This window comes from Methylobacillus caricis, from assembly GCF_020532705.1.
Taxonomy (GTDB): domain Bacteria; phylum Pseudomonadota; class Gammaproteobacteria; order Burkholderiales; family Methylophilaceae; genus Methylobacillus; species Methylobacillus caricis.
In genome coordinates this window covers 1,205,557-1,263,227 of the sequence record NZ_JAJAVD010000001.1, presented here as the reverse complement: position 1 = coordinate 1,263,227, position 57,671 = coordinate 1,205,557, and the positions used below count along the sequence as shown (strand labels likewise).

Here is a 57,671-nt window from a genome sequence, read left to right as displayed (position 1 = left end):
ATAGTTGAACACATAGGTACCCCATTCCTGATGCTCACCCAGTCGCGGATCTGCATGTTCGAACAGGGCAGAGCCATCAAAGCGGGCTAACGCCCAGTCATCCTTGGGGAAGTGTCCCGGTACCCAATCGAGGATGACGCCGATATTTTCCTGGTGGCAGCGGTCTATCAGGTAGCGAAGATCGTCCGGGCTGCCAAAACGGTTGGTGACGCCGAAATAGCCTGTGGTCTGGTATCCCCAGGATTCATTCAGCGGATGCTCTGATATGGGTAGCAGTTCGATATGGGTATAGCCCATTTCCTTAACATAGGGCACCAGCTGCTCCGCAAGTTCACGGTAATTGAGGAAATGACCATCTGCCTGGCGGCGCCACGATCCCAGATGCACCTCATAGCAATTGAAAGGAGTATGCAGCCAGTCTGTACCGGCGCGGGTTTGCAGCCAGTGAGCATCTTGCCATGTGTATTGCTGCTGCTGGGTAATCTTGGCCGCGGTACCGGGGAGCCGTTCAAAACTAAAGCCGTAGGGGTCTGTCTTGACCATGACCTGGCCACTATCACGGTTGCGAATCTCGAATTTATACAGATCATCAGCCTGCAGGTCAGGAATGAATATTTCCCAAACACCGCTACTGCCATGCACACGCATCGGGTGCATGCGGCCATCCCATCGGTTGAAACTACCTACAACACTGACGCGCTCCGCATTAGGTGCCCATACGACGAAGCGGACACCTTGCACGCCTTGTTGGTCGCATAAGTGGGCACCGAAGGATCGGTAAGCCTCTTTTAACCTGCCTTCTCCAAACAGATACAGTTCGTCAGTGGACAAAGCCGTCCAGAATGAATAGACGTCATAGGTTTCCCAGCTATGTCCATCTTCCTCAAACCTGACGCGACAAGGAACGGGAGGGGCCTCCTTGCCCAGCCATTCAAAGACACCGCCTGCATGGCAACGGTGCAGGGCTTCCCATCCATGCACCGTATTGAGCCAGACTTTGTCGGCATGGGGGTGAAATATCCTCAGGACATAGTCTTTTCCATTCTGGTGTAGGCCAAGATACGAAAATGGATCGTGATGTTTTGCATCAAGAATCAAGGAAGATTGCGGGTCTTGTTTTGTCTTGGCCAATTTTTAAGGTCCCTGTTGGTTGGGTGTTCACTGTAGGATAAATCCTCTAGCCTAGTATGAACCTTCCTGCCTATAATGGTTTCAAGAGCAGGTCATTAAAGGCGAAAGAGCCCGGTTCGCGCTCTGTTGGCAATCAAAATAATAGCCAAACTATAAATCAGGAGGGGCAAAAATGCAGCAGCATGAGTTAAGTTCTTCGCGTTTTGTCAGCACGCTGACCAAAAACACTGTAGCCCTGATCCTTGCCGGCGGAAGAGGAAGCCGGTTGAAGGACCTCACCAACTGGCGTGCCAAGCCTGCCGTACCGTTTGGCGGCAAGTTCCGCATCATCGATTTTCCCCTTTCCAACTGCATGAATTCTGGCGTACGCCGCATCGGCGTTGTCACGCAATATAAAGCCCATAGCCTGATCCAGCATATACAGCGCGGATGGGGTTTCCTGCGTGGGGAATTCAATGAGTTTGTTGAGCTATTGCCGGCGCAGCAACGTATCCAGGAGGAATGGTACAAGGGCACTGCAGATGCCGTTTTCCAGAACCTGGATATTTTACGACAGACCAGCGCTGAGTTTGTGCTGATACTGGCAGGTGATCATATCTACAAGATGGATTATGGCCAGATGCTGGCCGCACATGTGCGTAACAAGGCAGACATGACTGTTGCCTGCGTCAATGTCCCATTACAGGAGGCCAGGTCGTTTGGCGTGATGGGGGTTGATGCTACTGACCGCGTAGTGGATTTTGCCGAAAAACCTGATGACCCCAAAGCCTTGCCAGATGATCCTACCCATGCGCTGGCCAGTATGGGGATCTATGTCTTCAATGCTTCTTTCCTTTATGAGCAATTGATACGTGATGCCGATGACCGGTATTCCACGCATGATTTTGGTCATGACATTATTCCTTATCTGATCAAGAAATATAGGGTATTCGCGCATCGGTTCACTGACAGTTGTGTCGGGGCAGCGGATGGCAACTACTACTGGCGTGATGTTGGTACGGTAGATGCTTATTGGGAAGCAAACATGGAGCTGACCAAGGTGGTGCCGGAACTTAATCTCTATGACCGGCAATGGCCGATCTGGACTTATCAGGAGCAGTTGCCGCCTGCAAAATTTGTTTTCGACAATGAGGCCCGCCGGGGGCTGGCGACAGACTCCCTGGTGTCTGGGGGATGCATTGTCAGTGGCGCAAGTATCAGAAACTCTGTGTTGTTTTCTGATGTCAGGGTGAATAGCTATAGCAGCATTGATCATTCAGTTATTTTGCCCAAGGTCGATATTGGCCGTCACGTGGTCTTGAATCGTGTGGTGGTGGACAAAGGCTCGAGGATTCCTGATGGCATGGAGATCGGCGTTAATCCAGAATTGGATCGCAAGCGGTTTTACGTATCAGAGAAGGGTATTACGCTGGTCACTCCGGATATGTTGGGACAAGCACTGCACCATGCGCGCTAACTGTTAGGAAGTCCCGACAACAGGTCGGGCTGGATACTTCAAGTTATTTTGATGTAAAGGTAGACATGAGCTCATCCCGACCAAAACTTTATTTAAACCTGTACTGGCACATGCACCAGCCTGATTATCGCGACACGATCACTGGTGAGTATGTGCTGCCCTGGACCTATCTGCACGCCATCAAGGATTACACTGACATGGCGTTCCACCTGGAAAGCAATCCTCAGGCCCGGGCTACTTTCAACTTTGTTCCGGTGTTGCTGGACCAGCTTGAGGATTATGTCGAGCAGTTCGATAACGGCCATATCCGCGATCCTTTGTTGGCACTGCTGACCAAGGAAGACATGAAAGTGCTGACCCTGGAGGAGCGCTGCCTCATTCTTGAAAGCTGCTTCAAGGGGCATCACGAAAAAATGCTGGCGCCTTTCGAGCATTATCAATGCCTCTACAACATGTATTGCAAGCTGGAGCCGTATGGCAAAAGCATGTTCAATTATCTTTCCGGGCAGTATATGGCAGATCTGCTTGTCTGGTACCACCTGGCCTGGACAGGGGAGAGTGTACGGCGCAGCAGCCAGTTGGTGCAGGACCTGATGGCCAAGGGCAGCCAATTCACCCTGGAAGATCGGTTGGCACTGTCTGGGTTGATTGTTGAGCTGATCAGGGGCTTGATACCACGTTACAAACAGCTCGAAACCGAGGGGCGCATCGAGATTTCCAGCACGCCTCATTATCATCCCATATTGCCCCTGCTCCTGGATTTTCGCTCTACGCGCGACGCCATGCCGTACGCCCCGTTACCGCATTTCTCGCACTACCCAGGCGGGAGGCTGCGTGCACGTGCCCATATAGAGGAGGCGCAGGCGTCCCATGCCAGACGTTTTGGCAGGGCACCGCAGGGAATGTGGCCAGCAGAAGGGGCGGTTTCCCATGAGGCCTTGTCCTTGATGGCCGAGCATGGCATTCAATGGGCGGCCACAGGCGAGGGGGTGCTGGCAAACAGCTTGTATAAATCTTTTGATGCCAGCGACTTGCCACCCCGCAATCAATATCTCTACCAGCCTTATCTTGTTAGCGGCGGGCAGGAGAATATCATTTGTTTTTTCCGGGATGACCACTTGTCGGACAAGATCGGCTTTGAATACTCCAATCTGCATGCTGACAGTGCGGTTGCAGATTTTATACACACGCTGGAGGTTATACAGCAGGACAACAATACCGAGCGCAATGCTGTTGTTAGTGTGATTCTGGATGGCGAAAATGCCTGGGAATACTATCCTTATAACGGTTATTACTTCCTGAGCCAGTTATACCAAGCACTGACAGAGCATCCCGATATTGAAATGACTACATGCAGCCAAGTGGTGGAAAAGTGCAAGCAACCAGTACCGGCCATTTCAATGGGTTGCTTGCCTGCGATTGCGGCTGGGAGCTGGGTGTATGGAAGCTTCAGCACCTGGATAGGCAGCAGTGACAAAAATAAGGGCTGGGACCTGTTATGTGAAGCCAAGAAAGCGTATGACTCGGTCTTGCAAGCCGGCAAACTCAGTAAGAAAGAGCAGGCTGCATGCGCGCATCAGCTGGCAATTTGTGAAGGATCCGACTGGTTCTGGTGGTTTGGTGATTACAACTCATCCCTCAGCGTCAGTAGTTTTGACCGCCTCTATAGACGCAACCTTGGCAATTTGTACCGTCTGCTCAAGCTGCCTGTTCCACCTGCACTGAGCGCTGCTATCAGTACTGGCTCCAGCGATTCGGATGCTGCCAATGCTGGCACCATGCGCCGAGGCCAGGAATCAGCCTAAGGCAGGATGTTGTTTTGCATTTACCTCAAATATTGAACAAGACAGGAGCATGATTTGGCTAGAACTGTTGCTTTGCTACTGGGTGTGCATGCCCACCAGCCTGTAGGGAATTTCGAGAGCGTGCTCGACGACGCACATGCGCGTTGTTATGGCCCTTTCCTCAGGGTGCTGTATGAATATCCTGCTTTCCGTTTTGCCATGCACATCAGTGGTTGGCTGCTGGAGTACATGATCAAGCATTACCCGAATGATATGGCGTTGTTGAAAGAAATGGTGGAGCGTGATCAGGCCGAGTTGTTCGGGGCCGGATTTACCGAGCCTGTCCTGGCATCAATCCCGGTGTGCGATCGGATCGGACAACTTGATGGCTTATCCGATTTTCTGCAGAAACAGCTGGGACAGAGGCCCCAGGGAGCATGGTTGACGGAGCGTGTTTGGGATTCCACTGTCGTACCGGCGCTGGTGGATGCTGGCATACGCTATGTGACGGTCGATGATTACCATTTTATTTGCACTGGTAAGGATAGTAGCCAGTTGGATGGTTTTTTCACTACAGAGGAAGATGGCAGGCAGCTGGATTTGTATCCTATCTCTGAAGCCTTGCGCTACCGGTTGCCGTTCTCGCCAGCTGATGAAGTAGTAGCCTATATTGAAAGCTTGGCGGATGAAGGCGGGCGGGCAGCTGCCATCTATTTTGATGATATCGAGAAATTCGGCATTTGGCCTGAAACCTACAACTGGGTCTATGAACGCGGCTGGTTACGCGGCTTTATTGAGGGAGTGCTCAGCTCATCAGTCATCCAGCCCATGCGTTACTCGGACTATCATGCCAAGGCCAAGACGCGCGGAGTCGTTTACCTGCCAACTGCCTCATACATAGAAATGAACGAGTGGACCCTGCCGGTGCCTGCGGCCCACCATTATGCAGATCTTGTAGCCCAGGAACGGCACAATAACCGCTATGAAATCACCAAGCCATATTTACGAGGGGGCATCTGGCGCAATTTCTTTATGCGTTACCCTGAGTCGAATTGGATGCATAAGCGCATGCTGGGCCTATCCAGGCGTTATCACGCGCTGCCAGAGAAAAAAAAGACAGCCGCTATGTTGGAAGCGCTGTATGAAGCGCAAGCCAACGATGCATACTGGCATGGATTATTTGGCGGCCTCTACCTGCCGCACCTGAGGAGGGCGGTATATAACGCTATCATCAGGCTGGAGGCATGGCTTGATCAGGCAGAACCGCGCGCAGAAATAAGCAGGATGGATATCGATCTTGATGGGGCTGAGGAGCTGTTCCTGCAAAATGGGGTATTGCAGGCAGTTACCAAGCTGGACGGCAGGGCCACCATTGTGGAGTTGGACAGCTACAAGCTCAACCACAATTTTGCCGATACTTTAACCAGGCAGGCCGAGCATTATCACCGGAAAGTGAATGCTGAGGATGACCATGCACATAACGGGGAAGGCATTGCAAACCCACATGAGCAGATGGGCTCCAAGCATGAAATCACGCAGGCGGACCTTGCGCTGGACGATTACCGCAAAACGCTTTTTTGCGACTTCTTCATTGAGCCTGATGATAACGTTTATGCGCCACGATATGAGTTGCAGGGGCCATCCCGGGCTGCGGCACTGGAGTTTTCAGCTTCTCTGCCCAATGATGCTGCAGTCCACTTATTCAAGACAATCAGGCTGGAGAAAAACAGGCTGATGGTAGGGTATCGGTTTTCTGGCGCGCAAACATTTGCGGAAAAATTGCGAGTTGAAGTCAATCTTGCCATGCCCAGTTGTGACGGCCCTGCTGGGCGTTTCCGGGCAGGCGAGGTGGTGTTGGGCGGCTTTGGCCAGCCGTTGGTACTGGCGGATTTGCAGTATCTGATCCTGGAAGATGAAGTGCTGGGGGGCACAGTGCGCCTCAAGAGTAATATGCCGTGCACTTATATCAGTCATCCACATTTTTCAGTCTCGCAATCCGAGGCCGGATTTGAAAAAATAATGCAGGCTGTGACTATTGTGTTGGAGTGGCCTGCCGTGGCATTGAAAGATAGACTGGATGTCGAGATTGAGATTTTATAAATCAATCAATTGAGATTACTTTTTAATGTAAAGAGTGATAAATGAGACCGGCCATTGGCATAGATATCGGCGGCACTAACCTGAGGATTGGTGTAGCGCAGGGCACGACAATTTTGTATGAAAACCGCTTCACTGCTGATTTTTCCTCAATCTGTAAACAGCATTCTCCCCAATTTGCCTGGCAGGAGATATTGCGCCTCACCATGGGGGCTGTCCAGGATGCTGTCAGCCATCATCCTGAGGTAAAGTCCATAGGGATAGGTTTTCCAGGGTTTATTGATCCAGCCAGCGGCCGGATTGCACAGTCACCCAACCTGCCGGGACTCAGGAGTGTGGATTTGGCTGGAGATTTGACTGAGTTGTTGCGTTTGCCGGTAGTGGTTGAGAATGATGCCTTGGTAGCGGCTTATGGAGAATACCTGCTACATGGAGAGCCGCAGAAAAGCCTGGCTTATATTGGACTGGGGACTGGCGTAGGAGGAGGTCTGATTCATGCAGGAAAGCCTTTTCCGGGAGATCATGGGATCGCGATGGAGATAGGGCACTTGATTGTTGACCCTGGTGGTAGGCCTTGTGGATGTGGCAATCAAGGCTGCCTGGAACAATATGCCTCTGCCTCTGGGGTGGCCATCAGTTATGAAAAGCTGAGCGGAAAGTATTTACCAACGGCCTTGATTGCCGAGCTGGCGAAGCAGGAGGATGCACTGGCATTGCAGGCTTTTCGCCAGGCAGGAATCTCTCTGGCCATGGGAGTGGCACACCTGATCAAGATTCTTGATGTGGAAAATATCCTGATAGGGGGCGGCTTGAGCCAGGCATGGATGTATATGAAAGATGCTTTCCAACAGCAGCTGGATCATGATCTCATCCCTGTATTAAAGCGCAAGAACAGGATCATCATTTCCCAGAGCGGGGACAAGGGAGGAATCATTGGTGCCGCTTATCTTTCAGCCGGGCATCATTGAAAGCCAAAAAGATTTAGCACCAGTAGTATGCAAATAAAAACGGCTATGGGATTTCATAGCCGTTTTTATTGGTCGCTGTTTGCTTTTCTTATGCTTTGGGCTTTCTATCTGGCAGCTGCGCAATAATCTGGCAGGCCAGCGTGCTCCAATAGGGCAGGGACTGCAATGTCAGCATGGTCACCCACAGCTGGGCATCGAGGTTGCTGAAACCGCGCGAGAACAGCATGGCGCTAGCAGCCGTGATCAATGCCAGCAAAAACAGGACTTCCTCGCGGATAGGCGTGAGCAGGCTTAAAATGCTGCCCTTTACGGCCTTGCCCTTGTTTGTGGTCTTGAAGACGCCACGTTTCTGGATTAGGCCCATCATGATGCCGCGGGCAATGGTATGCGACAGGCCCAGGCCGGCAAGAGATGCGCCGAGGATATCTGACCACTTGCAATCCATGGTCTTGCGGTAAAGGATAGGCCCTAGTGCCCCCTTGACCACAAGGAAGCACAGCACCGGTGTGAGCATGATTGAAACCGGCAGGCTGAACGATTTGGGGAAAGCCAGCATGGCCAGGGTCCAGCCTATTGAACTCAAGGTGAATATCAGTTGCAGGCCGTCACCCAGCCAGCCAAACCAGCCGGTCAGGAAATGATAGCGCTGGCCAAAACTGAGGGTGGATTTACCAAGCAGCTTGGGCATATGGTGCTTGAGGATCTGCATGGCGCCGAATGCCCAGCGGAAGCGCTGGGATTTCAGGGCCTCGAAGTTGGCAGGCGTGAGCCCGCGGCCAAAGGTCTTGTCTATATAGCGCAGTTCATAGCCGCCCTCGAGCAGGCGCAGGCCCAGTTCGGTATCTTCGCAGATGCACCATTCTGACCAGCCACCCAGGTCAACAAGCGCGTTGCGCCGCACTAGGGTCATGGTGCCGTGCTGGATCAGCGCGTTACGTTCATGACGGTGATGCATGCCAATACGGAAGAAGCCCTCGAACTCCCAGTTGCTCATGCGGCGGAAGAAATTATTCTCGAAATCACGATGTGCCTGCGGCGCCTGCACTACGGCGACTTCAGCATCAGAGAAGTGAGGCACCAGTACGGCCAGCCAGTCGGGAGTCACTTCATAATCCGCATCCACTACGCCTACAACCTCAGCCTGCGGGTCGGTTTCCTGCAATGCAAAATTTAGCGCACCAGCTTTGAAGCCAGGCCACTGCGGCAGGTGATAGAACTTGAAGTTGTCCGGCAACCCGCTCATGTATTCTTCTACCGGCTTCCACTTGGACTCATCCTTGGTGTTGTTGTCGATCACCAGCACTTCAAAATTGGTGTAATCCAGCTTTACCAGGCTGGCTATGGTGGCAATGACCATTTCCGGTGGTTCGTTATAGCAGGCAAGGTGAACTGATACGAAGGCTTCCTTATCTGCAGGGAGAGGCTCAGCAGGTTTGTAGGCGCGTTGCCAATAACCCTTGAACATCACTTCGCTGAACTCTACGGCATAGATCATAAGCACGGCTGAAGTCATGAGCAAAGCCATGATCAGTGCCACCAGGATAATCATGTCGCGCAATGAATAGTAATAATCTCCCGGCAGGTTCCAGGTTACCACCAGCACTGTGATACAGGCTTGCAGAAGGATCGCAAGGGAAATCTGCGCACCTGTGCCCCAATGCCTGAAGCGGATTGCAACAAACAGGATAGGTAGGAATGCAAGGCAGGAGCCCCATAATGCTTTGGATATCCAGCGCAAGTCCCTTGGCACTGCACCATGCAGAGAGTATTTTTCATGGCGCTCAGCATCGAACATGCCCCAATAGGCACCTGCCCAGCCCTCGATCTTGACTTTCCAGGGCTGGTCGATCGCCTCCATCAGGTAGTAATCGTAGTTTTCGTGGGCAGTCTTGGCGAGGAATTCGCGCACAAAACGTGCCTGGTTGACGTTGGAAGCAACTGAGGCATCAAGCGTAGGGCCCTTGCTCGGCCAGCCAATTTCACCAATCACGATTTTCTTGCGCGGATAGGTGTCCATTAGCTCCTTATAGCGCTCCAGCGCATAGTCGACCGCTTTTTCTGCTGGCACTCCTTCGTGGTATGGCAGAAGGTGTACGGCAATAAAATCCACATGCTTGACCAGTTGGGGATTTTTAAGCCATACATGCCAGGGTTCAGCGGTTGATATAGGTACGCGAGAGACACGGCGAGCTTCTTCCAAGTAGGCAATCATCTCATCTACGGTCAGGTCTGCCCGCAACAATGCTTCGTTCCCGACAATAATCCGCTCTATGTTGGGATAGAGCGCAACCCGGGCAAGCAGGGCATCAAGCTCCCGCGTGTTGTCACTCTTGTCTGGCCCCAGCCATGCTCCTGCCGTGACTTTAAGGCCAAGCTTTGCTGCCAGGGCTGTTGTCTCCGGGTTTTCCAGTGCGCCGTAAATACGGATGCGGTTGGTGTAGGGCTTGAGTAATTCCAGATCCTTCATGAGTTCGGAAGTACTCGGATATTTCTTTTCCTGCGGACTTTGACCGATTTGATAGCCACTGTAAGCAAAGCCATTGACGATTGGCGGGGCTTCGATCAATGGCAAGGCCCTGTTGATGAGTTCCCAGATCCCGAAATGCAGCAGGGTCACCGTGAAGGCAATAAGTAATGGCTTTGTGTATTTATTGATAAATTTCATAATGATTTTTTGTTTGTTCCCGATGTCTATGCGCAACGGCGTGCTTGTTCTCTCAGGCCCTGGCTCCCTTTCGCGGCCAGCTGGCATAAGCCAGCAAGACAACGATTCCTACCCATAGGAGTGCATGAAGGTTCAAGGGTTCCAAAATCAGGCAGAACAATGCAGTGATCAAGGCAATGATATTGATTTTGCGGTAACGGCCGAACGATGAGCGATGCAGTATTCCCAGCAATGTGAAGCCGATTGCATATTGCAGCACCGGCAAGGCGTAAAGCGCTAATGGGAAGTTGCGATAGCGGCCATCCATCATGTAGATGATATGGCCTATGGTCGGGTTCAGGTTGAAGTCGCGTGGGATGAAGCTCAGTTTCGGGATCAGCAGGAAACTGGTAATCATGGCTGCAAACACCAGCACAAATAGCAAGGTCGCTGATAGTTTGTTCTGTTCTTTTGATAACAGTAACGAGGGCAGGTTCAGCATGGCCAGGATGCCCGCCAGTGTTATGCCGACCAGTGCAATCCACTCGACAGTATCACGGCAGGCTGCTTCCAGATAGCCTACTTGTACATAAGCGGCAGCACCAACCAGAATTCCCAGGCTGCCCATGGCCACCATGGCAGGAATCCGGCGCTCCTTGCTCATCGAAGTGAGCCCGAGGAAAACCAACAGGCCTGCCAAAGCCCAGTAGAGCGGCTGAAGGCCATCATGACGTTCTGTCACCGGTCCCTTGAAATCAAACTTGCTTTCCAGGTCAGTATTGTAAAGGCCCCAGTAACCGCCTACGGTGCCTTCCAGGACGCGTTTCCATGGCTGGTCCATTGCTTCAATCATGTTGTAATTCCAGCCTTTGTCGTGGGCAACCTGAATAAATTCACGCAGGTAGCGCGCCTGGTTGACCTGGCTGGGGACGGAAGCATTCCGGTGCTTGCCGACGGATGGCCACCCGGTTTCGCCAATGAATAGCGGCTTCGTGAAGGTGGATGACAATTTATTCATGACCGCTTCAGCATGTTGAAGCGCATTGTCTACGCTTTGAGGGTCGTCTTCCCAATAAGGCAATACATGTACGGTGATGTAGTCCACGGCCTGTTCCAGACGTGGATGCTTGAGCCAGAATTCCCAGACATCGGCATAGGTGACAGGCACCTCTGTACGGCGTTGCGCCTCTTCCAGATAAGCCAGTATGACATCTTCGGTCTGCTCCTTGCGCAACAGCACTTCATTGCCAATGATCAGGCCTTTCACCGTGTCTGGATAGCGATTGGCCAGGTCCACTGCCAAGTTGAACTCAGCATCATTCTGAAGTTTGGTATACCCGATCCAGGCGCCCAGCAATACTTTCAAGCCAAGCTTGGCAGCAGCTTCGGGAACATAGTCCAAGCCTTGATTGACAGAGTAGGTGCGTACACAGTCAAAGCGCTCTGAAAGCAATGCCAGGTCTTTTTCAATCCGCATCTTGCCAACCACCGAGCTGGCGATAAATGGTGACTCATCCTTGCCATAATATGGGGCATAGGAAACGCAGTTGAGCTTGCCGTTGGCTGGCAGTTGGGGTTCTATCATGTCTACTGGCTGATTTTGCTGCCAGAACCAGTGGGCTAATAAGGCAATAAGCAGAAAATTGAAAATACTGTAACGCCAAAGAGCAGCAGATTTGAGCATAGTGAAGAGGCAGCCAATGTTATTAGGGTTTTATAAAGAATGGTTTTCAGAAGCAGCGTTGGAAGCACCACTCAAGCGCACTATCATAATGCACCTTGCAGGCAAAAACAAAAGCCGATGCCATTGTATCTTCTTTAAGAATTGGGAAAATGACACAGGAAATGTCAAGAAATATTCAGCCGTCATTGATGCTATCCAGTCTGTACGCGTTACAATAGCCAATTGTTGTTCAATTAAAACTTAGAGCCCCGGATGAAAAAAATAGTAATTATCTCCGCTATGCTGGCGTTTTCAGGCATGGCTCAAGCAAAACCTGCATTCACTGGACCCAACTACACAGGCCTTTATGAGTGTAAAGGCGAAAATTCCTCTATTGGCACTTATGAAGTGGTCGTTGCCCTCAGGCTGAATCGTGTCAGTAGCCATGGAAAGTTTGGTGCCTATTATTATGAAACTGAAACCGTGAATTCTACGGTTTACCACGGCCAGGCCGTAGCAGTTGGCAACAGGCTGGCGATTAGTTTCAATATTCGCGACAAGAAAAACAATGTTGACCACAGTACCGGCCTCGCAACAATTAAGAAGTTAGGCAAGGACAGGTGGAGTTTTCGCAAGGAATACTTCGAACCGGATGACAGCGGTGGCAACTATGGCACTGAAGAGTGCGTCATGAAGGTGCTGACCCCGGAAGAGAAAAAGGCGCTGGAAGAGAAAAACATGGAGAAGTCGCCGCCCAAGCCGGCAAGCGTTCCTGTCAGAACCAAGCAGCAATAATGCACAAGGCCCGAAAGGGCCTTTGCTTTATCTGCTGGAGTTTAGGATATGACTGCCCTTGACTGGAGTAATATTTATTTCCTGAAGGAGTTCAGTGAACATGCCGCTGGATAATATCTGGTATTCCAGAGGCCTTGCTTGCCAGATGGGATCATCCTCCCCAGAGGATATCCCGATGCCGGGATGGCACATGAAGACGCAGAATTTTTCCTTTTGTGCTTCCTGCACGGCAATGTTCAGCCATTGGCGCAGTTTTGCAGCATATTCCTCTGGCTTGTCATTAAAGCCATAGACCCCTAGCAATACATCACTGCTGTTCAAGCCGTGACGCAAGGCGGATTTTTTCAGGGCAGCGCTGCCTAATAAGCCGATCACTCTGCCTTTCAATCCATCGCAGGGGGGAGGGTTGGCAATCCTGATCCATGGAAGCCGCCTGGCCGAATATCTATTGACCAATTCCTCCAGCAGCATCTCTCTAATCTGCGGTAGCTGATGGACATGCTGATGACCATCAACATAATCTGGTGCGGTTCCCAAGGCTTCTTCGAACAGATCCAGTTGCTGCCGGATAGCGCTGCGTAATTTTTTCTTGTCCAGGCTGCGGAGCAGGGCACGCGCTATCAGTTGAGGATGTGAATAACGCATGCTGGGTGAATATTGGGTGAAATCCAGATGCAGGCCTATATCGGCTTGCTGCCTGATTTCTGCAAGGATTTTCTTGGCAGCAAGAGGCCAGCGAGGGCTCAGCGTGAGACAAGATGTGGCGGTTAACCGCCCCTGCTGGATTAACGAGAGTATGCCTGCGTCAATAGCATCGCTTTGTGCATAGTCGTCTGCGCTTAGAACCAGTGGAGTACTCATGGTGATTGTTCACGGGCAAATGCCCAGTAATGACTGAGTAAATAAGTGCCTGCTGCAACAATTGCCATCACGCCGCCCAGTATGAACCAGAATGGGAGGGGTAGCAGGTAAAGTAGGGCCAGCAGTAAAAACTGGTTGGCAAGAAAACCGCTGCAGGCCACCAAGAGAAAGCGTGGCAATGCATGCAGGTGGGATGTCCTGTTTCCGGCAAAGGAAAGATAGTGGTGTCCCAGATAGCTGACAGGAAAGGCCAGTATAAAACCGCCTAGGTTAGCCCATCCTGGACTGATGGTGGTTTGGGATTCCAGCGTGACGGCAACCACGTAATGTACCACCGCCGCCAACACCCCTATGATGGTGAACCATGAGACCGAGCGTATCCGGGCAGCTTGTCTTGAGCTCATGTTTCCGTCGGGATATCTTGATAGGCCGCAGAAACTTCAGCCACGATATAGGGGGGGCGTCCTTTCACCTCATCGTAGATCCGGGCGATGTATTCGCCCAGTATCCCGATAAACAATAGCTGCACGCCCGAGAAGAACATCAGGCTGGCAACGACGGTAGGCCAGCCAGGTATGCTTTCATGGAAAAACATTTTTTCCAGGATAACCCATATCCCATAAATAAAGGCCAGCAATGCCAGCAGCCCGCCCACTGCGCTTGCCAGGCGCAGGGGAATTACCGAGAAGCTGGTGATGCCTGTCCATGCCAGCTGCATGAGCCTGATGCGGGAGAATGTGCTGACACCATGCAGACGGGGTAGGGGCGTGTAAGGGATGCCAATGGACTTGTAGCCTACCCATGCATACATGCCTTTCATGAAACGATTGCGTTCTGGCAAGGCCCGCAGGGCGTCAACCACGTTGCGGTTCATCAGCCTGAAATCGCCGGCATCACGCGGAATGGTGATGCGTTCACCCAGTGTCATGATTTCATAAAAGATACGGGAGCCCCAGCGCTTGAACTGCGACTCGACTTCCCTGTCCTGGCGTACGGCATATACCATATCGTAACCCTCGTGCCATTTCTCCAGCATGACAGCAAGCAGGTCTGAGGAGTGTTGTCCATCCGCATCCATACAGATGACGATCTCGCCGCTAGCGTATTCAAGCCCGGCGGTGATTGCATACTCCTTGCCGAAGTTGCGGGAGAACCTGACCAGAGTCGTGCGCAGATAAGCCGGCAATGTACGGACAATAGAAGCTGTATTGTCGCGGCTGCCATCATCAATCACGACAATATCCCACTGTGGGGCCAACTTGGAGAGCTGGTTGGCGATATTCTCCACTGTCGCAGTAATAGCAGATGCCTCATTGTAGGCGGGCACAATCACTGTGATATGCGGTGTGGCTTGTGTGCGGTCTGTCGTCATAAATCCGGTCTGTGATAATGCGCTATATTGTTAGGCTTAGTGCGGGTGAGTGGCCATCCGTGGCTTGCGTAACTGCGCAAGCAAATCACGACGGTCTTTCACCACTGCGAGCAGTACACCCATGCGTTCGACCTCCGCAATGATTTTTCCGTTCATGACATTGTTGCATCCCATATTGGTCGTAGACAGGTAGAAGTCTGCGGCCTCCCAGTTCTTGGTGACCCGAAAGCGGTTGTCAAGGTAGGCCGTGCCCTGGATATTTTCGGCGCAAACCGCCACCAGGTAGGGAATGATTTTCCCATGCGCATCACGTCTTGGCTTGCTGGAAATTTCTTCCTCCAGCAGGTCGGAGGCTTCGCGCAGGCTACTTGACCAATAATCGCCTTCCCACTCCGCTTCGGCCTCCGCCATGCTGCCGGCAAGGTTGTTGTAATAAATATATTCGTAAGGATGTAGCCTGAAGAGGGTGATTAAAGTCAGTGCGGCAAGCGCTATAAAAGTGACGCCAGCCCCTTGGCGTATGCGAGGCAATGATTTCAGCGTATCCCAGCTCATGGTCAGGCCCAGGGCTGCAAGTACTGCAATGGGGGGAACCACAAAAGTGAAATGCCGTATGCCATTGTAGAGTGCAGGCTTGTCCAGCACATTGAATGCAATAGGGAATATGGCGGCCAGGATCACGGCAAGCCATGGCAACAGGTTTTCATGGCGGTGCTGCCTGAATTGTTTGAATTTCAGCGTGAAGTTGACCAAGAGGCCGAGCAGACCCAGCAGGAAAATCTCCGGCAACCTGACCAGCAGATAGGCCGGGAGGTAATAACGAGGTACATCGCCGATCTTCATGACTTCGCCATCCATGATGGTCAGCATGTTGAAGGCAAAGTGGGAGAAGGATTTTGCTGCTTCGAGCGGATGGTCTGGTGACATCACCCCCCAGGGCCAGAATATTGCCATCAGTATGAAAGCGACCACACCTGCCGGAATCAGTGATATGGCACTCTCCAGCCAGTAGTGCAGGCGAGCCTTGATGCCGCGGCGGTTCACCATGCCGGCAATGCCCAGCATCAGCATTAGGTAGATAACAGCGAAAGCGCCACCGATGCGCAGGCCCAATGCGCAACCAATGGCAATGCCCAGCTTGACTGACAATGTCAATGAGGGTTTGGGTAGATTCTGGATAATCAGGATGGTGTAATAGAGGGCCCAGGCCATGCAGGTGGCAAAGGGCACATCCTTGGTATGCGTGAACATGGCACCGGACCATGAACCTGTGATTGCAAGCAACAGTACAGCAAAGAAGCCTGCACGCTCGCCACCCAGCAATCGTACAATCTTGTAAGCAGCTACAATTCCAGCCAGCCCAAACAAGGCAGACAGCAGGTGGCGCATGTCCCAGACCCAGATAGGCAGTATGCGTTCCAGTAAGGCGGCAATCAGGTCAAAGAAACCGCCATAGAGAAAAAGATTGCGGTATTCAAAAGCTGATTTGTCGGCAAAGCCGGAAGTATAGAAATCAAGTAACAAGCGACCATATACATGCTGCACCTCTTCGTCATTGCTAATGCCATACTGGTAAAAAGTAAAGGCAATAAAAAGGCCCAGAGCTGCAAACAGCACTAGGCTCATACGGCGAAACACGAGAGGTGTAAACAAGTGCCGGTCTTTATAAAGGTTTGAAATTGCGGCGATTATACAGTCAGCCGATATTTTTTTGATATGACTGTAAAAAGAATTTTTACGTCTTTTCCGAACAGCATTTCTCATGCTGTTTCAATGCCCATGCCACATGTTCGCGCACCAGTACAGAGGGGTCATTTCGACGCCTTTCCAGTGCCTGGATAACGGCCGGGTTGCTGCTTGCATTGCCCAGGCCGACTGCAATATTGCGCAGCCATTGGGTATGGCCGATACGGTAAATGGCGCTTCCTGCCATCTTTTCCTGAAAAGTGGCCTCGTCCCAGCCGAACAGTTCGACTAGGCTGACATTGTCGAGGCCGTTGCGTACATGAAAATCAGCTTGCTGGGTCATTTTTGCAAAACGATTCCAGGGGCAGGCCAGTTGACAATCATCGCAGCCATATACACGGTTGCCGATCAATGGACGCAGCGGCTCCGGTATACTGTCCTTAAGTTCTATTGTCAGGTAGGAAATACATCGCCTTGCATCCACTTCATAAGGCGCTACAATCGCCTGAGTGGGACAAATATCCATGCATGCGGTGCATTTTCCGCAATGCCCATCCAGGGGAGCGTCCACAGGCAGGGGCAAGTCAGTGTAGATTTCCCCCAGAAAAAACCAGGATCCGGCGGTGCGGGATAATAATAAAGTATGCTTGCCGCGCCAGCCCAGCCCCGCCTTTTGTGCCAACTCTACTTCCAGTACTGGCGCACTGTCTGTAAATACACGATATCCAAACTGGCCGATATGCTCGGCAATTTTTTCGCTGAGCTTTTGCAGTCGGTTGCGTAAGACCTTGTGGTAATCGCGGCCGAGCGCATAACGCGAGATGTACGCCAGCTCACTGTCGCTCATTACTTCATCACTGTTGCGTGCGTGTGGCGGCATGTAATCCATGCGAGCAGAGATGATTCTGACTGTTCCTGGCACCAATTCATGGGGCCGGGTGCGTTTGTTGCCATGTTTTGCCATATAATCCATGGCACCATGGAAACCTTTTTCTATCCATTGCCGGTGTCGATCCTCGGCAGCCGAGAGGTCGGTATCGGCGATGCCGACCTGGCCGAATCCAAGCTCCATACCCCAGCGCTTGATATCGGCAGCCAGCTCTTCCAGGTTGTTTAAAGTTCGAGACATATGGCACAAGATTTTACACTGACCCTGCCGGATGAGGCAGCGACACTTGCATTCGGTGAGAAACTGGCACGGGTACTGGAGCCGGGGCTTAACTTATATCTGCATGGCGACCTTGGCGCAGGGAAAACCACGTTGGTGCGGGGTATCCTGCGGGCATTGGGGCATGCGGGAAAAGTGAAAAGCCCGACCTACACACTGGTTGAACCTTATACCGTTTCTAGATTAAACTTATATCACTTTGATTTGTACAGATTTATTGATCCGGAAGAATGGGATGCTGCCGGATTCAGAGATTATTTCAATCCGCAGTCCCTATGCCTGGTCGAATGGCCGGAAAAGGCGCAGGAGTTATTGCCTGCCCCTGATATTGATGTCCGCATCCAGCCCATGGGGCAGGGGCGACATATTCGATTGATTGCCAACACTGATTCTGGAAAGCAATGCCTGGAAAATCTGAATTCCGTATAGTAAGCATCATGCTGCTCCTGACAGGGCTGCTGGGCAGTATCATCATGTCCGGCCATGCAGCGGAAAGCATACAGGTTGCCGCTGCACGCGTGTGGCCCGCTGCCGACTATACCCGTATCACACTCGAATCCAGCAAGCCCATCACGCATCATATGGTCATGCTCAAGGATCCTGAGCGCCTGGTGCTGGACCTGGATGATGTGGAACTGGGGCCGGTACTGAAAGCGTTATCAGACAAGATCAACGCCAATGATCCCTATATTCGCCAGGTGCGGGTGGCCAACTTCAAGCCAGGCGTCGTGCGCATCGTGGTTGACCTGAAGGCGGAAATCAAGCCTCAGGTGTTTTCCCTTCCTCCTGCCGGCGACTACAAAGACCGGCTGGTGCTTGACATTTATCCCGCCCTGGACCCTTTGATGAGCCTGCTGGAGCAGCGTGGTAAACCGGAAGTGGCTGCAGCTCCATTGTCAGAATTGCAGGTAACACCGGAATCTCCGGCAATTGCAGATGTTGCCCCTGGCCTGCCAGTTGAAAAAACGCCAGTACTGGCGGCCCCATCCATTAACAAGAAACCTGATGGGCGCATGATCACGATAGCGATTGATGCAGGCCATGGCGGGGAAGACCCTGGTGCCAAGGGCGCCACCGGGTCTTATGAAAAAAACGTTACGCTGGCGATTGCAAAAAAACTAAAGGCCGCTGTGGATGCTGAACCTAATATGCGTGGCGTATTGACACGTGACGGGGATTATTTCATTCCGTTGAATGGCCGCGTGGTCAAGGCGCGAAAAATGCAGGCAGACCTCTTTGTCTCCATCCATGCCGACGCTGCCTTGAGCGCACAGGCTAAGGGTTCATCCGTGTTTGCATTGTCAGAAAATGGCGCCACCAGCGCCATGGCGCGCTTGCTGGCTCAACGGGAAAACGAGTCGGATATGATCGGGGGCGTCAGCCTGGGGGTAAAAGATCCTTATCTTGCCCGTACATTGCTTGACCTGTCGCAGACAGCCACGATCAATGACAGCCTCAAGCTTGGCAAGTTTGTACTGGATCACGTAGGTACCATCAATACCTTGCACAAGCGCCATGTGGAGCAAGCTGGTTTCGCTGTGCTCAAGTCTCCGGATATTCCTTCCATCCTGGTTGAAACGGCATTTATTACCAACCCGGATGAGGAGCGTAGGCTGAATGACAACGTACATCAGGACAAACTGGTAAGTTCAATACTGTCAGGCATAAAGAAATACTTTGCTGCCAATCCTCCCTTGGCCAAAACCAGGATCGTAGAAAAATAAGCATGAAAATCAGTTTCCTTGGCGCCACTGGCACTGTCACCGGCTCCAAATACCTTGTAAGCAGTGGCGAGAGGCGTGTGTTAGTGGATTGCGGCTTATTCCAGGGCCTGAAAATGTTGCGCCTCAAGAACTGGGCCAGGCTGCCGGTAGAGCCAGCCAGTATCGATGCCGTGGTACTGACCCATGCCCATATAGACCACACGGGGTATCTGCCCCTGCTTGTCAAGCAGGGCTTCCGCGGCAAGGTCTACTGCAGCGAGGCTACCCTGGAGCTTTGCCAGTTGCTGTTGCGCGACTCAGCCCACCTGCAGGAGGAAGAGGCACGCTATGCCAACAAACGCGGATTTTCCAAGCACAAGCCAGCCTTGCCGCTCTATGCCAAGGAAGATGCCGAGGCGGCGCTTGAGCTCTTGGTGTCAGTGCCGCTGGCGAAAACTGTTGAAATCGTCGACGGCATCAGCATCAAGTTGATGCTGGCTGGCCATATCCTGGGTGCATGCACGGTATTGCTCAAGGATGCGCATACTTCCATCCTGTTCTCGGGGGACCTTGGACGCATGCAGGATCCGTTGATGCCAGAACCTTCAGCACCTGAGGCGGCAGACTACCTGGTGCTGGAATCCACTTATGGCAACCGCTTGCATGACAGGGCCGAGCCGGAGGCCCAACTGGCTGAAGTTATCAACCACACATCAGCGCGAGGCGGCATTGTGCTGGTGCCGGTATTTGCTGTCGGTCGAGCCCAGGAGCTGTTGTACTACATCCATAAAATCAAGCAGGAGCGGCGTATTCCTGATTTGCCGGTCTACCTCAACAGCCCCATGGCTGCCGATGCTACCGAAATCTTCCTGCGCCATACGGCTGAGCACAAACTGAGCGCTGCACAATGCCGTGAACTTGCCAGGGTCGCCAGGATAATAAGCACGGTCGAGCAATCCATTGCCTTGAATGCCTTGCGTGAACCTGCAATCATCCTCGCAGCAAGCGGAATGGTATCGGGTGGGCGGGTGGTTCATCACCTCAAGTCCCTGGGGCCTGATCCACGCAATACAGTGTTGTTTGCCGGTTACCAGGCGGCAGGTACACGGGGTGCGGCCCTGCTCGATGGTGCGGACAGCGTCAAGATTCATGGTGAATATGTACCCATGCGCGCGGAAATTGCGGCATTGGGCAACCTCTCGGCGCACGCGGATTACCAAGAGATCATGCAGTGGTTGGCTCAATGCCCGTCAGCTCCCAGGCAAACCTTTATCGTTCATGGTGAACCAGTGGCGGCCGATGCACTCAGACACAGGATAGAAGAGCAGAAGCAATGGAATGTCATGGTACCGGAGTACCTGCAAACCGTAGTGCTCGATGAAAATCCCTAGCTAGCAGATGCAGTGCTGGCATAGATGATGCGTGCTAACAGTACGTTAATGTGGTGAAAAAGGAATAGGTAATGAGTAAATACGCGTTGTACATCAAGCTGGAAGCCCGCCCTGACAAACGGCAAGAGCTTGAAAGCTTCCTGAAAAAAACGCTTCCTGCGGTCAAGGAAGAAGATGACACCAAAACTTGGTACGCTTTCAAGCAGGCGGAAAATGCCTATGTCATTTTCGATACCTTTAGCAGTGAAGCTGGACGGGATGCCCATTTGCAGGGCAAGGCAGTCCAGGCTATGCAGCAAGTGGCAGATGACTTGCTGGTGCGCAAGCCGGAGTTTGTGCCAGTAGACCTGCTTGCCCAGAAAGTAGGGTTGGAAAGTGAAGTGATGGATGATGCAGAGGTAAAGAAATACGGACTGCGTTTTATTGATGGCCTTTAAATTGGCGAGTTTGTGCATGTAGCAGTTAAAATAACCCATTATCGTTATCACGCCCTAACGGGTTATCGGGCTATTGCATGCCATCCATCAAGCTTCTACCAGATCAGTTAGTCAGCCAGATCGCCGCCGGCGAAGTGGTCGAACGGCCAGCTTCCGCCCTCAAGGAAATTCTTGAGAACAGCCTGGATGCAGGCAGTACCGAAGTTTCCGTTGCCCTGCTCAATGGCGGCATCAAGCAGATGCGGGTCAGCGATAATGGCGGCGGCATTGCCAGAAATGAATTGGCATTGGCATTGACCCGGCATGCAACCAGTAAGATTTCCAGCCTGGATGACCTTGAGCGGGTTGCCAGCCTTGGGTTTCGTGGAGAGGCCCTGGCCAGCATTGCTGCCATTTCCCGTACTGAAGTGACCAGCTACCATAGCCAGGAAAAGCACGGCTGGCGTATCGCCTCAGAGGGCGCCTACCTGACAGAAGTTGAACCAGCAGCGCTTGCCGTTGGCACCATTGTTGAAATCCAGGATCTTTATTTCAATACACCGGCCCGGCGTAAATTCCTCAAGACTGAAAACACGGAGTTTGGACATTGCGAAGAAGCTTTTCGCCGCATTGCCCTGTCCAGGCCTGATGTAACCTTTTTGCTGCAGCATAACGGCAGGGCGGTCATGCGCCTGGCGGCAAGTGAAGCACAGAAACGTTTTGAAGAAGTGCTGGGCGCGGATTTTTCCGCTGAGGCGTTTTATCTGGATGAGTCAGCAGCAGGCTTGAGATTATGGGGGATGGCTGCCAAGCCGACATTCTCGCGTCACGCCCGGGATACGCAATATGTCTATGTCAACGGCCGTTTCGTGCGCGATAAACTGATCAGTCATGCCATACGCCAAGCCTATCAGGATGTATTGCATCATGACCGTCATCCTGCATTTGTACTGTTTCTTGAGCTTGATCCAGGTCTGGTTGATGTCAATGTGCATCCCAGCAAGACCGAGGTGCGTTTTCGGGATGGACAATCCGTACACAGGTTCATTTTCCATGCCTTACATAAGGCGTTGGCCACGCCAATCGGGATGCCGAGTTCATTGACGCCGGATATGGCTGTTTCGGAGGGCAATGCCATTCCGGCTCAACCTTTTGTGCCGACTTATCCACGGTTCCAGAGCAATATCGATTTACGGGCGAATGAGCCTGCAGGGTTTTATCAAACACTGTTCGGCGATTTGTCGCGCAGTAGTAATCCAGAAACAGTAACTTCCGATACCGCTACGATGCCTGACCCAATTGCGAATGCTTCAATTGGCTTGCACCCATCTGGGCAAGAGTACCCACTGGGATTTGCCGTTGCCCAGATACATGGCGTGTATGTATTGGCACAAAATACACAAGGCCTGGTCGTGGTGGATATGCATGCTGCCCACGAGCGCATTATGTATGAAAAACTCAAGAATGCGCTTGATGCAAGCAGGGTGCCTATGCAGCCCTTGCTACTGCCTGTGAGTTTCCATGCAGATCACCTGGAAGTTGCCACAGTGCAAGAGCAGCAATCCTTACCGGATAATGGCTTGCAACAACTGGGTTTTGATATTGCTGTCCTTTCCCCTACCACCCTGGCTGTGCGTTCTATCCCAGTCATGCTCAAGGACGCCGATGCGGTTGCCCTGGCGCGGGATGTGCTGGCTGATTTACGTCAATACGGAGCGAGTCGCGCATTTACTGAGCGCCGTAATGAGTTGCTGGGGACCATGGCCTGCCATGCTGCGGTCAGGGCAAACCGTATCCTCACCATTCCAGAGATGAATGCATTGTTGCGGGATATGGAGGCCACCGAGAGATCCGGGCAATGTAATCACGGTCGTCCCACCTGGTTCCAGGTAACCATGATTGAATTGGACAAAATGTTTATGCGCGGCAAATAAAAGTGATGAAATTTTGACATCCTGCGTTCACAGATTGCTGGATTTTCAGCACCTAATCTTGTTCTTGTTTTTTTATTTTTCTATATCTTGCTGATTATTAAATTATTTTTTGACTGATTGGGATCGGGAATAAATGGTATGGATGTTGCCTATAAGGTGATGCCACACAAAATTATTACTGATCTATTCATTAACTAACTTAAATTATTCAGGAAGCAAAATGAAAACAAAAATGAGCATCGCTTTACTGTCCGTACTGGCATTTGCAAGCGCCGGTGCACAAGCTGCCAATATCGTGCAAAACGGGAGCTTTGAAGCAGATAATATTGGTAATGCATCTTGGGCTTATCTCAACAGCGTAACTGGCTGGCAATCCAGCAGTATTTTTGAAATCCAGAAGGGCGCAACCCAAGGTGGCCAGGATGGATTCAATGCTGAAGCCTATGATGGCATCCAGTACCTGGAATTGAACTCAACCGCGCTGACCAGCGTTTGGCAGGACCTGGCGACTACTGCAGGCACCACCTATACATTGAGCTTCGCGTTTTCTGGTCGCCCTGATACACCAGACGGTTTGAAGAGCACATTTGAAGTTTACTGGGGAGATACCAAGCTTATCAATTCTTCTGCTAAAGCCAAGAGTGACTGGGTCGAGTATACATTCGAGGACTTGGTTGCTACTGGCACCACTACCCAACTCAGGTTTGTATCACTGGGACCGGCAGCAGCACCTTCGTACGGTTCATACCTGGATGGCGTCAGTGTGATTGCTGCCGTTCCCGAGCCAAGCGCTTATGGCATGCTGGCACTAGGCCTTGGCGTAGTCGGCTTTGTTTCAACTCGCAAGCGCAAGCAAAACCTAGCTTAATTTATAGCTCAGTGCAGCGTTATCAACAAGGCCAGGCTATATGCCTGGCCTTGTTGCTTCTATAGGCAGTCTTTGTCATCTGTACTAAACTTGCGCCTTTTCCTTCGCAAGATCCGTATTCATGTCCGTTTCACTTCCGCCTGCTATTTTCCTGATGGGGCCGACTGCCAGCGGCAAGACAGGCTTGGCTGTTGAGTTGGTGCAAACCATGCCGATGGAAATTATCAGTGTAGACTCCGCGCTGGTATACAGGGATATGAATATAGGGACAGCCAAGCCTCCCGCGGATATTCTTGCGCTGGCACCCCATCACCTGATCGATATCATAGATCCGACCGAAGCCTACTCAGCAGCTCATTTTCGTGCAGATGCCTTGCGCCTGATGGCCGATATCGCCGCCAGAGGCCGGATTCCTCTACTGGTTGGCGGCACCATGTTGTACTTCAAGGCATTGCAGCAAGGGCTAAGCGGATTACCTGAGGCCAATGCTGAAGTGCGTGCTCAGCTTGATGCGGATGCTGAGTCGATCGGCTGGCCTGGAATGCATGCAAGACTTGCCATGATTGATCCTGACACTGCCAGCAGACTAAAGCCCGGGGATTCTCAGCGCATACAACGGGCGCTTGAAGTCTATCAAGTCAGCGGCAAGACAATGTCTGAACTTTTTAGCCAGCAATCGATGGAAAATCTGCCTTACCGCTTGTTGAAGCTGGCTTTGCAACCTTCGGACCGGGCGGTGCTGCACCAGCGGATTGCTGTACGCTTTGATGAGATGATGCAGCAGGGTTTGCTGGAGGAGGTCAAGGGATTGCTGGAAAAATACCCCTCCCTGCATGCGGACATGACGTCCATGCGTTGTGTGGGATACAGGCAGACGCTGGACTATATGGCAAACAGCATCAGCTATGCCGAGTGGCGCGAGCAAGGGGTTGCTGCTACCAGGCAGCTGGCAAAGCGGCAGCTGACTTGGTTGCGCGGTATGGATGATACGATGGAGATAGACTGCCTGAGTCCTGAGCTGTCTATGCTGACGCAAGAAACCATCAGGAATTTTCTGCAAAAAAATCCCTGATCATACGCTCGGTACTTAGCTTGACATGAGCTGAGATATGCGGTCTGCTGCTTCCGCACATTCCTCAAGCGAGGCAACCAGGGCAATGCGAACGAATCCATGTCCTGGATTGGTGCCATGGGCTTCACGTGCCAGGAAGCTGCCTGGCAGTACGGTGACGTTGAAGTCTCGGTAGAGGTTAAGCGCAAACTCGGTGTCTGGTTGCCCGGTATGTGCCCAGAGGTAAAAGGCTGCATCGGGCATGGCAACATCGAGAACTTCCTGCAGCACTGGCGTGACAGTAGCAAATTTTTCCGCGTAAAGCCGGCGGTTTTCCACCACATGTAATTCATCTTTCCATGCTGCAGTACTGGCAGCCTGGACTGCCGGATTCATGGCACAGCCGTGGTAAGTGCGATACAAGAGAAATTTTTCCAATATCTTTGCATCCCCCGCGACAAAGCCTGAACGCATGCCTGGAACATTGGAGCGCTTGGACAACGAGCTGAAAATGACCAGGCGGCTATAATCCCGCCCCAGCAGATTGGCTGCCTGTAATGCGCCAATAGGCGGGCTTGCCTCATCGAAATAGATTTCCGAGTAACATTCGTCTGCTGCAATGACAAACCCATAGCGGTCAGAAAGCTCGAAAGCCAGCTTCCATTGTGCCAGCGTCATAACCTTGCCTGAAGGATTGCCTGGAGAGCAGAGGAACAGCAGTTGAGTACGTTGCCATATGCTTTCTGGCACGCTTTCCAGGTCCATGCTGAAATCATTCTCTGGCAAAGTGTTCAGAAAATAAGGCTCGGCGCCGGCCAGCAAGGCAGCGCCTTCATATATCTGGTAGAACGGATTGGGGCTGATTACCACGGGAGCAGGCGTTGTATCGCTAAGTACAGACTGCGCAAAAGCAAACAGGGCTTCCCGGCTGCCGTTCACAGGAATGATCTCGGTTTCAGGATTCAGGGCCGGGATGCCGTACCGCTTCGCTAGCCAGCTGGCAATGGCCATACGTAGCGGCCCAATGCCCAGCGTCGTGGGGTAAGTAGCAAGCCCATCCAGATTGTCAGCCAGTGCTTGTTTGATTAAAGCGGGAGTGGCGTGCTTGGGTTCACCAATCGAAAGATTAATGGCCTTGTATTCAGGGTTCGGGGTCACGCCTGCAAACAGGTCCCGCAGGCGCTGGAACGGGTAGGGCTGGAGTTTATTCAAGTCTGGGTTCATGGGCCGTATTATAAACCCAACTCAGTGAGCTGTCGGTACCTTGCCAGTGTGGAAATTGGGCCTTTACCCAGGGTGCCTAGTCGCCAAATCCTCCCTTGGCTGATTCTGCCGAAAATCGCATCTTGAGGGAAAGGTCGTTCCGGGAGTCGGCACTCGCGAGGGCATTGTCTTCACTGATCTTTCCTTCGCTGTATAGCTTGAACAGCGACTGGTCAAACGTGCCCATGCCTATATCCGTATTGGTTGCCATGACTTCCTTGATTTCATCCAGCTTGGACTTGAGAATGAGGTCAGAGATATAGGGCGTATTGATCATGACTTCGGTAGCCACTACGCGCTTGGTTTCAATGCCTGCTACCAGGCGTTGTGAAATGACGGCGCCCAGGTTCAGTGACAGGCTGAGCTGGATATTCTGCCTGCCATCAGGCGGGAAAAAGGAAAATATGCGTTCAAGGGCCTGGTTGGCATTGTTGGCATGCAGGGTTGCCAAGCAAAGATGCCCGGTTTCCGAATAGGCGATGGCGTGTTTCATGGTTTCCATATCGCGGATTTCGCCGATCAGGATGACGTCAGGGGCCTGTCGCATGGCATTCTTCAGGCCGCTTTCAAACGTGAGGGTATCTATGCCTACCTCGCGTTGGTCCACGACAGATTTCTTGTGCTCATGCATGAACTCAATCGGATCTTCCAGCGTGAGGATATGGCCGTCGGCATTTTCGTTGCGATAGTTGATCATGGATGCCAGGGTCGTGGACTTGCCGGACCCGGTTGAACCCACAACAAGCACCAGGCCACGCTGCCGCATGATGAGTTCAGTCAATATATGGGGGAGGCCCAATGACTCAAGCGAGGGGATCTGATGCTTGATGTAGCGTACCACCATGGCAACCTCGCCACGTTGCTTGAATACGTTGATCCGGAAACGTCCTATGCCATGCTGGCTCAGGGCGAAATTCATTTCCAGCGTGTCTTCAAATTCCTTTTGCTGGGCTGGTGACATCAAGGCATAAGCAATCTCCTTGACCATCCCAGGTGCCATCACCTGGGAGTTGATAGGCATGGTTCTGCCTTCAACATCAATATGGATTGCCGTACCAGTACTGAAAAACAGGTCTGACCCGTTTTTTTCCACCATGAACTTGAGGATAGGTGTGATATCAATTGCTGCCATGAAGCATCCCTGATTTTTATTTGAGCCTACTTTACCATAACGCCAGGCATAAGCTGCCAGCTTCATGCTGGTGCGCCTGTTGCGGTTGTTTCCATCCTGCGCACCAACTTAAGGCATGGTTAGTCATGAAAGCCCTTGTGCCCGTAAATTGAACATGGCATAAGGCTTGCATCAACCTGCACAATATTCACTACTGTTTATTGTGCCGACATGCTGCTTTATATTAAAACGCCAAACCGATCCCTGCAGCACAATAATCTGCGGGAGCCTGGCTTCGCGTCCCAGGACTCCGTCATGACTTATCCCTGCAAGGATGACCATGAGCTACTGATGACTTTGAACCAGCTGGCGGAGGAAATCCCCGAGCCAGTGCTTGATGAGTCTTATGTCTGGTACTTGCCGGAAGGGGAGATGGATATCTCTGTCTGGATGGCGAACATCATGCCGTTCAATACATTTTATGCCCGCATGCGCCATCCCTGGTTGCTGGATGACTTGAGCAAGCATGTCCAGATGCATTTTCAACCGATTGTCGATTTTACGCAGAATGGCAAGATCTTTGGCTATGAGGCGCTATGCCGCCTGCAGGATCCCAGCGGCAACCTTCTGAATGGGGAGGAGGCATTCCGGCTGGCGCGCCAAGTCAGCCGCGAAGTTGAACTGGATATGGTGTGCCAGAATCTGGCGCTGGCGGGCAAGGCTGATGCCATTCCGCATGGAACACCTCTTTTCATCAATGTGTTGCCACAGACCATTATGCGCAACGATTGGCTGGACCTGATGCTGGCGGCGCTTGATCGGCATGGGATAGAGCAGCGCGATGTGGTGGTGGAGATTGTGGAAAGCGAGGATGTTTCTCCCGAGCTGCTGGCCAAGCATTGTGATGCGATCCGCATGGAGGGCTTGAGGATAGCGCTTGATGACATGGGTTCAGGATTCAATGGCTTGAGCACTCTCGCAGTGGTCAGGGCGGATTTTATCAAGATAGACCGTACCATCGTGCATGAAGCCCAGGGTAGCCGTGTCCGTACTGTATTGCTCGAAGCCATTATCTCCATGGCGCAGAGGCTTGGATGCACAATCGTGGCCGAAGGACTGGAGCGGGTTGAGGATATCACTTACTGTCAGGATCTTGGGCTGGTGTACGCACAAGGCTATTATTTTGCAAAACCGACAGTGAGTCCTGCCAAAACGGTGACTGCGCTGCCCATGCGTGATGAATCCCATCGCTCACCGATACCGGATGAATTTCGCCTCAACGAGTTTGTTAGTCGAGGTATTACGATAGAGGTGAATACGCCAATAGACCAGGCGAGGCAGATTTTCATTGATAACCCTGATATTGCCTGCGCGGTGGTGCTGGATAATTTGCGCCCGATTGGCTTGCTCAAGCGCGGAAAGGTGTTTACTCATCGCAATGATGCGTTGGGCAACTACTGCGATGCCCTGCCTCGCATGATTACCTCACGCATGCCTTCCTCACAACTGGCGCGAGGGCTTTATCTCGAGCGTGGTGAGATTGAGCCGTGGATCATGGTGAGCGATGATGGTGTATATGTTGGTATCATCCATCCCTTGGAGATCATGTCGCAGATCATTAACCGCAAGACCAGTTCCGGCAATCTGCACCCGTTAAGCCAGTTGACCACTGGCCCTACTTTACGCCAGTCGCTGGATGTGAGTTTACGCAACAATCCCTCTACCCAGTTGGTCTACATTGATCTTGACCACTTCAAGGCATATAACGATCGTTACGGATTCATACGTGGCGACGCCATGATCCGGCTGCTATCTGAAATCGTGCGGCAGGAGTTCCATAATCAGACCGGGACGCTGGTCGGGCATATTGGCGGTGACGATTTTGTCCTGATTCTCGACCACGAAGACCATCACCTGGTTGATGTACTGCTCAAGGTTATCAGCCACTTCCAGGCGCTTGCAGTCCATCTTTACGATAGCAGCGATCTGGAACGCGGCTTTTTCACAACGGAGGATGGCAAGGACCACCCTGTTGCGAGTGTATCGATTGCCGTTGTCAATGGCACACAAGGGCGTATCTCCAACAGTGTGGCAGCCGCAGAGCGTGCCGCGTCATTGAAGAAGATCGGCAAGTCAAATATAGGCAGCATCGTGGTGGTGGAGTCCAATCCGCCCAGGCTGGTGTTGCCGCGTAGCGAGGAATATTCGGACTGGCAGTCGCGCGCGCTCAATGCCCTCAAGATGCTGCAAACCCTCCCAAGGTCTCAGGATGCGCATTGCCTGGATGGCTGTTTTGCCGATTATCCGTTTTTTGAAGTGGTGTTCGAACTGAATATTGACGGCAGCCAGCGATATGCCAACTGGATCAACCCCAATATGTACGGCAAGATCAAGGCAGGGGGAGCTGGGGCTGACCGCAGCCTGCAGGCATACTATAGTGCGGTCAACAACTCGAAGAACCCTTATATTTCAAGCATCTATCTTTCAATCGCTACTGAGGACTTCTGCCTGACGGTGTCTGTCCCTGTGTTTGACCTGGAAGGAGCCATGAGCAGCATCCTGGTGGCCGATATCAATATTGCCGCCATGGCCATGCTGAGCAGTTTGCCGAACGAGACCCAGCAGGCCACAGCTAACTTGCTTGAAGCAGAGGCAATGCCTGCAGTTTGAAGTAGAGCGCTTCGATTTCCCGGGTAAAGCCAGCGGTATCAAACAAGGCAGTTTGAGAGGGCGCTTGTAAATGCTGCTTGTAGGTGCCGAGCAGGACAGGGTCATTTGCCAGCTTGATGGCAAGCGCCTCGTAATCTGTAAGGTTGCGCGTAATAAGTTCGTTCAGACCAACGGCCTGAAGCAGGCTTCCTGCCACACGGCTGGCGAAGGTATTGCCAGAACATGTGACCAGGGGGAGGCCCATCCACAAGGCATCACTGGCTGTGGTGTGGGCATTGTAGGGCGCGGTATCCAGAAACAGGTCTGCCAGCTTGTGCCGTGCGAGGTGCTGATCCATGGGAATACGCTGGGCGAAGACCAGTCGCGCTGGATCGATTCCCTGCCTTTGAGCTTCCTGCTGCAGGTTTGCCTTGGCGATGGAGTTACACTCCAGCAGCCACAATATGCTTTCCGGGATTGCCTGCAAGATGCGCATCCAGCTGGCAAATACTTGCGGCACGATCTTGAAGCTCTGGTTGAAGCAGCAAAAGACAAAACTGTTATTTGGCAATCCATATTCATTGCGGGATGGTGCAGCTGCAACAGGCCGGTGACGATCATTGGGCTGGTAAGCGTGAGGCAGCAAGGCCAGTTGTTCACTGTAATGTGCGGCTTGTTCCGGCGGGGTAATAAAGGCATCGCTGATGATATAGTCGATAAACGGCGCCCCCATCGTCCCGGGAAATCCTAGCCATGCCGCCTGAATGGGAGCAGGGCGTAACGCCAGAATGCCGGTGCGACTGCCCTGAGTATAGCCTGTCAGGTCTACCAGAAGATCTATCTGGTCCGCATGTATGTTCTGGGCCGCTTCATGCATGGAGAGTGGCAGTATATCGACAAAGTGATCAACGGCTTGTTCAAGGCGCTGACGTTCCGGTGTTTGATCATTGATGGCATATGAGTAGGCATAGACCTCAAGCCTTGCTCTATCATGCAGCTCCAGCATTTCCGTGACAAGAGAGGCGAGCGGATGCAGGCGGAAATCTCCCGAAAGATAGGCAATGCGCAGTTTATTGCCCGGGCCAATCCGGCGCGTTACCCCTTTTTGAACAAGTGAAGGCTCATGCATGAGCTTGGCATAACGGTTGCTGGTCCAGTTCATGGCACACTGCTTTTGTTCTGCTGCCGTGGTTTCCGGCATTGCGAGGAAGGCAAAAGGTGAAATCTGGGCTTGCGGTGTTGTGGAGACCCATTCCCGAATTTGCAGGATGTCCTTTTCAATATCCTGCCAATCGCAGGCATGTTGCTTCTGGTGTACCAGATGCACTTTTGCATGGTACAGCGCAGGATTGAGTTCCAGCGCACGCTGGTAGCAGGCCATGGCTTGTTCCAACTGTCTCAGTTCTCGCAGTACGTTGCCCAGGTTGTTGTGACTGTCGGCATCGTGCGGGGATAGTTCGATCGAACGCTGATAGCTGGCAGCGGCTTCGGCAGGTTTGCCTAGTTCTCGCTGGGCATTGCCCAGGTTGTAATGTAGGGCAGCATTTTGTGGCTCTATGGCTATAGCTTCCTGATAGGCTTTTTCCGCTGCGGCATAGTGCCCATGCTGTTGCTGCTGATTGCCTAGTGCTTGCAGCGCGTGGCTCAAGGCAGCGATAGTGTCCTGATCTTGCGGATTGATATGCAGTAATTTTTTATAGCTTGAAATGGCTTCCTGCAGTTGGCCTGCCGCATGGCAGGCTGAGGCAAGATTGCCAAGCAGGTCTGTATCTTCAGGCGAGATGTCGAGCCCGCGATTGAAATGGCTGATGGCGTCATCAATTCGCCCACAAGCCTGTAGTGCCAGTCCCAGGTTGTTGTGAAAGTCTGGGTTGCGCGGGGTGATGGCCAGTGCGCGTTCAATCAGGCTGACAGCTTCCTGGTGCCGGCGTGACTGGTGGCAGAGTATACCAAGCAGATGCAAGGCATCGGCATGCCTGGGCTGCATGGAAAGTAACTGGCGATATTGGGTTTCTGCCTCTGGCAGCCGTCCATTGCGATGCGCATTGACGGCGGAGTGTAGGAGTTGATCGGGATTCATAACCTGAATTAAACCATACCCAGTCACATTGATGGATGGCTGGCAAGACCATGAACCAGCCGTTTCAGCCCCAGGGTTCGCAGCAAGAAACGGTTAGGATCCAATGCAGCCAGGAGGCCAGCATCTACTGGCGCAGGTTCGCCAGAGATGGCGCTGGCAAGCATCTCTGCTGCCAAAGGCGCAGTGGTGAGGCCTTTTGATCCATGGCCGATATTGACATAGAGCCCCTGCAGCCAGGGCAGGGTGGCGGGATTGGCAGTATGGCGCGGCGGTTTTATTGCCAATGCCTGGTGATCCAGCAACGGGCCAGCCATGGGTAAATAGTCCATAGTGGTACAGCGCAGGGCTGCACGCCCTTCAGCAGGTGTTTGAACTGACAAGGCCTCGTACAGGGCAGGGGATATGCGCTGGAGCATGGCCAGGTTTTGCGCATGATCGGCCTGACGTATATCCAGCCCGGTATCAGCCGGGGAAAACGTAGCGCCCAGGCAATGCTCGCCATGTACTGATGGGCTGATATAGCCATCTGTGCAGAGCAGAGTATGCAGATGTCGGCTGATGCCTGCCTGTTTGAGCTGGGTGATTTGCCCGCGCACCGGCTCTAGCGGCAAGTGGGCTGCCTGGAAAAAACTGGCTGCCTGGTTGGCATTGGCAATAATTACCAGGGGCGCTTCTGCCAGCAAATTATCCTGATCCCAGAACTGCCAAAGTTCACCAGCACGTTTTAACTGCGTGGCCCGGGTTCCCGTTACCAGTTCGATGCCAGGATGTTGAGCCAGCGCACGGCAAAACGCGGCTGGCCTTACCCAGCCAGCCTCCGGGAAGAACATTGCCTCATATTCCAGGGGAACGCCCGCCAGCTTGCTGGCCTGCCCTTTATCAACCATGCAGAGTAAATCCGCCGGGAATTTGCGTGCAGCAATCGCATGGCAGCGCTCCAGTTCATCGGCATCATAGCCCAGTTGCAACATGCCACAGCGAGCATGATCGTCAGGGCTTATCTCTAATTGTTGCAGCAGTCGCAGGCTATATAAATAACCGGCCAGGGACAAACGGCCCAAGGGAACATCCTTGCGTGCAAGCTTGGGGTAGAGCACTCCGAGTGGATTGCCCGATGCCTCCTGGGCCAAGCCGGCATGCTGCTCTATCAGGGTCACCTGCCAGCCACGATCAGCCAGGGCGCGGCTGCTTGAGGTACCTGCAATGCCGCCTCCAACCACAATCGCCTTGCCGGCAGGCAAGGAGCTTGGTTTGGTTCCCTGTGTAAACCTGCCGCACAGCATCTCACGCTTCTTGCCATGCCCGGCTACCTTGCCAACTTCAAACCCGGCAGCCTGCAATCCACGCTTGACCGATCCTGCGCTGGTGAATGTGGAAAAAGTAGTGTGTTGGTGCGAAAGGCTTGCCATCAGCTCAAACAAGACTGGCTGCCACATGTCCGGGTTCTTGGCCGGGGAGAATCCATCCAGAAACCATGCGTCTACCCTGGCGCGTAATGCTGGCAGCGTGTCTAGCAAGTCACCAATCAGTAAAGTCAGGCTGACACGGCCCTGATCAAACACCAGGCGGTGCCAGCCTGGCGCCAATTGCTGATACTGCGCCAGTAATGCCTGGGCGAGCTGATCCAGTTCAGGCCACAGTGCCAATGCCTGGGCAAGATCAGCGCGTGATAATGGATATTTTTCAGTACTGACGAAATGGAGCCGGGCATTATCCGGTGCTTGATGACGCCATAGCTGCCATGCACAGAGAAAATTGAGTCCAGTGCCAAAACCGGTTTCAGCAATCGTAAAACTGTTTGCCTGCATGGACTGCCAGCGTTCTGCCAGTTGATTGTGCTGCAGGAAAACATGGCGGGTTTCTTCCAGCCCGCTGGCACGCGAAAAGTAGACGTCACCATACAGGGTAGAGTAGGGCTGGCCATCTTGCCACTGCAAACCTGCTGTATTGGGGGGTGGAGTTGTTTGTTGAGACATGATTCTATTTTGGTGGCGCGGTCTATATAATTTCGTTATATTTGTATGGAGATAATGCTTTTACTTACTTCTATTCAATCCCACTTAACTTAAAATCTACTTAACCTCCGAAAGAACGTATATGAAATTCGCTTTTTCACGCATTCTGGCCCCCTTGTTACTCGTGTTGTTCACAGCAGTGGCTCAGGCAGCACCTACGAATATTGCAGCCGCTGCAGATCTCAAGTTTGTACTGGAGGAGCTATCCAAATCATTCGAGCAGCAATCTGGTGAAAAGCTGGCTGTGACTTATGGCGCATCCGGCGCCATTACAACACAGATTGTGAATGGTGCCCCCTTCCAGTTGTTTCTCTCGGCAGACGAAGACTATGTGCTCAAGCTTTCTACTGCCGGCCTGACCAAGGATGAAGGCGTATTGTACGCTACCGGCCACCTGGTCATCGTGACGCCTAAAAATGCTTCCCTGCAAGTGGATAGTGAACTGAAAGGGCTGGCTGCCGCACTCAAGAGCGGCAAGCTTCAACGCTTTGCTATTGCCAATCCTGAGCATGCGCCTTATGGCCGCCGTGCAGTGGAAGTATTGAAGCATGCGGGCCTTTGGGAAGATATTCAGTCCAAATTGGTACTGGGTGAGAATGTCTCGCAGGCTGCCCAGTTTGCCACCAGCGGCTCCACCGATGGTGGTATTGTGGCGCTTTCCTTAGTCAAGTCACCGCAGGTCATCAACACCGTGAATTATGCCGAGATCCCAGAAAGCTGGCATAGCCCGCAAAAGCAGCGCATGGTATTGCTCAAGAATGCAGACAGTACAGCCAAGGCTTTTTATGACTATCTACAGCAACCTGCCGCCAGGGAAATCTTCCGTCGCTATGGCTTTGTCTTGCCTGGTGAAGCCAATTAATGGATTGGACGGCTTTATGGCTCTCGCTCAAGCTGGGAGCCATGACGATCCTTGTACTGATACCGGTCGCATTATTCACGGCGCGTTTTCTTGCCTACCGTAGATTTGTTGGCAAGCCTGTAGCTGAAGCACTGCTGGCTGTGCCCTTGGTATTGCCACCTACCGTGGTGGGGTATTACTTGCTGGTAGGCCTGGGAAACCAGTCATGGCTGGGACAATGGCTGATGCAGACCACCGGCCACTTTCTGGTCTTCCATTTTTCCGGCCTGTTGCTCGCCTCCATCATTGTCAATATTCCTTTTGCCGTACAACCCATACAAAGGGGCTTCGAGGCGATCCCCCAGGATGTTCGGGATGCTGCTGCCTGTTGCGGCATGTCGTCCTTGCGCATGCTGTTTACCGTTGAGCTTCCCCTTGCCTGGCCAGGAATTGTCACTGCAATTGTGCTGACTTTTGCGCATACGTTGGGGGAGTTTGGCGTAGTCCTGATGGTGGGAGGTAGCCTGCCTGGTGAGACCAAGACCATTGCCATCAGTATTTACGACCGTGTACAGGCTCTGGATTTTGCTGCAGCTGGCAATATGTCGCTGATGTTGCTGGTATTCTCTGTGGTAGTGCTGGCACTGGCCAATAGTCTTTCCAGAAAGTTCGGGCGCCGTGGAGGGTATCATGAACTATGAGCTGAGGCTCAAGGCCACGCTGCAGCAACCTTTTGCCCTACAAGCAGAGTTACAGTGTGGTGAGGGTGAATTGCTTGCACTGCTTGGCCCTTCCGGTAGCGGAAAATCCACCGTACTGCGGCTGATCGCCGGTTTGCAATACCCACAGTCCGGCTCTATTGAACTGGGCAGCAATGTTTGGTTTGACCAGCGTGTTCGCCTTGCCCCGCAACAGCGTCGCGTGGGTTATGTGCCGCAAAACTATGGCTTGTTTCCGCACATGAGTGCGCTGGACAATGTGTGTGCAGGATTACACCACCTCCCACGTCATGAACAAACCCGCCAGGCACGGAAATGGCTGGAAAGAGTCCACCTGTCTGATTATTCCAAGCGAAAACCAGCTGAGCTGTCGGGCGGACAACAACAGCGAGTGGCGTTAGCACGGGCGTTGGCAGCAGAACCGTCCATCCTGCTACTGGACGAGCCATTTTCCGCCCTGGACAGCATCACTCGTGAAAGCCTTTATGTCCAGCTTGCCGAGCTTAAGGCTGGCCTGAAGATTCCTATCATCATGGTGACTCATGACCTGAACGAAGCCAGTATGCTGGCAGACCGGGTTGCGCTGATAGACAATGGCCGTATTTTGCAAGTGGGCTCACCTGCTAATGTGACTCGCCAACCCGTTAGCCGCCGGGTGGCTGAGCTGGTGGGCCTGCACAATATATTTCGGAGTGAAGTCGTGGTTCAAGATAATGCGATGGTAACGTTGAAGCTGGGGCGCCATTTGCTGAAGGTGCCTACCAAGCAAGCAGTTTTGCCTGGAGGCTACTTGGAGTGGGTGTTGCCAACGGATGCCCTGGAAATTACCACCCAGGATGAAATTGCCGCCCTGCATGGATTTGTCAGTAATATTTTGCGACTGGGAAATCTTGTGCGCCTGTTTGTCAGGGTGGATGGCGGTACTGAAGTATTCCAGCTCCAGGCCGCAAGCCATCATCACTTCGAGTTGGATCAACCCCTTGCCTTCAAGCTCGATGTCAGCAAGGTTCATATTCTACCGATGGTATAGCGTCAGCATCTTTTCCCGCCTGTTTTTTAATCTGATGTGATAGCCGGAATGCCTGCCTGAGAACTATCTCAGCAATGGTTTGCCTATCAATCAGGATTAACTGAAGGGGCTGGGTTGAGATACAGGCGCGAGGTAGATGGGCTGAGAGCCGTGGCCGTGGTGGCGGTGTTGCTGTTCCATGCCGGCCTGCTGGGGTTCAGCGGCGGCTACGTCGGGGTGGATATCTTTTTTGTGATCAGCGGCTACCTGATCACCAGTATCATCCTTGAAGAACTGGAAGCAGGACGCTTCTCCATCGTCAATTTCTATGAGCGGCGCGCAAGGCGGATACTTCCTGCACTGACCGTGGTGCTGATTGCCACCAGCATTGCGGCTTATATCGTGATGCCGTCCTCCCTGCTGCAAACTTATGCACAAAGCCTGGTTTCCGTAGCAAGTTTCTGCTCCAATATATTCTTCTACCTGACCAGCGGCTATTTCTCTACCGCCTCCGATGAGAAGCCTCTGCTGCATACCTGGAGCCTGGCAGTGGAAGAGCAGTACTACGTGTTTTTCCCCTTACTGGTTTCCATGCTCTGGTTTGTCGGTCGATCGAGACTGGCATTACTGATAATTTTCTTGTCCCTATTATCATTGGCATGTTCTGAATACCTGCTCAGCCAACAGGCTCGGGATGCCAATTTTTACCTGATTTTCAGCCGGGCATGGGAGCTGTTTGCCGGCTCATTGCTTGCATTCTCCAGGGTATCCGATACCCCATTGCCGCGATGGAGCAGGGAAGTGGGTAGCGCGTCAGGATTGCTGCTGATCATGCTGGCCATTTTTTCCCTGGATGAACATACGCCATTTCCCGGTGTTTATGCCCTGCTGCCAGTGATGGGCACATGCCTGGTGATTGCATGCAGCAACGAACAGACGGTGGTTGGAAGGTTGCTCTCTTCTAAGCTGATGGTGGGTATTGGCTTGATATCCTATTCGCTCTATCTCTGGCATCAGCCACTGTTTGCCTTTTTACGCATGAAAAGCCTGGGCGAGCCTGGTACTGGCATGTTCTGGGTGGCTATTGCCATGAGCTCACTCCTGGCCATCTCAAGCTATTACTTGGTGGAGCAGCCATTCAGGAGCAAGTCCAGGTTTGATAGGAAACGCATTTTCCGGCTTTCATCTTTTTCAATTGCCCTGATTCTACTAATGGGAATATCAGGAATAATATTCAAGGGACTTCCGCAGCGTTTCGATCATCATGAACTGGCTCAGAGCGTGGAATCCAGCCCCAAACGTGAGGAATGCCATACTGGAGGTAAAGATTTTCTCAAGCCGCAGCAGAGCTGCCGTTATTTTGGCAGGCAGGTGCGATGGGCAAGCTTTGGGGACAGCCATACGGTAGAACTGGCTTATGCGCTAGCCGACAGACTCAAGCCAAGCGGGCAGGGCGTGCTGCATTTGAGTTTCAGCGGTTGTCCTCCTGCGTTGCAATTTGAGGCCCGGCAACCCGGTTGTACAGAGTGGATTAATGAATCTCTGCAGTATCTGGAAAATGAACATGAGATCAGTCACGTGTTGATAGGGTTTAGCTATACGCGTTTCTTGTTTGGCGAGCTTGGCAATCATTACCCCGCAACTACTGATGAAAGTCCTGTCAACAAATTCGGTGGATTGTATGCTGACAGGTCAGCGGAAGAGTTGAGACAGATTTACTGGAAAAGCTATCGTGAGATAATCCATCGCTTACTTAAGGCCGGAAAAACGGTCTATATCCTTTACCCTATCCCCGAATTGCCATTGGATATCACCAAGGCCCTGACGCCGCTGACTATTTTTCATAGCAAACCCCGCCTCAACATGGAAAGGATGAGCAGTGCACAATATTATCTCGAACGAAATTCCTATATCATTAAGCAGCTTGATAGCCTGCCCTATGGTGAAAATATGCATGCGATCAAGCCGGTGGATATTCTCTGCAAGGCCGGAGATTGTCCAGCAGTGTTGGAGGGCAAGGCTTTGTATTTTGATGACAGCCATTTAAGCTTGCACGGGGCTTATCAACTGATCGACAATGGCATCCCTTCTTACCAGCTCCAGCTTAATCCACCATGAAAATACATAGCCCCCAACCTTCAAGCTGGGTAATGAGGCATAGCGCCCATATTAGGCCTGAAGGCAGTGTGCTGGACCTTGCGTCAGGAACAGGCAGAAATGCACGCTGGCTTGCCAGCCAAGGCTTTCAGGTCGAGGCTGCGGACAAGGATGAATCTGCCCTGTATGGTATGCGGGAAGTTGCCAATATCGCTATCCGGCATGTGGATCTGGAAAATGGTGAATGGTCATATGCCGATTCAAGATTTGACGCCATCGTGGTGTGTCGCTACCTGTATCGCCCCTTGCTGCCTTTGTTAAACCATAGCCTGGCTTCTGGCGGCGTGTTGATTTATGAGACTTTTATGCAGGGGCATGAAGCCTTCGGCAGGCCAAGCAATCCGGATTTTTTATTAGCGCCCAATGAGTTGCTGCATGTTTTTCAGCCTGTATTCCGAGTAATGGCTTATGAGGAGGGTATGTTGCAATCAGCTCCAGATCCTGCCGTGTTGCAACGTATCGTTGCGATTAAAGCCTAGAGCTGAGATGATCAGGCATTGAATGTAATACCAGTCTATTGCTCCCTGGCTATTTCATTTCCTGCGTTGCTTACTATAGTAGGAAAACTTGTTGAGGATAGGAATTTTGAATGCGCTTAGCTCAGTGTATTAGCCATGGCCTATTGGGCCTCCTTGGCCTGGCAGTGTCCTTGAGTGCGATGGCGGATGAATCATGGTTGATCGTGCCGCAGCGAGAATCTGTCAATGTTGGGCAAACACTTTCGCTGCAGGTTATTAAGCCGCAGGATATGGCCAGCTGGCCGTCCACGTTACAACTCAAGTTATCGGGAGCTGCAACTTCTGAAGTGATAGCGGTGACTTTGGAAGATGCTGCTGAAAATAGCCAACGGCGTATCTATAGTGGCGTGCCTCAGCAGGATTTCATCGGGGTGATACGTGCTGAGCTTGTGGGACAGGCTTCAAACCGCGTGTTGCTCCTATCCAGCAATGATGATGATACAGGACCAATAGCAGCTGTGACGCAGGAACCTGCCGAGGCTGGGGCCAGCACTAATGTTGCGGCTCCCCAAGTGCTGATCGCAAAACCGGAAGATGAGCCCGCAGTATCTCCTAATGAGCCCACTTACTTCCTGGTTGGGTCAAGTGATGAGCATGGGGCCGATGCACGCTTCCAGATCAGCTTCAAATATCGCCCATTTGAGCCACAAGGCTCAGTGGCCCAGTTTGCCCCTTTTCTGAGTAACCTGTATTTTGCCTACACGCAAACGACCTTATGGGATATCGGGGGAGATTCTAGCCCATTCCGTGATACAAGCTACAGGCCCAGTGTGTTTTATCGATGGGCGGGAAGCGCGCGTGGCGTATTTCCTGATGAATGGCGCGTGGGATTGGAGCATGAGTCAAACGGGCAGGGCGGGCTGGATTCTAGGTCAATGAATGTCGCTTATATAAGGCCTAGCTGGTACCTCGATTTGGCAAATGGCAAGCGCCTGACACTTTTCCCCAAGATATATGGCTACCTGGACAAAGAGGATAACCGAGATATTCAGAGGTATCGTGGCTACGTCGACTGGCAGGTACGGTACGGCCGCGAGGATGGGTTGATGGTTAATGGATTGTATAGACAAGGCACAGGCGGCTACGCAACCGGGCAGCTGGATATTTCTTATCCATTGAGCGACCGGATTCTTTCTCGCATGGGGACTTTTGCACACCTGCAGATATTTTCAGGGTATGGTGAAACCCTGCTTGATTACAATCGGGAACGGGATATGCAGATCCGTTTGGGCATCTCTGTTTCTCGGTAGATTGCGAGCGCTGCAGGAGCGTGCGCTTTTATGGGGGATTAGCCATTGCTCCAACTTTTCTGGACTGCGGACGTAATTACGTTATTTTGCCCAACATGAATGCTTGGCCGTGCAGAAGGCACATGGAGACAATCGTCATTTGCGGGCTTTTCCCAATGAGGAGAACGCCTGCTTCAATTTCTCTCTCAATCCCATTGATACACCATCATCCAGCTTGAGATTGCTCAGAAGCTACCCGTAGACAGTTGAGTTTGGTAGCCACATAGATAAAGACAAGTGTGCTTGGTGATTATTGATATGGGGTATGGACTGAATTCCGCAATAGGAATTCCCCGATGCGAATTTGATGGAAAAGCATCGGGGATAATGTGGCGTCCCCACGGGGATTCGAACCCCGGTTACCGCCGTGAAAGGGCGATGTCCTAGGCCTCTAGACGATGGGGACTGATCGTCGGGTGTCCGGTTATATCAACCGGACACCCTTTTTTGGTGGAGATAAGCGGGATCGAACCGCTGACCTCTTGCATGCCATGCAAGCGCTCTCCCAGCTGAGCTATACCCCCGAAAAAGAGCCGCTATATTAATGATGGCGGCATGGCCTGTCAATGACTGAGGGCGAATTTATTTGAATAAATCGCTATTTGTTCTTGAAGAGGCGGCGGATTGCTTTTCTTCCAAACTTTTTTTTCAATCCCACTTTAAGGTCATATAGGTGGAAAGGCAGCCTGTGTTTGAAGGTGAACTTCTGGTTGAGCCCTTCTAGATACATTCCCACCAATTGCTCCCGCTTTTCCCATGGCAGCTTGATGCAGACCCGCGTAAGGTCTGACAAGCGTTTGGAGAGGCTTGTAGCGTGGTTGAAGAAATGCGCGCGATTGGTGTCTATCAATGAGAATGCCAGCTGGTCATTCTCAAGCCTGGTCACCAGAATATTGCCGCCTGACAGATCCCTGAAAAATACGCCTTTGTCATGCATGTTCAGCAAGTAACGGGTGAGCTGGGGGAATATCTGGGAAGGAGTGACTCCCTGGTACTCCTGCTTGCCCTCATTAAAAGCTGCAAAAATGTCGCGGATGGAAAAGTCTGTTTTGACGAATTCACAAATATAGAAATTCTGCAGCAAAGAGCGGTCCCCCCGCTTTTCAAAAAAGGCGATGGGAGCTGCTGCCTCAACGCCTCTCCGTAACAGCTGATTGGTACCATTCCAGCTACGCTTGGCCTTGGACAGCTTGAACTGATCAAACAGTTTTTTATGGATATGCATCTTGACCGGCTGTTTGATCACGAGCTTGCGCTCTGGATTTCGCGGGTCAGGAATAGTCCAGATGGCGTTACGCGCATTACGGAGCAGTGCCTCTTTGGGCGGTTTGCCAATCAGGGATGGATTAAGTCCCTGGCGCAGTAAAGATGCTTCTGTTTCATCGCTCGCAATATAAATGCCGCTCCACCCATTTTCATTAAAGGCATGATGCGATTTTTCATCAGTATGCCGCTGGATGGAGAGGTTGCCGAAGAGGCTTTTTTCTTGCTTCAAGGTCACGCTCCTGGAGATAGGCCATTGCAAGTAGATTGGTGACTCGCTGGCCAGTGCAATGATAGCTGCAGACTGATTGCCGTCCCTGTCAACGTATCTGGCATCTTTTAGGTCGTCTAATGAATAGTGGTCAGCCAATACGGCGCCTTTGCCATTAGTCATCCAGATCGCATGCAGCAGGGTATCTTTAGAACTGAAGGCATGAATTTCAAGCCCATGGCTGGTACGCAACGGCCCCAGATAATGGCGTCCGGGAATCATGTCAGCAAAGGTTTTCATGGCATGGAAGCTGGGACGTGGGCGGAACTGTTCGATATTGCCGGTCACATTGGCGTAATGGGTAATGCGTTCAAGTGCAGGGTATGTGCCGCTGCCGTCATCAATCAATCCTTCCCTGTGGCAGATCAAGGGTCCCCAGAACGCCTTGCTTAGCGCTCCTGAGGCCGCACAGAGGATCATGTAGCGAGCCAGGTAATCTGCCTGCTTCTGTTCGCCATCGGGCAGGAGGCGCAGTATGCGGGGCAAGGTCCAGAATGCGGACGGAGACATTATTTCCGCCACCTGGTGGTCTGAAGTGATTTTTTTTAGCAGGCGTGCCTTTTTCACCAGGTTGAACTTGAGCGCTGTCGCCTGCCTGTATTTGAGAATGCGGTGGTCATAACGCTCGGGCTCGGTAGAACGTTCACAAAACAGGTTGTTGGTATGCACGTCTGGCAGTTGCCCGCGCGTGCGGAGTATATCCAGCAGCCCGATGTTGTAGAGTGGTTCAAAGTCGCTGATGTTGGGGCCTGCCAGCTTGATGTTGCGACGCTTGATTTCCTTATGGGCCAATTCCCAGGTTTTGAGAAAGCCTGGCGTGGTATAGCCGGCCCAGCGCTTACGGTTAATAGTAGAGCCGATTTCAATCAGGCTGACGCGGCTGCCGAACTGCTCCAGTACTTGCTGAAGGAACATGCTCCAGACTTGTTGTGCGGAAGGATTCTCCATCTCCATGGCGGCCTCAAAGGGCTGTACCAGGTGAAGCATGACGGAAAACCCGTCGCTGAGCAGTTTTTCCAGCAGGCGTGAAGCATCGCTGTTGATATCGGAGTAGCTAAAGTCCAGCCTGACCTGCTGTATACCCAACTCCTTCAGTCTGGCAATGACATAATCATCCACTTGTGGATTTCCTGATGTAGCAACGCCAACGCCAGCAAAATCCACAGGCACATCATGTCCACTTGCGGGCACATGGCTATCGGCCAGGATCATTTTTCCTTGCAGGATATAACCCAAGCCTTTGCGTATGATTTCCCATGTGAGCATGGAAGGCTGAGGAACTCTCATTTTTGGCCCGCCACTGGTGACAGGGGTCTCAAGTTTATTTACTGTATCCATAATCAAGCTTGCTTATTCTGCTTTTGGCAGGTGGTAGCGTTGTTCCCTGTAAAGTAGTGCCGGAAGCAGGGAGTTGGCAAGGGCACGAGTTTCCAAATCCTGCTCCCCTGTGGGTGTGCCAATAAATTTCTTGTTTTTTATATCCCATATACCATGGGCCGGTGCTTTTTCTGGACGCAATACTACTACTTTATCGCTTTCCATCCAGGCAAAATTCTGCTCGAACTGCATCATTGCGCGCCCAGCAGCATCACTGCCATCACGGCTGAGATCTCTGCCTGTCATTGGATGGTCGGCCTCTATCCCCATGAGGGAAAGCGCTGTTACCGGCAGGTCGATCTGGCTGGCTACAGTCTGTATTTTCCTTGGCTCTAAATCGGCTCCCAGGATTAACGCCGGAATGTGGAAATGCTCAAGTGGCACCATGTCGTGCCCATGCACACGGATATCATGATCCGCGACCACAATGAACAGGGTATCCTTCCAGTACTCACTTTGCTGGGCTTTTTTGAAGAACTGGCCCAGGGCGTAGTCGGCATATTTGACTGCATTGTTATCCGTAGCCTTGACGGGATCGTATAACGCAATGCGGCCATCAGGAAATTCGAAAGGTGCGTGATTGGATGAAGTAAACACCAGGGTGAAGAATGGCCTGCCGCTAGCGTGACTGGCGCTGATTTCCTCGTGCGCCTTGTTGAACAAGTCTTCATCAGATACGCCCCAGCTGCCAACGAACACAGGATTCACATAGCTGTCCTCGTCCTGCTCGCGCTGGAAGCCGTTACCCATGAAAAATCCCACCATGTTATCAAAATGTGACTCCCCGCCGTAGATGAATTCCGTGCTATAACCTTTTGCCTCAAGCAGCGATGCAATGGTGAAAAAATTGCGCTGGGAAAGGGAAAGCTTGACCACACTTTGTGCAGGGGTCGGCTGGAATCCTGTCACTACTGCTTCTATGCCCCGTACCGAACGGGTACCTGTGGCATACATCTGTTCAAACCACCAGCCTTGTTCTTTCAACTTTTCAAGCTCAGGCGTGACGGGCACCCCCCCAAGAGACTCGACAAAAGTGGCTCCCAGGCTTTCCTCCAGGATGATCACAAGGTTGAGCGGGCGCTCACGCTTGCGGCTGGGTATCAGGCGGGACAGGGTAGGTTGCTTTTCAGACGCGACTGGATTGAAGCCAGCATCAAAACGCTGGCGTGTCTCTTTTACCAGCCGGAAAATCTCATCATCAGGCATGGTGCCGTAAATTTCGCTTGAGGTGTTTTCATGCTTGAGGCTGTATATGGCATGAATCAATGACCAAGGTGAATTCAGCGCCAGGCTGTTGACCATGGAGTCTGTGGTGCGGGCAAACATGGCAGGATTGGCTGGACGATGGCTGATGGTGCCGCGGATAACGAGGCCAGTCAGCAGGAAAATCAGTGGCCAGCTCAGCCACAGTTTGAGTCTGGACCAGCGCACTTCCTCCCCCAGTCCCGGATTTAACCATGGCTGCATGAACCAAGCCATGGCAAGAGTCGCCAGCGTGGTACCCACGATACCGGCAAACAGGTGAATCTTGAAGCCACCCCATAGCATGGAGACTACTTCATGCGGATACTTGAGATACTCGACGAACAACCGGTTGGGCCTGGAATCATACTCTGCAATAAAGCCTGGTGTGGACAACTCAAGCAGGATAGCTGCACTAATGCACAGAACCACCCAGGCGAAAGTCAATTTCCTCCAGGCTTTCCAGCCCCGCCCAAAAGCAAACAAGGGTGCCAGCAATACAGCTGGTAACCACATCAGGCCAATCTGTATGGTATCTACACGCAATCCCCCCAGCAGCACCTCATGCCAGCTGGCAACTGCAGTGACTCGCTCAAGCTGCCACAGCACCAACCCGGCACGGGAGAGGGTGAATATCACCAATGCAGCCAACGTCATGACCACTAGTGGAGCATAAGGGCCAAAATGATGTGCGAAGTTCCAGGTGTATGTACGTAACTTGACTGCAGGGCTTGCTTGCTTGGCATATGCCATCTAGGAGACTTTCATTCTGAAGGGCATTAGCCGCGGATATTGGATTGAGTGTCAAACTGTACCAGTTCAACGCGTGCCAGTGGCTGCCAGCCAGGTTGGCGGTGCTCGGCAACAACATTGGTGAAAATACCGCCGCGTACATAGAATTTTGCAGTCAGCCGCATGAACCTGGGTTCTGTAGCAGCAACCAGGTCATCAAGGATCTGGTTGGTCACAGCCTCATGAAAACACCCTTCGTCGCGGAAAGACCACATATAAAGCTTGAGGCTCTTGAGCTCTACACATTTCTGGTCAGGAATGTAGTCCAGATAAAGCACGGCAAAGTCAGGCTGGCCGGTCTTGGGACACAGGCAGGTGAACTCCGGGATTTCCATATGGATATGGAAGTCACGGCCTGAGTTGGGGTTGGGGAATGTTTCCAAAGCTTTGCTGGGTTGACTAGACATAAGGGCTACCGTATAAATCGGGTTAATCAAAAAAGTGTCATTATAGCCAAGACCTTCACCAATTGCGCCTTACTCATCTCAAGCTTGCCGGTTTTAAGTCCTTTGTCGATCCGACCACTTTGCATATACATGGCCAGCGGGTAGGCGTGGTGGGCCCTAACGGCTGCGGCAAGTCCAATGTCATGGAGTCCATACGGTGGGTGCTAGGGGAGTCCAGTGCCAAGGAAATGCGCAGTGAATCCATGGCTGACGTGATTTTCAATGGCTCCGGCAACCGTAAGCTGGCATCACGGGCCAGTGTCGAGCTGATATTTGACAATAGCCTGGGCGGTGCCAATGGCGAATGGTCACAGTATGCGGAAATATCGGTCAAACGCGTCATAGAGCGGGAAAAAGGTTCCAGCTACTTCATCAACAATACCTCGGTGCGTCGCCGCGATGTGGCTGACTTATTCCTTGGTACAGGTCTTGGTGGCCGGGCCTATGCCATTATTGGCCAGAATACGATCTCCCGCATCGTGGAGGCCAGGCCAGAGGAAATGCGGGTATTCCTGGAAGAGGCGGCAGGCATATCCAAGTATAAGGAACGACGGCGCGAAACAGAGTCACGCCTGCGGGATACGCGGGAAAATCTGCTGCGGGTGGAGGATATCCGCCAAGAGATGGGTAAGCAGATCACCAGGCTTGAGTCCCAGGCGGCGGTCACTCTTCAATATCATGACCTGCAAAATGGCCTCAAGCTTGCACAAGGCCAGCTCTGGCTGCTCAAGAAGCGGGATGCAGCCAGCCAATGGGAAAAGTCCCAAACCGTTGTCGGAAAGCTCGGCACCGAGCTTGAGGCACAAATGGCAGCCTTGCGCCAGAGCGAGAGCCATATCGAAATCTTGCGTCAGCGTCATGGTGAGGCTTCCAGCGCATTGCAGTCCAGCCAAGCGCTTTATTATGAGGCCAATGCCGAGATGTCCAACCTGGAGCAGCAATTACGTCACACACAGGAGGCCCGTGACCGCCTGCAGGGACAATTGCTGCAAATAGACGCTCAATCGCACAAGCTTTCATCGCAGCAGCAGGAGTTCAGGCAAAAGCTGCAAATGCTGCAGTCGCAGCAGGCAGTTGCCAGCAATGAGGAAACAGTTGCCGCTGAGGCGTTGCAGGGGTTGCGTCAACAATTACCGGGGTTGGAGCGTGCATTTCAATCTGCCTTGCATATTCACTCTGCCGCTCAGCGCGCCCTGAGCGAGGCAGAACAAGCTATACGCCTTGACCAAGCCAAGCTCGAGCACGTTCAACGCAATCTGGCAGAGCACCGGCAGCGCCTGCAAAAACTGGAGCAGGAGCAGCGCAACCTGGAGGCCCCTGATGAAACCCGTTTGAAGGCGCTTGAAGCTGAATCGGTGGCAGCGGCAGAAATACAACAGAAAGCCGAGCATGACTTGCAGCGCCTGCGGCAGGATGAGCAGGCCCAGCACGAGCATATACGCAAACTGCGTGAAAACCTGCTGGCAGATGAGCGCAGCCTGGCACAGGCTGAGGCCCAGGTTGCCTCGCTGACAAAAATACAGCAATCGCTGGGACGGGAGCAGCAGCTCGAAAGCTGGCTGCGTCATGCAGGGTTGGACAACAGCCAGCGCCTATGGCAGAAACTCAGAATAGAACCAGGTTGGGAAACCGCTGTGGAGGCTGTGCTTGGCGCACGCTTGAATGCCATCGTGCAGACGCCTGGAAACATCATGCAAAGCCTGCAATCCCGCCCTCCTGCTGCGTTGGTTTTTGCTTACACCGAAGCCGAAGCTGGCGTGAAAAGGGCAGCCAGCAATGGCTTGCTCTCGGTCGTTGATGTGGATGATCCGGCGCTGCATGGCTTGCTGCAGGACTGTCTGGGGCATGTGCTGATCGCTGTCAATCAGGCAGAAGCAGAGGCAATGCGCCCACAACTGCAAGGCGGGCAATGGTTGGTGACAGCCGAAGGGGATATCCATACCCGCCATACCCTGAGTATACATGCCGAGAACTCTGCGTTGCATGGCGTGCTTGAGCGCCAGCGCGAGCTTGATGCGCTCAAGGCGGCATTGCCGCAACAGCAAGCAGCTGTCGGTCGTGCCAGGGATGAGTTGCATGAGGCTGACCTGAGTTTGCAGCAATTGCGCCAACAGCAGCAGCACATCCAACAGGCATTGCGTAACAGCACCCAGTCACAGCATCAGCGTCACCTGGAAACCCAGCGCCTGGTCCAGCAGCGTCAACATATCCTGGAGCGTAGAAAAAACCTGCAGGCAGAGCTTGACGCTATGGTTGGCAAGCAGGTAGAGCTTGATGAGGCGAGGCAAATGCAGCAGGCGCAACTGCAGACCCTGCAAGCCTCGATCAGCCAATTGCAACAGGAACGTCAGGCTAGCCAGGTTAAACGTACTGAGGCAGAGGGCGAACTCAGCCTGGCCCGTGTTGCCCTGCAAAAAGGCGAGCGCGAGGCGCAGGAAAAAAACTTCAACCACAAGTTGATTGCCAACAATATCAACGAGATCAACAGCCGCCTTTCCGCAATGGAGGATGAGGACAAGGGCCTCAAGCTGCGCCGCCAGGAAGCCGAGGAGCTGTTGCAGGCAGCGCAGATGGAAACGCTCAAGGCCAACCTGGAACATGCGCTGAATCTCAAGCAGCAGCGTGAGGCTGCATTAACGTTGGCTCGGGATGCCATCGCAGGCACTGAGGAAGAATTGCAGCAGCATGAAAGGGCGCGCATGCAGTGTGAGCAGTCCCTGCATCCGCTACGCGATAGGGTGGAGCAGTCCCGGCTGGCAGAGCAGCAGGCCAGGCTTTATTTCGAGCAATGCCACGCGAGCTTGGCGCAATCAGGGGTGGATGAAGGGGTATTGGTACAAGGGCTGACGGTAAATACCAAAACCGGGGACCTTGAGCGCAAGATGGCTTTACTCTCCAGTCAGATAGAAATGCTGGGCCCAGTCAACCTGGCAGCCCTGCAGGAACTGGAGAGCGAAAAGGAGCGCAAGCATTACCTGGATAGTCAGGCTGCGGACCTGGATCTGGCGATTAGCACGCTGGAAGATGCCATACGCCGCATAGACAAGGAAACCCGCAGCCGGCTTCAGCATACCTATGATGAGGCCAACCGTAATTTTGCCGAGCTGTTTGCTGACCTGTTCGGCGGTGGGCAAGCCAGACTGGAAATGCTGGGAGACGAGATTCTGGATACAGGCATGCAGGTCTTTGCCCAACCGCCGGGCAAGAAAAACAGTACCATCCACTTATTGTCTGGCGGTGAAAAGGCGCTGACAGCACTGGCACTGGTGTTTGCCTTGTTTCGCCTCAATCCGGCTCCTTTCTGCCTCATGGACGAAGTAGACGCGCCTCTTGATGACAGTAATACTGAGCGTTTCTGTGCCCTGGTTAAAAAAATGTCTGATCGTACGCAGTTTTTATTTGTGAGCCATAATAAAATAACCATGGAAATGGCTCAGCAACTGATAGGTGTCACCATGCAGGAATCCGGCGTCTCCCGTATTGTCGAGGTGGATATAGATGCCGCCTTGCAAATGCACCATGAGGCGACTGCATGAGAAACCCTTCATACAGTACCTGCAAGGTATATCCGCATACCCTTGGACTTGATAAGCCTAAGGGCGATACTCAGATCAAAAAGCTTGGAGTAACAAAAAATGACTGATCTACATTGGGCCTTAATTGCACTGGGTGCAGTAATTATTGGCGCCGTCCTGGTGTTTAACTGGTGGCAAGAACGAAAGTTGAAAAATGAAACGTCAAGCCGCTTCGAAGAGCCAAGGTACGATGCCCTCATGCAGGAGTCTCAGGCTTTGCGTTCTGAGGAGTTTCATATTGATGCTGATGCTATTTTCAAGGATGAGGAATTTCCTGATGATGAGGGCGTGCAGGCAGCAAAACAGGCTGAATATGCTACCGAATCAGTAGCACCGCTTGATAAGGTCGCTGTTGAGCTTCAAGAGCCTGAATTGGAGATGGATGATCAACCTGGGGTAACAAAGGAATCATCAATCGGCGAGCAGCCTGATGAAGATGAACATGCAGAAACTTGGCAGGCTCAGTCTCCAGAATTGCAGCCTGAACCCGAAATTGAATACCAGCAATATCAGGATGATGAACCTGTTTATGAAGCGCCTGTTGAGGTTTCTCCGGCTCAGCATCACGCCAGCCTGATGCTGCCAAGCGAAATCAATCAACAGATCGATTTCAGTGCTGTCCTTTATCTCACCAAGCCTGCCACGGGCCGCGCTTTACGTGAGTTTCTACTGTCCATTACCGACATTGACAAACCGGTGTATGCATATGGACTGGCAGGGGATGGCCACTGGTATTTACTGACACGGGAGCAGGAGTCGGCCTCCTTTGACAGTGCCGTATGCAGCTTGCAGCTGGCTGACCGATCCGGTGCCGTTTCTACTGGCTCACTATCCCGGTTCCATATGGCAGTTGAGGAACTGGCGCAGTCGCTTGGCGCTGAAATTGAATGGCTGCATGCGGATAATCCCTTGCAGCATGCCAACGAGCTGGATCAATTCTGTATGGAAGTGGATCAAATGGTGGGTTTCCATCTGATGCAAGGTGCTAATGGCCCCTTTACCGGCACTAAGTTTCGTGGCCTGGCAGAGGCAGGTGGCTTGACCTTGGGCGCGGATGGTGGCTACCACTACGAAGCGGAAGGGGGAGCTGGCGAGAGCCAGGTACTGTTTTCGGTAGTCAATCACGACAACAACCCTTTTAGCCCCGAAATGCTGCGTACGTCTGTTATTCGTGGCTTGACGTTCCAATTGGACATTCCCCGGGTCAAGAGCTATGCCGAAGCCTATAACCACATGGTGTTACTGGCACGGCAAATGGAGCATAGCCTGGGCGCGCGCCTGGTGGATGACAAGCAGCGTGAGCTGGGCGATGCCCAGATTGATAAGATACGCCAGCAAATCAAGCTGATACACGACAAAATGAATGCCCGCGGCATTGCCCCGGGTGAAGCCTATGCCTTGCGCCTGTTTTCCTGACCATGAGTCATGATCCACAAGCAGGCTTGTTCACTGATGGAGCTGCCAGCGAAGCGCAGGTGCAGCAGCAGGTAGAAGCATTGCGCGAGGAAATTCGCCGCAATGATTACCAGTATTATGTGCTGGACGCACCCAGCCTGCCCGACAGTGAATATGACAAGCTGTTTCGCCAATTGCAATTGCTGGAGAGCGACCATCCCGATCTGATCACTCCAGACTCGCCCACCCAGCGGGTAGGCGGAGCCCCAGTCAAGGCATTTGATAGCGTTACCCACCGTGTTGCCATGCTTTCTCTTAATAATGCCTTTGAAGACGATGAGCTGCTGGCCTTTGATAAACGCGCCCGGGATGCATTGGGAGGGGAAATCGAGTATGCGGTAGAGCCGAAGTTTGATGGCCTTGCCATCACGCTTACCTATGAGCATGGCGTGTTGACCCAGGGAGCCACCCGCGGCGATGGTTATACCGGAGAAAACGTCACGAGCAATCTGCGTACCATACGTTCCATTCCTACCAGGCTTGGCATTGAAGATCCCCCTGCCTTGCTGGAAGTGCGCGGCGAGGTCTTCATGTTCAAGCGTGATTTCGAGAAACTTAACCGTGACCAGCAGGCCAAAGGCGAGAAGCTGTTCGCCAATCCGCGCAATGCAGCAGCTGGTAGCCTTCGCCAGCTTGACCCTTCAATTACCGCTACACGGCCACTCACATTTTTTGCCTATGGTCTCGGTGCAACCGAGGGCGTACCCGCACTCGCGAGCCATAGCAGTGCAATGGACTATCTTGCCAGCCTGAAGCTGCCGGTATGTAAGGAAAGGGCTGTGGTAAGAGGTATCGAGGGCCTGCGCAACTACTATGTGAGTATGGGCAGCAGGCGTGATACTTTGCCGTTTGATATTGATGGCGTAGTCTATAAGGTCAACAGCATAGGCCAGCAACTGGAGTTGGGATTTGTGTCGCGCGCGCCACGCTGGGCAATCGCCCATAAGTTTCCTGCGCAGGAAGCATTGACAGAAGTAGTGTCAATAGAAGTGCAGGTCGGCCGTACTGGCGCAATTACCCCAGTGGCCCGCCTCAAGCCTGTCTTTGTGGGTGGAGTGACTGTCACCAATGCCACCCTGCATAATCAGGATGAGATAGACCGCAAGGATGTGCGTGTAGGCGATACTGTAAGTGTACGCCGTGCAGGGGATGTAATACCTGAGGTGGTCGGTGTGGTATTGGAGCGCCGTCCCGAAGGAACGCAACCTTACAAGCTGCTGGAATGCATACATCATGCATGCCCGGTTTGCGGATCGCATGCCATACGGCTTGATGGTGAGGCTGCTGTTCGGTGTACTGGAGGCCTGTTTTGCCAGGCCCAGCGCAAACAGGCCATTCTCCATTTTGCCTCTCGTCGGGCCATGGATATCGAAGGGCTGGGAGAAAAACTGGTAGACCAGTTGGTAGACAGCAGTCTAGTGCAAAATCTGGCAGATATTTATACCAAATTGAACCTTGAAACGCTCTCCGGTCTTGAGCGCATGGCAGAAAAATCGGCGCAAAATTTGCTGGATGCCCTGCAAGCCAGTAAGAAAACCACGCTTGCACGTTTTGTTTACGCCCTGGGCATTCGCAATGTCGGAGAAGCAACGGCCAAGGATCTCGCGCGCCATTTTGGCAAGCTGGAGGCCCTTCAGGCAAGCCATGTCGAGGACTTGCAGCAGGTATCTGACGTTGGCCCCGTGGTTGCTGAATCCATTGTCGAGTTCTTTGCTGAAAGCCATAACCGTGAGGTGATTGCCACTCTGGTCGCAGCGGGGGTAAGTTGGGAGGAGACCGCTGGCAAGCAAACGGCTACAGGATCGTTGGCTGGAAAAACTGTTGTGTTGACAGGTACCCTCCCTACCATGTCACGCGAACAGGCCAGAGAGTTGATAGAGCAGGCCGGGGGTAAGGTCAGTGGCAGCGTCTCCAAGAAAACTCATTACGTGGTGGCCGGCACAGAGGCGGGAAGCAAGCTGGATAAAGCGCAGGAGCTGGGTGTCACGGTGCTGGATGAAGCAGGGTTGCTCGCCCTGCTGGCGGAATGAGCAACAATACCAGCATAACCGCCTTGATTGACCTTTCCCGCAAGGCGGGTGATGTCATCATGGATATATACCGCAACGACTTTGCCGTACAGCACAAAGATGACCGCTCACCACTGACAGAGGCTGACCTTTCTGCACATCGCATCATAGCCAAGGGTTTGGCGGCCCTTGCTCCTGATATCCCTTTGATTTCGGAAGAGGCCGAACTGGCGCCATTTGCAGCCAGACAATCATGGAAACGCTATTGGCTCGTTGATCCTCTGGATGGCACGCGCGAGTTCGTGAAGCGCAACGATGAATTCACTGTCAATATTGCCCTGATAGAGCAAGGCGTAGCGACCATGGGAGTTGTATATGCTCCTGCACTGGATGTCTGTTACTTTGCGGATAGCAGCGGTGCCTGGAAACAGGAGGGCGATGCTCCAGCATGCCGCATCCAGGCCCGCCCGATGAATTTGGAGCACATCACCATTGCTGTAAGCCGCTCTCATATAGGCCACAAAACACAAAGCCTGATCAATAACGTGAGTCAGCGCCATTGTTTACCAGAGGTCATCTCCCTCGGCAGCTCGCTCAAGATCTGCTTAATAGCAGAAGGCAGGGCCGATTTGTACCTGCGGCTGGGATTGACTTCCGAATGGGACACCGCGGCTGGCCAATGCGTGCTGGAACAGGCAGGCGGGCACCTGGTAGACAGGCATGGGTTGCGCCTGCAATACAATCTCAAGGATACCATTCTCAACCCTGAGTTTTTTGCTTGCGGCACCACGCTGCATGACTGGAACCAATACCTGGATTAACCATGAAGAATCTAGCAGCGACCGTGTTCCTTTTAATATTAAGTGCCCTCCCTGCGTTGGCTGCAGACCAGGCTGATGCCTGTTTCAAGACATTGAATGACGACAAGCCTGAACAAGCCATCATGCTGGCAGACCAGTTGCTGGCTCAGCAGAAGAAACAGCGCAATGTACTGATATGCAAGGGCAGGGCCCAGCTCAACCTGGGGCAGGCGGATGCCGCACTAGCCACTTTTGCCGAGGCAGAGCCGCTGGCCAGCAGCCCTCAGGAAAACATGGTCAGCGCTATTTTCAAGGGAAATGCTTACAAGCTGGCTGGCCGATACCTGGAGGCACAGGCAAGTTATGAGCAAGCCCTGAAACTGGCTGTTTCCGAAAAAAACCAGAAGTTTCAGGTTATTACCCATACGCTTGCAGGGGAGGCGCTGGAGCTTGCCGGGAAATTACCGCAAGCCTTGAGGTACTATGAAGATGCACTTTCCCTGGCAGGCAATAACAACGAGCGGGCAGAGGCCAATGCCCACCTTGCTCGGATTTATAACACTCAGGGCCGCTATGATGAAGCCATTGCACATCAACTTAAAGCCATGGTAATGCAGATGAGTGACGGGACTTTTGACGAGTATGCCGATGCCGCCCTTGAGCTTGGGCGCATGTACACGCTGGCAAAGGATTATGTGAGTGCCGAGAAGAACCTGAACCGTGTGATTGAAAAATCGCGCAGTGTTGGCGATGGCTACTGGGTTGCCAAGGGATATTACATTCTGGGTCTGAGCTATATTGCTTCCCAACAGCCAGAGAAAGCGAAAAGCGCATTGCATCAGTCTGAGGAGATTGCCCGGGAAATAGGGGCTGAAAAATTGGCGGCAGAAGTGAACCAGCAGCTTAAAAGCCTATCTCAGTAAAAGGCACAGCTGGAAAGCAGGGCAATTGTCCATGCCCCATGTCTGCGGTCTTTTGAAAAAGGGTACGGACATGCTTATATGTAAGCCATCGGACATCAAGCCTTCAGATATTACCCCACAGAATATCTTTCACCGCCGAAGAGAGATTATCAAGGCAGCAGGACTGGGAGCCATCATGCTGGCCAATGGTGGTTTCAGCCCTGCTGCATTCGCCGCTGAAATTGTCCATAAGCCTAAAATCCCCGGTTTCCGCAAGACCAGCCATGGCGGTGGAGAAAAGCTGACTTCATATGAAGATATTACCACGTACAATAATTTCTACGAATTTGGCACCTCCAAGGAAAATCCAGCCGCCAATTCCGCATTATTCAAACCCTCTCCCTGGAGTATCACTGTAGAAGGAGAGGTTGGCAAACCAGGCAAGATTGCTCTTGAAGAACTTCTCAAGCTGGCCCCGCTGGAAGAACGGATCTATCGGATGCGTTGTGTGGAAGGCTGGTCCATGGTCATCCCATGGGTAGGGTTGCCACTATCCGCCTTGATCAAATGGGCTAAGCCTACAGGCAACGCCAAGTTTATTGAGTTCATCTCAGCAGCAGATCCTAATACCATGCCCGGTGTAAGGGCGCCATTGCTGGACTGGCCTTATCTTGAAGGCCTGCGCATGGATGAGGCAATGAACCCGCTGACAATACTGGCAGTGGGGCTGTATGGTGAACAACTGCAGAACCAGAACGGTGCTCCTGTGCGGCTGGTAGTGCCATGGAAATATGGTTTCAAGGGAGGGAAATCCCTGGTGCGCATACGTTTTGTCGAGAAAATGCCTCAAACCACTTGGATGCGTGCAGGGCCCACTGAATATGGGTTCTATGCTAATGTGAATCCTGAAGTTGAGCATCCACGATGGTCACAAGCTACTGAACGCCGTATAGGCAGCGGCCTGTTCTCCAGACGTTTGCCGACCCAGATGTTTAATGGTTATTCAGAGCAAGTTGGGCAGCTATACAGCGGTATGGATCTGCGCAAGCACTTCTAATGGCATTAACCAAAAATACCCAACGTTTGATCAAACGTAGCTTGTTTGTTGTCGCCCTGCTGCCGCTAGTACGGCTGATCTGGCTTGGGATCAACGAAAATATGGGTGCTAACCCGGTGGAATTCATCGAGCATTCAACCGGCACCTGGGCCCTGGTTGCATTGTTGCTAAGCCTGGCTGTCACGCCCATGCACAAGCTTTTTGGATTGGCTTGGGTTCTCCCGTTAAGGCGCATGCTGGGCCTTTATATGTTTTTTTATGCCTGCCTGCATTTTCTGGCTTATCTCTGGTTGGACCATTGGTTTGACTGGAACGAAATCGGTCACGACATCATCAAGCATCCTTATGTCCTGGTCGGTTTCGCCGCATTTACCCTAAGCATTCCTCTGGCCATTACTTCAAATGACTATATGGTCCGTAAACTCAAAAAACGCTGGAAAGTGATACACAGGCTTGTGTATCCGATTGCGATATTTGCAGTGCTGCATTATGTATGGCTGGTAAAAAAGGACATTTTCCAGCCGCTGATGTACGCAAGCGTTTTGCTTATGCTCATGATATATAGGGTTTGGTTCCTGTCAGGAATAAAATCATATTTTAATAAATCAATATGATTCAATTGGATAATATATTAATTTAATGTTATTTATTAAATAAAATTGGCTTTTTTATTGCGATAAGCCGTTAATTACGCCAAAATAAGCCTCCAAAAATTCTCTATCCCTGACGCCAACACTCATTGGCCATAACATTAAGACCCGTTCATAAAGGTCTCTATATCAAATAAAAAGGAGTGTGCATATGCAATACCAGATAGATATTTTCCTGAGTTCGCTGAATCAATTCTGGACCCAGGTTGTCACGTTTTTCCCAAAGTTGCTCGCTGTTCTGGTAATTCTGGCCTTTGGCTGGGTATGTGCAAAAATTGCTTGCCTAGGCGTAAAACGCATCCTCGAAATGACACATTTTGATAAGTTTGCAGACCGTTCCGGCTTGGAAGCCTTTCTCAAGCATGGCGATTTTGATCTCACATTAAGTGGCGTGATCAGCCAAGTAGTGTACTGGCTGGTTATTTTGTTATTTGTCATTACCGGCGCTAATACTCTGGGCTTGAATGAAGTGGCTCACATGCTGAATAACTTGGCCAATTATTTGCCTAAAATTATCGTTGCTATTCTCGTACTCATCTTTGGCACATTGCTCGCACGTTTCGTCAACCGCCTTGTATTTGCCTGGCTGCATGGCATGAAATATGACGCAGCTCTTAGAGTCAGCACTACTGCAGAATACGGTATTCAGATATTTGCATTATTTGTAGCTCTTGAACAACTGGATATCGGCACTCAATTACTTACTGCACTTTTTGTCATCGTGTTTGGCGCTATTTTTCTTGCTCTTGCCATTGCATTTGGTCTAGGTGGAAAGGAAAGGGCAGCAAAGCTTATTGAGGATATGCAATCCAAACGCTCAAAGTAGCAACTTGTAATAACTTTTAAGTAGAGCCCCGGAAGGGGCTTTTTTATTGCTGCTCTGCAGTGTGCGACTCGCCGTGGATCGATGGGCACAAAAAAGCCGGCATATACCGGCTTTTTTTGTGCAAAGCACTCTTTATAGCGCGCAGAAGAACGCTATATACGGCCTGTAAGCAGCAAGACCAGCAAGATGATGACCACCAGACCCAGGCCGCCACTCGGGCCATAACCCCAGCTCTGGCTATAGCCCCAACTAGGCAAGGCGCCAATGAGTAACAGAATCAAGATAATCAACAAAATGGTAGAAATTGACATAATTGCCCCTAATTTTGTTTAATACGTTATTGAGGACGACCTATGGCCGCTGTTTC

At 52.2% G+C, this 57,671-nt stretch carries 43 protein-coding genes and 2 tRNA genes (1 of these 45 running past the window's edge); 27 read left to right on the top strand and 18 right to left on the bottom strand.

All coding sequences use genetic code 11. From position 1 onward, the window contains the following. Positions 1-1,131 carry the 5' portion of a 1,4-alpha-glucan branching protein GlgB gene (gene glgB / locus LG200_RS05980; protein ID WP_226756666.1) on the bottom strand. 1,047 nt of this gene lie to the left of the window's left edge, so the window shows 1,131 of its 2,178 coding nt (coding positions 1-1,131); its start codon is at positions 1,129-1,131; its stop codon lies off the left edge, out of view. Positions 1,132-1,303: 172 nt separating this feature from the next. Here glgB and glgC point away from each other — a divergent pair, with 172 nt between their 5' ends. From glgC to LG200_RS05960, 4 genes are all read left to right on the top strand, one after another. Beyond that, positions 1,304-2,587 carry a glucose-1-phosphate adenylyltransferase gene (gene glgC / locus LG200_RS05975; RefSeq protein ID WP_226756665.1) on the top strand — a complete coding sequence of 428 codons (1,284 nt, stop codon included), beginning with the start codon at positions 1,304-1,306 and terminating at the stop codon, positions 2,585-2,587. A 65-nt stretch (positions 2,588-2,652) separates the two neighbouring features. Next, a complete protein-coding gene (locus tag LG200_RS05970; RefSeq protein WP_226756664.1) occupies positions 2,653-4,392 on the top strand; it encodes a glycoside hydrolase family 57 protein in 1,740 nt (579 codons plus the stop codon). Positions 4,393-4,446: 54 nt separating this feature from the next. Beyond that, complete coding sequence (locus LG200_RS05965) at positions 4,447-6,471, top strand: alpha-amylase/4-alpha-glucanotransferase domain-containing protein (protein ID WP_226756663.1); 2,025 nt, start codon at positions 4,447-4,449, stop codon at positions 6,469-6,471. Positions 6,472-6,512: 41 nt separating this feature from the next. Continuing rightward, positions 6,513-7,436, top strand: a complete 924-nt coding sequence (locus LG200_RS05960) for an ROK family protein (protein WP_226756662.1) — start codon at positions 6,513-6,515, stop codon at positions 7,434-7,436. Positions 7,437-7,524: 88 nt separating this feature from the next. On the opposite strand, the gene LG200_RS05955 is transcribed toward LG200_RS05960, so the two are convergent. After that, positions 7,525-10,101: a glycosyltransferase gene (locus LG200_RS05955; protein ID WP_226756661.1), complete on the bottom strand. Its 2,577-nt coding sequence runs from the start codon at positions 10,099-10,101 to the stop codon at positions 7,525-7,527. 52 nt (positions 10,102-10,153) lie between these two features. Next, complete coding sequence (locus LG200_RS05950) at positions 10,154-11,665, bottom strand: glycoside hydrolase family 17 protein (RefSeq protein ID WP_319004539.1); 1,512 nt, start codon at positions 11,663-11,665, stop codon at positions 10,154-10,156. A gap of 351 nt (positions 11,666-12,016) precedes the next feature. Here LG200_RS05950 and LG200_RS05945 point away from each other — a divergent pair, with 351 nt between their 5' ends. Further along, the gene (locus LG200_RS05945) at positions 12,017-12,538 is read left to right on the top strand and encodes a hypothetical protein (protein ID WP_226756659.1); all 522 of its coding nucleotides are present in this window, start codon (positions 12,017-12,019) and stop codon (positions 12,536-12,538) included. A 27-nt stretch (positions 12,539-12,565) separates the two neighbouring features. Here LG200_RS05945 and LG200_RS05940 read toward each other — a convergent pair whose 3' ends face one another. The 5 genes from LG200_RS05940 to queG form a co-directional block, all read right to left on the bottom strand. Beyond that, on the bottom strand, positions 12,566-13,399 hold the full coding sequence (locus LG200_RS05940) for a ChbG/HpnK family deacetylase (RefSeq protein ID WP_226756658.1): 834 nt from the start codon (positions 13,397-13,399) through the stop codon (positions 12,566-12,568). Continuing rightward, positions 13,396-13,803 carry a GtrA family protein gene (locus tag LG200_RS05935; protein ID WP_226756657.1) on the bottom strand — a complete coding sequence of 136 codons (408 nt, stop codon included), beginning with the start codon at positions 13,801-13,803 and terminating at the stop codon, positions 13,396-13,398. Before LG200_RS05935 ends, LG200_RS05940 begins: the two co-directional genes overlap by 4 nt. Further along, complete coding sequence (locus LG200_RS05930) at positions 13,800-14,771, bottom strand: glycosyltransferase family 2 protein (RefSeq protein ID WP_226756656.1); 972 nt, start codon at positions 14,769-14,771, stop codon at positions 13,800-13,802. Before LG200_RS05930 ends, LG200_RS05935 begins: the two co-directional genes overlap by 4 nt. 36 nt (positions 14,772-14,807) lie before the next feature. After that, entirely contained in the window at positions 14,808-16,424 is a 1,617-nt protein-coding gene (locus LG200_RS05925) for an ArnT family glycosyltransferase (protein ID WP_226756655.1), read from the bottom strand. Between the two features lie 82 nt (positions 16,425-16,506). Then, on the bottom strand, positions 16,507-17,586 hold the full coding sequence (gene queG, locus LG200_RS05920; RefSeq protein ID WP_226756654.1) for a tRNA epoxyqueuosine(34) reductase QueG: 1,080 nt from the start codon (positions 17,584-17,586) through the stop codon (positions 16,507-16,509). Here queG and tsaE point away from each other — a divergent pair, their 5' ends adjacent. The 7 genes from tsaE (at position 17,587) to miaA (ending at position 25,009) form a co-directional block, all read left to right on the top strand. Then, positions 17,587-18,054: a tRNA (adenosine(37)-N6)-threonylcarbamoyltransferase complex ATPase subunit type 1 TsaE gene (tsaE, locus tag LG200_RS05915; RefSeq protein WP_226756653.1), complete on the top strand. Its 468-nt coding sequence runs from the start codon at positions 17,587-17,589 to the stop codon at positions 18,052-18,054. It abuts the gene before it with no gap. A gap of 44 nt (positions 18,055-18,098) precedes the next feature. After that, the gene (locus tag LG200_RS05910) at positions 18,099-19,349 is read left to right on the top strand and encodes an N-acetylmuramoyl-L-alanine amidase (RefSeq protein ID WP_404809798.1); all 1,251 of its coding nucleotides are present in this window, start codon (positions 18,099-18,101) and stop codon (positions 19,347-19,349) included. Positions 19,350-19,351: 2 nt separating this feature from the next. Continuing rightward, entirely contained in the window at positions 19,352-20,719 is a 1,368-nt protein-coding gene (locus LG200_RS05905; protein ID WP_226756651.1) for an MBL fold metallo-hydrolase RNA specificity domain-containing protein, read from the top strand. A 71-nt stretch (positions 20,720-20,790) separates the two neighbouring features. After that, a complete protein-coding gene (locus LG200_RS05900; RefSeq protein ID WP_226756650.1) occupies positions 20,791-21,156 on the top strand; it encodes a putative quinol monooxygenase in 366 nt (121 codons plus the stop codon). 77 nt (positions 21,157-21,233) lie between these two features. After that, positions 21,234-23,069 (top strand): DNA mismatch repair endonuclease MutL, encoded by a 1,836-nt coding sequence (gene mutL / locus LG200_RS05895; RefSeq protein WP_226756649.1) that lies wholly within the window; start codon positions 21,234-21,236, stop codon positions 23,067-23,069. Positions 23,070-23,301: 232 nt separating this feature from the next. After that, positions 23,302-23,937, top strand: coding sequence for a PEP-CTERM sorting domain-containing protein (locus LG200_RS05890; RefSeq protein WP_226756648.1), 636 nt, complete (start codon positions 23,302-23,304; stop codon positions 23,935-23,937). Positions 23,938-24,058: 121 nt separating this feature from the next. Beyond that, a complete protein-coding gene (gene miaA, locus LG200_RS05885; protein WP_226756647.1) occupies positions 24,059-25,009 on the top strand; it encodes a tRNA (adenosine(37)-N6)-dimethylallyltransferase MiaA in 951 nt (316 codons plus the stop codon). 15 nt (positions 25,010-25,024) lie between these two features. On the opposite strand, the gene dapC is transcribed toward miaA, so the two are convergent. Both dapC and LG200_RS05875 read right to left on the bottom strand, forming a co-directional pair. Further along, positions 25,025-26,212, bottom strand: coding sequence for a succinyldiaminopimelate transaminase (gene dapC / locus LG200_RS05880; RefSeq protein WP_226756646.1), 1,188 nt, complete (start codon positions 26,210-26,212; stop codon positions 25,025-25,027). Between the two features lie 76 nt (positions 26,213-26,288). Next, a complete protein-coding gene (locus tag LG200_RS05875; RefSeq protein WP_226757314.1) occupies positions 26,289-27,383 on the bottom strand; it encodes a PilT/PilU family type 4a pilus ATPase in 1,095 nt (364 codons plus the stop codon). A 210-nt stretch (positions 27,384-27,593) separates the two neighbouring features. On the opposite strand from LG200_RS05875, the gene LG200_RS05870 reads away from it, so the two are divergent. Then, positions 27,594-30,032: an EAL domain-containing protein gene (locus tag LG200_RS05870; RefSeq protein ID WP_226756645.1), complete on the top strand. Its 2,439-nt coding sequence runs from the start codon at positions 27,594-27,596 to the stop codon at positions 30,030-30,032. On the opposite strand, the gene LG200_RS05865 is transcribed toward LG200_RS05870, so the two are convergent. Next, complete coding sequence (locus tag LG200_RS05865) at positions 29,995-32,091, bottom strand: tetratricopeptide repeat protein (protein WP_226756644.1); 2,097 nt, start codon at positions 32,089-32,091, stop codon at positions 29,995-29,997. The genes LG200_RS05870 and LG200_RS05865 overlap by 38 nt on opposite strands. Positions 32,092-32,114: 23 nt before the next feature. After that, positions 32,115-34,067, bottom strand: a complete 1,953-nt coding sequence (gene mnmC / locus LG200_RS05860; protein ID WP_226756643.1) for a bifunctional tRNA (5-methylaminomethyl-2-thiouridine)(34)-methyltransferase MnmD/FAD-dependent 5-carboxymethylaminomethyl-2-thiouridine(34) oxidoreductase MnmC — start codon at positions 34,065-34,067, stop codon at positions 32,115-32,117. Between the two features lie 121 nt (positions 34,068-34,188). Between mnmC and modA the strand changes: the two genes are divergently transcribed. The 6 genes from modA (at position 34,189) to LG200_RS05830 (ending at position 40,600) form a co-directional block, all read left to right on the top strand. Then, positions 34,189-34,968, top strand: a complete 780-nt coding sequence (modA, locus tag LG200_RS05855; protein WP_226756642.1) for a molybdate ABC transporter substrate-binding protein — start codon at positions 34,189-34,191, stop codon at positions 34,966-34,968. Next, entirely contained in the window at positions 34,968-35,648 is a 681-nt protein-coding gene (gene modB / locus LG200_RS05850; protein ID WP_226756641.1) for a molybdate ABC transporter permease subunit, read from the top strand. The genes modA and modB overlap by 1 nt, the downstream gene beginning before the upstream one ends. After that, a complete protein-coding gene (locus LG200_RS05845) occupies positions 35,638-36,696 on the top strand; it encodes an ABC transporter ATP-binding protein (protein WP_226756640.1) in 1,059 nt (352 codons plus the stop codon). The genes modB and LG200_RS05845 overlap by 11 nt, the downstream gene beginning before the upstream one ends. Positions 36,697-36,810: 114 nt before the next feature. Then, positions 36,811-38,793, top strand: coding sequence for an acyltransferase family protein (locus LG200_RS05840; RefSeq protein ID WP_226756639.1), 1,983 nt, complete (start codon positions 36,811-36,813; stop codon positions 38,791-38,793). After that, positions 38,790-39,311 (top strand): class I SAM-dependent methyltransferase, encoded by a 522-nt coding sequence (locus tag LG200_RS05835; protein ID WP_226756638.1) that lies wholly within the window; start codon positions 38,790-38,792, stop codon positions 39,309-39,311. Before LG200_RS05840 ends, LG200_RS05835 begins: the two co-directional genes overlap by 4 nt. A gap of 110 nt (positions 39,312-39,421) precedes the next feature. Beyond that, on the top strand, positions 39,422-40,600 hold the full coding sequence (locus tag LG200_RS05830; protein ID WP_226756637.1) for a phospholipase A: 1,179 nt from the start codon (positions 39,422-39,424) through the stop codon (positions 40,598-40,600). 369 nt (positions 40,601-40,969) lie between these two features. On the opposite strand, the gene LG200_RS05825 is transcribed toward LG200_RS05830, so the two are convergent. The 5 genes from LG200_RS05825 to queF form a co-directional block, all read right to left on the bottom strand. Beyond that, positions 40,970-41,045 (bottom strand) — tRNA-Glu (locus LG200_RS05825). Positions 41,046-41,087: 42 nt separating this feature from the next. After that, a tRNA-Ala gene (locus LG200_RS05820) sits at positions 41,088-41,163 on the bottom strand. A gap of 74 nt (positions 41,164-41,237) precedes the next feature. Next, on the bottom strand, positions 41,238-43,511 hold the full coding sequence (locus LG200_RS05815) for a lipopolysaccharide kinase InaA family protein (protein WP_226756636.1): 2,274 nt from the start codon (positions 43,509-43,511) through the stop codon (positions 41,238-41,240). Positions 43,512-43,523: 12 nt separating this feature from the next. Then, a complete protein-coding gene (locus LG200_RS05810; RefSeq protein ID WP_226756635.1) occupies positions 43,524-45,545 on the bottom strand; it encodes an LTA synthase family protein in 2,022 nt (673 codons plus the stop codon). A gap of 26 nt (positions 45,546-45,571) precedes the next feature. Beyond that, entirely contained in the window at positions 45,572-45,991 is a 420-nt protein-coding gene (gene queF / locus LG200_RS05805) for a preQ(1) synthase (protein ID WP_226756634.1), read from the bottom strand. 62 nt (positions 45,992-46,053) lie between these two features. On the opposite strand from queF, the gene smc reads away from it, so the two are divergent. From smc to LG200_RS05765, 8 genes are all read left to right on the top strand, one after another. Then, positions 46,054-49,566, top strand: coding sequence for a chromosome segregation protein SMC (gene smc, locus LG200_RS05800; RefSeq protein WP_226756633.1), 3,513 nt, complete (start codon positions 46,054-46,056; stop codon positions 49,564-49,566). Positions 49,567-49,665: 99 nt separating this feature from the next. Further along, a complete protein-coding gene (locus tag LG200_RS05795) occupies positions 49,666-51,021 on the top strand; it encodes a cell division protein ZipA C-terminal FtsZ-binding domain-containing protein (RefSeq protein ID WP_226756632.1) in 1,356 nt (451 codons plus the stop codon). 2 nt (positions 51,022-51,023) lie between these two features. After that, positions 51,024-53,090, top strand: a complete 2,067-nt coding sequence (gene ligA, locus LG200_RS05790) for an NAD-dependent DNA ligase LigA (RefSeq protein ID WP_226756631.1) — start codon at positions 51,024-51,026, stop codon at positions 53,088-53,090. Continuing rightward, positions 53,087-53,890 (top strand): 3'(2'),5'-bisphosphate nucleotidase CysQ, encoded by an 804-nt coding sequence (gene cysQ, locus LG200_RS05785; RefSeq protein WP_226756630.1) that lies wholly within the window; start codon positions 53,087-53,089, stop codon positions 53,888-53,890. Before ligA ends, cysQ begins: the two co-directional genes overlap by 4 nt. Positions 53,891-53,892: 2 nt before the next feature. Next, on the top strand, positions 53,893-54,792 hold the full coding sequence (locus tag LG200_RS05780) for a tetratricopeptide repeat protein (RefSeq protein WP_226756629.1): 900 nt from the start codon (positions 53,893-53,895) through the stop codon (positions 54,790-54,792). A gap of 70 nt (positions 54,793-54,862) precedes the next feature. Next, positions 54,863-55,828 (top strand): protein-methionine-sulfoxide reductase catalytic subunit MsrP, encoded by a 966-nt coding sequence (gene msrP / locus LG200_RS05775; protein WP_226756628.1) that lies wholly within the window; start codon positions 54,863-54,865, stop codon positions 55,826-55,828. After that, a complete protein-coding gene (locus tag LG200_RS05770) occupies positions 55,828-56,442 on the top strand; it encodes a protein-methionine-sulfoxide reductase heme-binding subunit MsrQ (RefSeq protein WP_226756627.1) in 615 nt (204 codons plus the stop codon). Before msrP ends, LG200_RS05770 begins: the two co-directional genes overlap by 1 nt. 187 nt (positions 56,443-56,629) lie before the next feature. Then, entirely contained in the window at positions 56,630-57,304 is a 675-nt protein-coding gene (locus LG200_RS05765) for a mechanosensitive ion channel family protein (RefSeq protein ID WP_226756626.1), read from the top strand. Between the two features lie 152 nt (positions 57,305-57,456). Here LG200_RS05765 and LG200_RS05760 read toward each other — a convergent pair whose 3' ends face one another. Next, complete coding sequence (locus LG200_RS05760) at positions 57,457-57,615, bottom strand: DUF3309 family protein (protein ID WP_226756625.1); 159 nt, start codon at positions 57,613-57,615, stop codon at positions 57,457-57,459. Positions 57,616-57,671: the final 56 nt, after the last annotated feature.

Coding starts and splice junctions, on each gene's coding strand:
- glgC (WP_226756665.1), top strand. CDS start 1,304: ATGCAGCAGCATGAGTTAAGTTCTTCGCGTTTTGTCAGCACGCTGACC.
- LG200_RS05970 (WP_226756664.1), top strand. CDS start 2,653: ATGAGCTCATCCCGACCAAAACTTTATTTAAACCTGTACTGGCACATG.
- LG200_RS05960 (WP_226756662.1), top strand. CDS start 6,513: ATGAGACCGGCCATTGGCATAGATATCGGCGGCACTAACCTGAGGATT.
- LG200_RS05955 (WP_226756661.1), bottom strand. CDS start 10,101: ATGAAATTTATCAATAAATACACAAAGCCATTACTTATTGCCTTCACG.
- LG200_RS05950 (WP_319004539.1), bottom strand. CDS start 11,665: ATGATAGAACCCCAACTGCCAGCCAACGGCAAGCTCAACTGCGTTTCC.
- LG200_RS05945 (WP_226756659.1), top strand. CDS start 12,017: ATGAAAAAAATAGTAATTATCTCCGCTATGCTGGCGTTTTCAGGCATG.
- LG200_RS05940 (WP_226756658.1), bottom strand. CDS start 13,399: ATGAGTACTCCACTGGTTCTAAGCGCAGACGACTATGCACAAAGCGAT.
- LG200_RS05935 (WP_226756657.1), bottom strand. CDS start 13,803: ATGAGCTCAAGACAAGCTGCCCGGATACGCTCGGTCTCATGGTTCACC.
- LG200_RS05930 (WP_226756656.1), bottom strand. CDS start 14,771: ATGACGACAGACCGCACACAAGCCACACCGCATATCACAGTGATTGTG.
- queG (WP_226756654.1), bottom strand. CDS start 17,586: ATGTCTCGAACTTTAAACAACCTGGAAGAGCTGGCTGCCGATATCAAG.
- tsaE (WP_226756653.1), top strand. CDS start 17,587: ATGGCACAAGATTTTACACTGACCCTGCCGGATGAGGCAGCGACACTT.
- LG200_RS05910 (WP_404809798.1), top strand. CDS start 18,099: ATGTCCGGCCATGCAGCGGAAAGCATACAGGTTGCCGCTGCACGCGTG.
- LG200_RS05905 (WP_226756651.1), top strand. CDS start 19,352: ATGAAAATCAGTTTCCTTGGCGCCACTGGCACTGTCACCGGCTCCAAA.
- LG200_RS05900 (WP_226756650.1), top strand. CDS start 20,791: ATGAGTAAATACGCGTTGTACATCAAGCTGGAAGCCCGCCCTGACAAA.
- mutL (WP_226756649.1), top strand. CDS start 21,234: ATGCCATCCATCAAGCTTCTACCAGATCAGTTAGTCAGCCAGATCGCC.
- LG200_RS05890 (WP_226756648.1), top strand. CDS start 23,302: ATGAGCATCGCTTTACTGTCCGTACTGGCATTTGCAAGCGCCGGTGCA.
- miaA (WP_226756647.1), top strand. CDS start 24,059: ATGTCCGTTTCACTTCCGCCTGCTATTTTCCTGATGGGGCCGACTGCC.
- dapC (WP_226756646.1), bottom strand. CDS start 26,212: ATGAACCCAGACTTGAATAAACTCCAGCCCTACCCGTTCCAGCGCCTG.
- LG200_RS05875 (WP_226757314.1), bottom strand. CDS start 27,383: ATGGCAGCAATTGATATCACACCTATCCTCAAGTTCATGGTGGAAAAA.
- LG200_RS05870 (WP_226756645.1), top strand. CDS start 27,594: ATGCTGCTTTATATTAAAACGCCAAACCGATCCCTGCAGCACAATAAT.
- LG200_RS05865 (WP_226756644.1), bottom strand. CDS start 32,091: ATGAATCCCGATCAACTCCTACACTCCGCCGTCAATGCGCATCGCAAT.
- mnmC (WP_226756643.1), bottom strand. CDS start 34,067: ATGTCTCAACAAACAACTCCACCCCCCAATACAGCAGGTTTGCAGTGG.
- modA (WP_226756642.1), top strand. CDS start 34,189: ATGAAATTCGCTTTTTCACGCATTCTGGCCCCCTTGTTACTCGTGTTG.
- modB (WP_226756641.1), top strand. CDS start 34,968: ATGGATTGGACGGCTTTATGGCTCTCGCTCAAGCTGGGAGCCATGACG.
- LG200_RS05845 (WP_226756640.1), top strand. CDS start 35,638: ATGAACTATGAGCTGAGGCTCAAGGCCACGCTGCAGCAACCTTTTGCC.
- LG200_RS05835 (WP_226756638.1), top strand. CDS start 38,790: ATGAAAATACATAGCCCCCAACCTTCAAGCTGGGTAATGAGGCATAGC.
- LG200_RS05830 (WP_226756637.1), top strand. CDS start 39,422: ATGCGCTTAGCTCAGTGTATTAGCCATGGCCTATTGGGCCTCCTTGGC.
- LG200_RS05815 (WP_226756636.1), bottom strand. CDS start 43,511: ATGGATACAGTAAATAAACTTGAGACCCCTGTCACCAGTGGCGGGCCA.
- LG200_RS05810 (WP_226756635.1), bottom strand. CDS start 45,545: ATGGCATATGCCAAGCAAGCAAGCCCTGCAGTCAAGTTACGTACATAC.
- queF (WP_226756634.1), bottom strand. CDS start 45,991: ATGTCTAGTCAACCCAGCAAAGCTTTGGAAACATTCCCCAACCCCAAC.
- LG200_RS05795 (WP_226756632.1), top strand. CDS start 49,666: ATGACTGATCTACATTGGGCCTTAATTGCACTGGGTGCAGTAATTATT.
- ligA (WP_226756631.1), top strand. CDS start 51,024: ATGAGTCATGATCCACAAGCAGGCTTGTTCACTGATGGAGCTGCCAGC.
- cysQ (WP_226756630.1), top strand. CDS start 53,087: ATGAGCAACAATACCAGCATAACCGCCTTGATTGACCTTTCCCGCAAG.
- LG200_RS05780 (WP_226756629.1), top strand. CDS start 53,893: ATGAAGAATCTAGCAGCGACCGTGTTCCTTTTAATATTAAGTGCCCTC.
- msrP (WP_226756628.1), top strand. CDS start 54,863: ATGCTTATATGTAAGCCATCGGACATCAAGCCTTCAGATATTACCCCA.
- LG200_RS05770 (WP_226756627.1), top strand. CDS start 55,828: ATGGCATTAACCAAAAATACCCAACGTTTGATCAAACGTAGCTTGTTT.
- LG200_RS05765 (WP_226756626.1), top strand. CDS start 56,630: ATGCAATACCAGATAGATATTTTCCTGAGTTCGCTGAATCAATTCTGG.
- LG200_RS05760 (WP_226756625.1), bottom strand. CDS start 57,615: ATGTCAATTTCTACCATTTTGTTGATTATCTTGATTCTGTTACTCATT.